The 56,429-nt window shown below is 71.7% G+C and carries 51 protein-coding genes (1 of these 51 running past the window's edge); 31 read left to right on the top strand and 20 right to left on the bottom strand.

Going from position 1 to position 56,429, the window contains the following annotated elements:
• The 3 genes from AC3RJ7_RS07735 to AC3RJ7_RS07745 all read right to left on the bottom strand — a co-directional run.
• Positions 1 to 1,028, bottom strand: a 1,028-nt coding sequence (locus tag AC3RJ7_RS07735; protein ID WP_491455252.1) for a polyamine ABC transporter substrate-binding protein, incomplete at its 3' end; no start/stop codon positions are given.
• A 107-nt stretch (positions 1,029 to 1,135) separates the two neighbouring features.
• On the bottom strand, positions 1,136 to 2,302 hold the full coding sequence (locus AC3RJ7_RS07740; protein WP_491455253.1) for an ABC transporter ATP-binding protein: 1,167 nt from the start codon (positions 2,300 to 2,302) through the stop codon (positions 1,136 to 1,138).
• A 217-nt stretch (positions 2,303 to 2,519) separates the two neighbouring features.
• A complete protein-coding gene (locus AC3RJ7_RS07745) occupies positions 2,520 to 3,185 on the bottom strand; it encodes a hypothetical protein (RefSeq protein WP_491455254.1) in 666 nt (221 codons plus the stop codon).
• Between the two features lie 198 nt (positions 3,186 to 3,383).
• Between AC3RJ7_RS07745 and AC3RJ7_RS07750 the strand changes: the two genes are divergently transcribed.
• Together AC3RJ7_RS07750 and AC3RJ7_RS07755 are read left to right on the top strand one after the other, a co-directional pair.
• Positions 3,384 to 4,610, top strand: a complete 1,227-nt coding sequence (locus AC3RJ7_RS07750; RefSeq protein WP_491455255.1) for a sensor histidine kinase — start codon at positions 3,384 to 3,386, stop codon at positions 4,608 to 4,610.
• Complete coding sequence (locus AC3RJ7_RS07755; protein ID WP_491455256.1) at positions 4,607 to 5,278, top strand: response regulator; 672 nt, start codon at positions 4,607 to 4,609, stop codon at positions 5,276 to 5,278. Before AC3RJ7_RS07750 ends, AC3RJ7_RS07755 begins: the two co-directional genes overlap by 4 nt.
• Before the next feature lie 15 nt (positions 5,279 to 5,293).
• On the opposite strand, the gene AC3RJ7_RS07760 is transcribed toward AC3RJ7_RS07755, so the two are convergent.
• Both AC3RJ7_RS07760 and AC3RJ7_RS07765 read right to left on the bottom strand, forming a co-directional pair.
• The gene (locus AC3RJ7_RS07760) at positions 5,294 to 6,745 is read right to left on the bottom strand and encodes a permease prefix domain 1-containing protein (protein WP_491455257.1); all 1,452 of its coding nucleotides are present in this window, start codon (positions 6,743 to 6,745) and stop codon (positions 5,294 to 5,296) included.
• 1 nt (position 6,746) lies between these two features.
• A complete protein-coding gene (locus AC3RJ7_RS07765) occupies positions 6,747 to 7,112 on the bottom strand; it encodes a PadR family transcriptional regulator (RefSeq protein WP_491455258.1) in 366 nt (121 codons plus the stop codon).
• A 258-nt stretch (positions 7,113 to 7,370) separates the two neighbouring features.
• Between AC3RJ7_RS07765 and aceA the strand changes: the two genes are divergently transcribed.
• Together aceA and aceB are read left to right on the top strand one after the other, a co-directional pair.
• Positions 7,371 to 8,708 carry an isocitrate lyase gene (gene aceA, locus AC3RJ7_RS07770; protein ID WP_491455259.1) on the top strand — a complete coding sequence of 446 codons (1,338 nt, stop codon included), beginning with the start codon at positions 7,371 to 7,373 and terminating at the stop codon, positions 8,706 to 8,708.
• Positions 8,709 to 8,807: 99 nt separating this feature from the next.
• Complete coding sequence (aceB, locus tag AC3RJ7_RS07775; RefSeq protein ID WP_491455260.1) at positions 8,808 to 10,475, top strand: malate synthase A; 1,668 nt, start codon at positions 8,808 to 8,810, stop codon at positions 10,473 to 10,475.
• A gap of 90 nt (positions 10,476 to 10,565) precedes the next feature.
• Here aceB and AC3RJ7_RS07780 read toward each other — a convergent pair whose 3' ends face one another.
• Positions 10,566 to 11,951, bottom strand: coding sequence for an ATP-binding protein (locus tag AC3RJ7_RS07780; RefSeq protein ID WP_491455261.1), 1,386 nt, complete (start codon positions 11,949 to 11,951; stop codon positions 10,566 to 10,568).
• A gap of 142 nt (positions 11,952 to 12,093) precedes the next feature.
• On the opposite strand from AC3RJ7_RS07780, the gene AC3RJ7_RS07785 reads away from it, so the two are divergent.
• Positions 12,094 to 12,651, top strand: a complete 558-nt coding sequence (locus AC3RJ7_RS07785) for a GNAT family N-acetyltransferase (protein WP_491455262.1) — start codon at positions 12,094 to 12,096, stop codon at positions 12,649 to 12,651.
• Between the two features lie 20 nt (positions 12,652 to 12,671).
• Here AC3RJ7_RS07785 and AC3RJ7_RS07790 read toward each other — a convergent pair whose 3' ends face one another.
• Positions 12,672 to 14,081 carry an MFS transporter gene (locus AC3RJ7_RS07790; protein ID WP_491455263.1) on the bottom strand — a complete coding sequence of 470 codons (1,410 nt, stop codon included), beginning with the start codon at positions 14,079 to 14,081 and terminating at the stop codon, positions 12,672 to 12,674.
• A 56-nt stretch (positions 14,082 to 14,137) separates the two neighbouring features.
• Here AC3RJ7_RS07790 and AC3RJ7_RS07795 point away from each other — a divergent pair, with 56 nt between their 5' ends.
• On the top strand, positions 14,138 to 15,094 hold the full coding sequence (locus AC3RJ7_RS07795; RefSeq protein WP_491455264.1) for an ArsR/SmtB family transcription factor: 957 nt from the start codon (positions 14,138 to 14,140) through the stop codon (positions 15,092 to 15,094).
• A gap of 83 nt (positions 15,095 to 15,177) precedes the next feature.
• Entirely contained in the window at positions 15,178 to 15,798 is a 621-nt protein-coding gene (locus AC3RJ7_RS07800; RefSeq protein ID WP_491455265.1) for a hypothetical protein, read from the top strand.
• Positions 15,799 to 15,848: 50 nt separating this feature from the next.
• Here the strand turns inward: AC3RJ7_RS07800 and AC3RJ7_RS07805 are convergent, their stop codons facing one another.
• A complete protein-coding gene (locus AC3RJ7_RS07805; RefSeq protein WP_491455266.1) occupies positions 15,849 to 16,823 on the bottom strand; it encodes an NADP-dependent oxidoreductase in 975 nt (324 codons plus the stop codon).
• 114 nt (positions 16,824 to 16,937) lie between these two features.
• Between AC3RJ7_RS07805 and AC3RJ7_RS07810 the strand changes: the two genes are divergently transcribed.
• A complete protein-coding gene (locus AC3RJ7_RS07810; RefSeq protein ID WP_491455267.1) occupies positions 16,938 to 17,618 on the top strand; it encodes a Pr6Pr family membrane protein in 681 nt (226 codons plus the stop codon).
• Positions 17,619 to 17,623: 5 nt separating this feature from the next.
• On the opposite strand, the gene AC3RJ7_RS07815 is transcribed toward AC3RJ7_RS07810, so the two are convergent.
• Both AC3RJ7_RS07815 and AC3RJ7_RS07820 read right to left on the bottom strand, forming a co-directional pair.
• Positions 17,624 to 18,427, bottom strand: coding sequence for an alpha/beta hydrolase (locus tag AC3RJ7_RS07815; protein WP_491455268.1), 804 nt, complete (start codon positions 18,425 to 18,427; stop codon positions 17,624 to 17,626).
• The gene (locus AC3RJ7_RS07820; protein ID WP_491455269.1) at positions 18,424 to 19,119 is read right to left on the bottom strand and encodes a YqaJ viral recombinase family protein; all 696 of its coding nucleotides are present in this window, start codon (positions 19,117 to 19,119) and stop codon (positions 18,424 to 18,426) included. Before AC3RJ7_RS07820 ends, AC3RJ7_RS07815 begins: the two co-directional genes overlap by 4 nt.
• A 49-nt stretch (positions 19,120 to 19,168) precedes the next feature.
• Here AC3RJ7_RS07820 and AC3RJ7_RS07825 point away from each other — a divergent pair, with 49 nt between their 5' ends.
• Positions 19,169 to 19,639, top strand: coding sequence for a DUF1294 domain-containing protein (locus AC3RJ7_RS07825; RefSeq protein ID WP_491455270.1), 471 nt, complete (start codon positions 19,169 to 19,171; stop codon positions 19,637 to 19,639).
• A gap of 279 nt (positions 19,640 to 19,918) precedes the next feature.
• A complete protein-coding gene (locus tag AC3RJ7_RS07830) occupies positions 19,919 to 20,821 on the top strand; it encodes a sugar phosphate isomerase/epimerase family protein (RefSeq protein ID WP_491455271.1) in 903 nt (300 codons plus the stop codon).
• A gap of 168 nt (positions 20,822 to 20,989) precedes the next feature.
• On the opposite strand, the gene AC3RJ7_RS07835 is transcribed toward AC3RJ7_RS07830, so the two are convergent.
• Positions 20,990 to 22,177 (bottom strand): ROK family transcriptional regulator, encoded by a 1,188-nt coding sequence (locus AC3RJ7_RS07835; RefSeq protein ID WP_491455272.1) that lies wholly within the window; start codon positions 22,175 to 22,177, stop codon positions 20,990 to 20,992.
• A gap of 116 nt (positions 22,178 to 22,293) precedes the next feature.
• On the opposite strand from AC3RJ7_RS07835, the gene AC3RJ7_RS07840 reads away from it, so the two are divergent.
• From AC3RJ7_RS07840 to AC3RJ7_RS07870, 7 genes are all read left to right on the top strand, one after another.
• Complete coding sequence (locus tag AC3RJ7_RS07840) at positions 22,294 to 23,400, top strand: Gfo/Idh/MocA family protein (protein ID WP_491455273.1); 1,107 nt, start codon at positions 22,294 to 22,296, stop codon at positions 23,398 to 23,400.
• Positions 23,397 to 24,944 (top strand): sugar ABC transporter ATP-binding protein, encoded by a 1,548-nt coding sequence (locus AC3RJ7_RS07845; RefSeq protein WP_491455274.1) that lies wholly within the window; start codon positions 23,397 to 23,399, stop codon positions 24,942 to 24,944. Before AC3RJ7_RS07840 ends, AC3RJ7_RS07845 begins: the two co-directional genes overlap by 4 nt.
• The gene (locus AC3RJ7_RS07850) at positions 24,941 to 26,020 is read left to right on the top strand and encodes an ABC transporter permease (RefSeq protein ID WP_491455275.1); all 1,080 of its coding nucleotides are present in this window, start codon (positions 24,941 to 24,943) and stop codon (positions 26,018 to 26,020) included. Before AC3RJ7_RS07845 ends, AC3RJ7_RS07850 begins: the two co-directional genes overlap by 4 nt.
• Entirely contained in the window at positions 26,017 to 27,171 is a 1,155-nt protein-coding gene (locus tag AC3RJ7_RS07855; protein WP_491455276.1) for an ABC transporter permease, read from the top strand. The genes AC3RJ7_RS07850 and AC3RJ7_RS07855 overlap by 4 nt, the downstream gene beginning before the upstream one ends.
• A complete protein-coding gene (locus tag AC3RJ7_RS07860; protein WP_491455277.1) occupies positions 27,171 to 28,376 on the top strand; it encodes a substrate-binding domain-containing protein in 1,206 nt (401 codons plus the stop codon). The genes AC3RJ7_RS07855 and AC3RJ7_RS07860 overlap by 1 nt, the downstream gene beginning before the upstream one ends.
• Positions 28,377 to 28,643: 267 nt before the next feature.
• Positions 28,644 to 29,513, top strand: coding sequence for a sugar phosphate isomerase/epimerase family protein (locus AC3RJ7_RS07865; protein WP_491455278.1), 870 nt, complete (start codon positions 28,644 to 28,646; stop codon positions 29,511 to 29,513).
• Positions 29,510 to 30,523 (top strand): sugar phosphate isomerase/epimerase family protein, encoded by a 1,014-nt coding sequence (locus AC3RJ7_RS07870; protein ID WP_491455279.1) that lies wholly within the window; start codon positions 29,510 to 29,512, stop codon positions 30,521 to 30,523. The genes AC3RJ7_RS07865 and AC3RJ7_RS07870 overlap by 4 nt, the downstream gene beginning before the upstream one ends.
• A gap of 211 nt (positions 30,524 to 30,734) precedes the next feature.
• Here the strand turns inward: AC3RJ7_RS07870 and AC3RJ7_RS07875 are convergent, their stop codons facing one another.
• From AC3RJ7_RS07875 to AC3RJ7_RS07890, 4 genes are all read right to left on the bottom strand, one after another.
• Positions 30,735 to 31,427, bottom strand: a complete 693-nt coding sequence (locus AC3RJ7_RS07875; RefSeq protein ID WP_491455280.1) for an amidase domain-containing protein — start codon at positions 31,425 to 31,427, stop codon at positions 30,735 to 30,737.
• A gap of 54 nt (positions 31,428 to 31,481) precedes the next feature.
• Positions 31,482 to 32,183, bottom strand: a complete 702-nt coding sequence (locus AC3RJ7_RS07880; protein WP_491455281.1) for an amidase domain-containing protein — start codon at positions 32,181 to 32,183, stop codon at positions 31,482 to 31,484.
• Between the two features lie 105 nt (positions 32,184 to 32,288).
• Positions 32,289 to 32,954, bottom strand: coding sequence for an ABC transporter ATP-binding protein (locus tag AC3RJ7_RS07885; protein ID WP_491456145.1), 666 nt, complete (start codon positions 32,952 to 32,954; stop codon positions 32,289 to 32,291).
• 95 nt (positions 32,955 to 33,049) lie between these two features.
• Positions 33,050 to 34,570, bottom strand: coding sequence for an ABC transporter permease (locus AC3RJ7_RS07890; RefSeq protein WP_491455282.1), 1,521 nt, complete (start codon positions 34,568 to 34,570; stop codon positions 33,050 to 33,052).
• Positions 34,571 to 34,729: 159 nt separating this feature from the next.
• On the opposite strand from AC3RJ7_RS07890, the gene AC3RJ7_RS07895 reads away from it, so the two are divergent.
• A complete protein-coding gene (locus AC3RJ7_RS07895; RefSeq protein WP_491455283.1) occupies positions 34,730 to 35,476 on the top strand; it encodes a response regulator transcription factor in 747 nt (248 codons plus the stop codon).
• On the top strand, positions 35,473 to 37,041 hold the full coding sequence (locus AC3RJ7_RS07900) for a sensor histidine kinase (RefSeq protein WP_491455284.1): 1,569 nt from the start codon (positions 35,473 to 35,475) through the stop codon (positions 37,039 to 37,041). Before AC3RJ7_RS07895 ends, AC3RJ7_RS07900 begins: the two co-directional genes overlap by 4 nt.
• Before the next feature lie 124 nt (positions 37,042 to 37,165).
• On the opposite strand, the gene AC3RJ7_RS07905 is transcribed toward AC3RJ7_RS07900, so the two are convergent.
• Together AC3RJ7_RS07905 and AC3RJ7_RS07910 are read right to left on the bottom strand one after the other, a co-directional pair.
• Positions 37,166 to 37,603 carry a MarR family winged helix-turn-helix transcriptional regulator gene (locus AC3RJ7_RS07905; RefSeq protein WP_491455285.1) on the bottom strand — a complete coding sequence of 146 codons (438 nt, stop codon included), beginning with the start codon at positions 37,601 to 37,603 and terminating at the stop codon, positions 37,166 to 37,168.
• 10 nt (positions 37,604 to 37,613) lie between these two features.
• Positions 37,614 to 39,341 carry an MDR family MFS transporter gene (locus tag AC3RJ7_RS07910; protein ID WP_491455286.1) on the bottom strand — a complete coding sequence of 576 codons (1,728 nt, stop codon included), beginning with the start codon at positions 39,339 to 39,341 and terminating at the stop codon, positions 37,614 to 37,616.
• Positions 39,342 to 39,731: 390 nt separating this feature from the next.
• On the opposite strand from AC3RJ7_RS07910, the gene rplJ reads away from it, so the two are divergent.
• The 7 genes from rplJ (at position 39,732) to AC3RJ7_RS07945 (ending at position 46,290) form a co-directional block, all read left to right on the top strand.
• Positions 39,732 to 40,220, top strand: a complete 489-nt coding sequence (rplJ, locus tag AC3RJ7_RS07915) for a 50S ribosomal protein L10 (protein ID WP_491455287.1) — start codon at positions 39,732 to 39,734, stop codon at positions 40,218 to 40,220.
• A 48-nt stretch (positions 40,221 to 40,268) separates the two neighbouring features.
• A complete protein-coding gene (gene rplL, locus AC3RJ7_RS07920) occupies positions 40,269 to 40,652 on the top strand; it encodes a 50S ribosomal protein L7/L12 (protein ID WP_022890492.1) in 384 nt (127 codons plus the stop codon).
• A 295-nt stretch (positions 40,653 to 40,947) separates the two neighbouring features.
• Positions 40,948 to 41,418, top strand: coding sequence for a MarR family winged helix-turn-helix transcriptional regulator (locus AC3RJ7_RS07925; RefSeq protein WP_491455288.1), 471 nt, complete (start codon positions 40,948 to 40,950; stop codon positions 41,416 to 41,418).
• The gene (locus AC3RJ7_RS07930) at positions 41,415 to 42,668 is read left to right on the top strand and encodes an MFS transporter (RefSeq protein ID WP_491455289.1); all 1,254 of its coding nucleotides are present in this window, start codon (positions 41,415 to 41,417) and stop codon (positions 42,666 to 42,668) included. The genes AC3RJ7_RS07925 and AC3RJ7_RS07930 overlap by 4 nt, the downstream gene beginning before the upstream one ends.
• Before the next feature lie 202 nt (positions 42,669 to 42,870).
• Entirely contained in the window at positions 42,871 to 44,220 is a 1,350-nt protein-coding gene (locus tag AC3RJ7_RS07935) for an ABC transporter substrate-binding protein (protein ID WP_491455290.1), read from the top strand.
• Between the two features lie 109 nt (positions 44,221 to 44,329).
• Entirely contained in the window at positions 44,330 to 45,301 is a 972-nt protein-coding gene (locus AC3RJ7_RS07940; protein WP_491455291.1) for a carbohydrate ABC transporter permease, read from the top strand.
• Positions 45,298 to 46,290: a carbohydrate ABC transporter permease gene (locus AC3RJ7_RS07945; protein ID WP_491455292.1), complete on the top strand. Its 993-nt coding sequence runs from the start codon at positions 45,298 to 45,300 to the stop codon at positions 46,288 to 46,290. The genes AC3RJ7_RS07940 and AC3RJ7_RS07945 overlap by 4 nt, the downstream gene beginning before the upstream one ends.
• Here the strand turns inward: AC3RJ7_RS07945 and AC3RJ7_RS07950 are convergent.
• Positions 46,248 to 47,516, bottom strand: coding sequence for a hypothetical protein (locus tag AC3RJ7_RS07950; RefSeq protein WP_491455293.1), 1,269 nt, complete (start codon positions 47,514 to 47,516; stop codon positions 46,248 to 46,250). The two genes, AC3RJ7_RS07945 and AC3RJ7_RS07950, sit on opposite strands and share 43 nt — an antisense overlap.
• Positions 47,517 to 47,768: 252 nt before the next feature.
• Between AC3RJ7_RS07950 and AC3RJ7_RS07955 the strand changes: the two genes are divergently transcribed.
• Complete coding sequence (locus AC3RJ7_RS07955) at positions 47,769 to 49,724, top strand: ABC transporter ATP-binding protein (RefSeq protein WP_491455294.1); 1,956 nt, start codon at positions 47,769 to 47,771, stop codon at positions 49,722 to 49,724.
• A gap of 22 nt (positions 49,725 to 49,746) precedes the next feature.
• On the opposite strand, the gene AC3RJ7_RS07960 is transcribed toward AC3RJ7_RS07955, so the two are convergent.
• Both AC3RJ7_RS07960 and AC3RJ7_RS07965 read right to left on the bottom strand, forming a co-directional pair.
• Positions 49,747 to 50,469 (bottom strand): DUF305 domain-containing protein, encoded by a 723-nt coding sequence (locus AC3RJ7_RS07960; protein WP_491455295.1) that lies wholly within the window; start codon positions 50,467 to 50,469, stop codon positions 49,747 to 49,749.
• Positions 50,466 to 51,161 (bottom strand): thioredoxin-like domain-containing protein, encoded by a 696-nt coding sequence (locus AC3RJ7_RS07965; protein WP_491455296.1) that lies wholly within the window; start codon positions 51,159 to 51,161, stop codon positions 50,466 to 50,468. The genes AC3RJ7_RS07960 and AC3RJ7_RS07965 overlap by 4 nt, the downstream gene beginning before the upstream one ends.
• 304 nt (positions 51,162 to 51,465) lie before the next feature.
• On the opposite strand from AC3RJ7_RS07965, the gene AC3RJ7_RS07970 reads away from it, so the two are divergent.
• From AC3RJ7_RS07970 to AC3RJ7_RS07985, 4 genes are all read left to right on the top strand, one after another.
• Positions 51,466 to 52,839: a cystathionine beta-synthase gene (locus AC3RJ7_RS07970; protein WP_491455297.1), complete on the top strand. Its 1,374-nt coding sequence runs from the start codon at positions 51,466 to 51,468 to the stop codon at positions 52,837 to 52,839.
• 25 nt (positions 52,840 to 52,864) lie between these two features.
• On the top strand, positions 52,865 to 54,034 hold the full coding sequence (locus tag AC3RJ7_RS07975) for a cystathionine gamma-synthase (protein WP_491455298.1): 1,170 nt from the start codon (positions 52,865 to 52,867) through the stop codon (positions 54,032 to 54,034).
• A 150-nt stretch (positions 54,035 to 54,184) separates the two neighbouring features.
• The gene (locus tag AC3RJ7_RS07980) at positions 54,185 to 54,976 is read left to right on the top strand and encodes an SPFH domain-containing protein (protein WP_491455299.1); all 792 of its coding nucleotides are present in this window, start codon (positions 54,185 to 54,187) and stop codon (positions 54,974 to 54,976) included.
• 159 nt (positions 54,977 to 55,135) lie between these two features.
• Positions 55,136 to 56,429 carry the 5' portion of an APC family permease gene (locus AC3RJ7_RS07985; protein ID WP_491455300.1) on the top strand. The gene runs 83 nt beyond the window's last position, so the window shows 1,294 of its 1,377 coding nt (coding positions 1-1,294); it begins with the start codon at positions 55,136 to 55,138; the stop codon falls past the right edge of the window.

A 56,429-nucleotide genomic window follows, 5' to 3' on the forward strand; every position in this document is an offset into this window, starting at 1 on the left:
CCCGCGACTCCGGTGTGGTAGCCGATGTAGTCGAGTTCGGCGAGCGAGTTCTCGGGGTCGAGCACGTAGTTGATGAACGCGTGCGCGGCCTCGGGGTTCGGGGCGCCGGTCGGGATCGCCCAGTTGTCCATCCAGATCTCGGTGTCGGGCGAGCCGAGCACCCACTGCCAGCGGTCGGGGTCGGCCGACTCGAGGATGCCGATGCGGGCGTCGCCGTTCCACGCCTGCAGCAGCGCGTGGGTCGCCTGCGGGATCGCCGCGCCGCCGGGGTACGAGTCGAACGCCGACACGTGCGGGGCGAGCGTGTTCACGAGGTAGTCCTCGGCGGCGTCGAGCTCGGCCGGGTCGGTCGTGTTCCAGTCGATGCCGTTCGCCCAGAAGTAGAGGCCGGTCAGTTCGGCGGGGTCGTCGAGCAGCGACGTCTTCCCGCTCGCCTCGTTCTGCGCGGCGTCGAGGAAGTCGTTCCAGTCCTTGAGCTCGCGCGTGATGACGGTCTTGTCGTAGACGAAGCCGGTCGTGCCCCAGGCCTTGCAGATCGAGTACTCGTTGTCGGGGTCCCACGCGCGGCCGATGAACGCGGCGTCCATGTGCTCGAGGTTCGGGATGAGGTCGAGGTTGAGCTTCTGCAGCAGGCCGTTCTCGACCATCTGCGGGATGAACGTGCCGGTCGGCACGACGATGTCGAAGCCGCTCGTGCCCTTGGCCGCGACGAGCTTCGAGATCATCTCCTCGTTCGAGTTGAACGACGAGAGCGTGATCTTCGGGCCGAGGTCGGCCGTGAACGCCTCGAGCACGTCGGGTGCGTCGTAGTCGCCCCAGGTGTAGATCGACAGTTCGCTCTCGAGCGGGCCGCCGGTGGCGACCGGCGCGCCCTGCGTACCGCCGCCCGTCGAGCAGGCGGCGAGGAACCCGGTCGCGCCGGCGGCCGCGGCGAAGCTCAGGAACCGGCGGCGGTTGAGTTCGCGGCCGATGACCTTGGCGGCGCTCTCGTGCGCGAGGATGCGGACGGTGGGGATCGAGTCGGTCATCTGGGGTCTCCTGGTCTGGGAAGGGTTCGCGGTTCGGGGATGGAGGGTCGGGCGCGAGGCGCGCCCTGCGGTGCCGGGGATGCCTCGTGGCCGGCGCCGTGGTCGGCTCAGGCCGTCGGCGGGGCGACGTAGCCGCCCGCGCTCGCCGCGTCGTCGGCGGGGAAGAGCAGCACGCTCTCGGCGCGCCACGAGCACTCGACGGGGTCTCCGACGGTGAGGTTCGGCGCCTCGGGGGTGGGGCGGCGCACGATGAGGCTCTGGTCGTCGCCGAGCCGCACGAGGTACTGCATGGTCTCGCCGAGGTGCGAGACCCCGAGGAGCGTGCCGCGGGCGACGTTGGCCTCGGCCGAGGCATCCGGCCGCGCCGCGGCGATCTCGACGAACTCGGGCCGCACCGCGGCCTGGCCGTTCGCGAGGCCCGCGAGGTCGGCGGTCGCGCCGCGAACGAGCGAGTGGGCCGAGGCGACGGCGGCGCCGCCGTCGGCGACCTCGCCGCGGAAGAAGTTCTGCTGGCCGACGAAGGCCGCGACGTACGCCGAGGCGGGCCGGGCGTACACGGTGTCGGCGTCGGCGAGCTGCTCGATCCGGCCGTCGCGCATGATCGCGATGCGGTCGCTCATCGAGAGGGCCTCGCCCTGGTCGTGCGTGACGAACACGAACGTGATGCCGAGTCGCGACTGGAGGAGCTTGAGCTCGAGCTGCATCTCCTCGCGCAGCTGCCGGTCGAGGGCACCGAGCGGCTCGTCGAGGAGCAGCACCGAGGGACGGTTGACGAGGGCGCGCGCGAGCGCGATGCGCTGCTGCTGGCCGCCCGAGAGCTGCGTCGGCTTGCGGTCGGCGAAGCGGCGCATCTGCACGAGGTCGAGCGCCTCGACGACCCGGTCGCGCACCTCGGACTTGGGGGTGCGGCGCTGCTGCATGCCGTAGGCCACGTTCTCCGCGACCGACATGTGCGGGAAGAGCGCGTAGGCCTGGAACACCGTGTTCACGTCGCGGCGGTAGGGCGGCACGCCGAGCACCGAACGGCCGGAGACGCGGATGTCGCCGGCGTCGGGCTGCTCGAAGCCGGCGATCATGCGCAGCGTCGTGGTCTTGCCGCAGCCCGAGGGGCCCAGCAGCGAGATGAACTCGCCCGGCTCGATCGTGAGCGACATCCCGTCTACGGCGGTCGCCCCGCCGTACCGCTTCGTCACGGCGTCGACGACGACCGTGCCGGGTGCTTCACCGCCGGTGGAAGTGGTCGGCGTGGACTCGATCGTGGCTGCGCTGGTCACCGTGCGGCACCTCTTTCACTCGGACGCGTCGTCGCGTTCGTCGCCATTCAAGCCGTGCGGTGCGCCCGAATCAAACGGGGGAGCGGCGAATGGGACAAACCAGACGGACCCTCCCGGGGCCTCGGACAGACCGTCCGGTCGGTTGCGTCGGCGCGGTGCGGAAGGGTACGCCGAAGCGGTGCGGATGCTCGAGCATCCGCACCGCCGGGTCGACGGTTCAGGCGCCGACGGCCCCCTCCGCGGCATCGAGCCGGCGCGCACGCTGTTCGACCCGGCCGGCGAGGAGCACCGCGCCGACGGCCACGAGGTAGGCGCCCGCGATCGTGCCGCCGCCGATCTGCGAGAAGAAGAGCAGCGGCACCTGCACGAACGGCAGGGCGAGTGCGAGCCAGAGCCCGACGCGGCGAGCGCGCACGAGGGTGACGCAGAGCGCGATCGCGCCGACGAGCCAGAGCGCGTTGGCCGCCATCGCGACGATCGGGAAGAACTCGAGGTCGACGCCGTTCACCGCGCTGGTGATGGTGCCGACGGTGAGCAGCACCGTACCGGTCGCCGCGACGATCGCGCCCCAGCTCGACCGGCCGTACCGCGCGAGGCCGAGGAACAGCACCGCGAGCGCCCAGAGACTTACCGTGAACATCGCGAGGATGACCCGGGTGCGAGGATCGATCGCCGGGTCCTCGTCCTGCGGGAAGAGGATCTGCAGGATGCCGATCACGATCGAGAGTCCGCCGGCGGTGAGGGCCGCGGCGCCGGCGAGGCGATGGCCGATCCGGCCGGGACGCGGGTAGGCGGGGCCGGTCGGCCGGGCACGGCCCGCGGGGTGCGGCGACGGGCGGAGTGCCCGGTCGGGCGCTGATCCGGATTCGGTGAGGGGAGCCATGGTCGGCCTTCCGTTCGAGGTTCGAGGCCGGCACGATCGGCCGGCGATGCGACGCTACGGACGGCGTGCGGCGGCCGGCATCATCCGCGGGTCGACGCTCCGCCCGACCGCCGGCGCACTCCGGGCCGACCCGGGTCGGGCGGAATGTCGACCTTCGTCGCTGTCGCCGGCCGAGCGCGGCGCCCTAACATCGGGAGCGTGACGGCCAGGCCCCCCTCGAGCGAGCGCGAGCGCGAGTTCGCGCACGACGACCGCGCGGCGAGCCGCGCCGTCGGCGTCCCCGGCGGCTGGCGGGCGTGGACGTCGCCCCTCGACCTCGCGATCGCGGGCGGCATCGCGCTCTGGGCGGTGCTCGAGGCACTGCTCGTGCCGTCGACGAACCAGCTCGCGCAGCTCGGCTTCGCGCTGGCCGTCTCCCTGCCGCTCGTGGTGCGGCGCCGCTTCCCGGCGCTCGTGATGCTCGCCGTCGCCGGCGCACTCGTGCTGCACGCCGCGACGAGCGGCCCGGATGCGACCTTCAACCCGTTCCCGAGCCTGCTCGTGGCCACCTTCACGGTCGCCGAGCGCGTCGCGGCGTGGTGGGCGGCCGCGCTGCTCGGACTCGTGCCGATCGCGGCGATGCTCGCGGCTCACGTCCTCGGCTACTTCGGCTCGCCCGGCATCGAGACCGCCGGCACCGTCTTCCTCGTGTTCTTCGTCGGGGCGACGTGGGCGGCGGGGCGCGTCGTGCGCCACCGCGCGCTCGCCGTGCAGCGCACCCGCGACAGCTCCGACCGACTCGCGGCCGACGCCGTCGCCGCGGAGCGCGTGCGCATCGCCCGCGAGCTGCACGACATCGTCGCGCACGCGCTCTCGATCGTGGCGCTCCAGGCGGGGGCGGCCGAGCAGTTCCTCGACAAGGATCTCGAGCGGGCACGACGTCACCTCGCCCTCACCCGGGGGACCGCCCAGTCGGCGCTCGACGAGATGCGCCACCTGCTCGGCGTGCTGCGCGAGGACGGCGCCGTCTACGCGCCGCAGCCCGGCCTGTCGGGCCTCTCGGAGCTGGTCGTCGAGACCCGCGCCGCCGGGCACGAGTGCCGGCTCGAACTCGACGACGCCGCGCGCGACATCCCCGACGGCCACGCCCTCGCCGTCCATCGCATCGTGCAGGAGTCGCTCACCAACGTCCGCACCCATGCCGCCGGGGCGCCCGTCGTCGTCCGGGTGAGCCGCGACGCCGGCGCCGTCCTCGTCGAGGTCGTGAACGGTGCTCCCACCGGCTCACGGCCGGAGGCTCGCGGCAGCGGCCGCGGCCTGCCGGGGATGGGCGAGCGGGTGCGGGTCTACGGCGGCACGCTCGAAGCCGGACCCGAGGGTGCGGGCTGGCGGGTGGCCGCGAGCCTGCCGCTCGGAACCGCCACCTCGGCAGGAGCGCGCTCGTGAGCGGGCCGAGACTCCTCGTCGTCGACGACCACGCGCTCGTGCGCTCGGGAATCGTGGGCCTCCTGGAGGCCGCCGACCTCGAGGTCGTCGGCGAGGCCGGTGACGGTCTCGAAGCGGTCGAGCTCGTGCACCGGGTGCGGCCCGACGTCGTGCTCATGGACATCCGCATGCCGGGCCTCGACGGCATCGAGGCGACCCGGCGCATCGCGGCGTCGCGCGAGGCGCCGCAGGTGCTCGTGCTCACGACGTTCGACCTCGACGAGTACGTCTACCGGGCGCTCCAGGCCGGCGCCTCGGGCTTCCTGCTGAAGGACGCCCCGCCCGAGCGGCTCGTCGAGGCGGTGCGCACGATCGCGCGGGGCGAGTCGCTCCTCGCGCCGTCGCTCACGCGACGCCTGATCGAGCGCTACCTCGCGGCGCCGCCGCCCGACGCCCGGGCGGCCGCGGCCGTCGACCTGACCCCGCGCGAGCGCGAGGTGTGGGCGCTCATCGCGCGCGGACTCTCGAACCACGAGATCGGCGTCGAGCTCTTCCTCAGCGAGGCGACGGTGAAGGCGCACATCACGCGCCTGTTCACGAAGCTCGGGGTGCGCGACCGGGTGCAGGCGGTGGTCGCCGCGTACGAGTCGGGGCTCGTCCGGCCCGGCGAACCGCCGGTCGGCGGTTAGCCGCGGCTCGCCCGATCAGGCGAATCCGAACACCGGAGGGAACACCGCGACGAGGATCGCCGACCATGCGAAGTACACCGGCAGCAGCGCGGTCTGCCATCGTTCGAGCGCGGCGAATCCGGTGCGACGGCGCAGGAACCCGACATGCAGGCGCAGCGCCCACACGAGGTTGACGAGCAGGATCAGGTTGAGGCCGAGCGAGGCCGTCTTGTTCGCACTGAAGCCGAACTCGCCCGTTCGCCCGATCATCGCGATGAGCGCGATCGCGTCGAGCACGAGGGCGCTCACGAGCATGAGCGCCTGCAGCCGGTCGAACCAGCCCGGCGCCTGCAACGGGTCGCGCGCGGAGATCGAGTAGACGAGCAGCGCGACCACCACGACGAGCACGGCGTCGAACGCGATGAGCAGGTCTCGGTTCACGTCGACGAGGTTCCACTGCGCGATCGCGGCCACGACGAGCGCGAGCATCATCAGCGTGAAGAGCGGTGTGAACACCTTCGTCAGCACGGGCGCGATGTTCTCGATCACCCGCTGCTTGGCCCCGACGAGCCACGCGGCGACGAGCACGGCGCCCGCGGCGCCGAGCGGCAGCACCCACTCGCCGACGAACTGCGCGACGTCGACGCCGATCGACGAGAACACCGCGACGGTCAGCGCCGAGAGGGCGCCCCCGCCGAGCGCGATGAGCAGGTAGTAGACGAACCACTCGCCGCTGAACCGGATGAAGTCCATGCGTGCGCGATCGTCGCGCCAGCGGCCGCCGGTGTACGCGACGCCGACGGCGAGCCACAGCGCGACGTACGAGCCGAGCATCGCGATGATCTCGGTCGCCGCCGTGATCCCGCCGACCTCGGTGCCGGCGCCCGGCTCGTCGGGGACCGCGAACGGGTAGAGGTTCAGTGCGAGCCCGACGCCGAGGAAGACGACGCCCACGATCGCGAGCACCGCGGCCGAGGTGCGGCGGCGCCACGCGAACCAGAGCGCGAGGAAGGGCAGGACGATCACCGCGGCGTTCAGCACGACCTGCGAGGGGTCGTCCGTCGCGAGGTCGACGGCCTTCACGGCGAGGCCGGCGCCGGCCCCGAGCAGCAGCGCGACGGGCAGCCCGTTCGCCCGACGATGGAACGGCGCCGGGCGGCCCCCGGCGTCGTGCCCCGCCGCTCCGGCATCGGCCGGGGCGGAGTCGTCGCCCGTCAGCACGAGCTGCTTCCACAGCCGCTCGGAGTGCTCGCGGGCGTACTCCCGGGAGAGGTCGTCGGTCGCGCCGAGGCGCTTCACGGCGACGAGGAACGCCTCGTCGGGCGTGAGCCCGGCCGCGACGAAATGGTCGACGGTGTCGTAGAGGTGGCTCTCGAGCTCGGCGAGGTCGGCGGTGCTCACGGCGTCGTGCCGCTGCATCCACCGCCGCCACGAGGCGACGAGCTCGTCGAGGTCGGTGGGCAGGTCATGGGGTGCGTCGATCGGCATGTCAGGCCTCCCCGAGGGCGAGTCGAAGGCGCGAGCCGCCGTCGTCGGGCCAGACCTTGCTGAGCACCTCGCCGACGACCGACCACTGCCGGCGCTGTTCGGCGAGCACCGCGGCGCCCTGCTCGCTCAGGCGGTAGTGCTTGCGCGGGCGGCCCGAGTCGCCCTGGCGCCACTCGGAATTCACGTGCCCGAGCCGCTCGAGCCGGTGCAGCAGCGGGTAGAGCATGCCGTCGCTCCACTCGAGCTCGCCGCCCGAGAGCACGGTGATGCGCTGCAGGATCGCGTAGCCGTAGGACTCGCCCTCGGCGAGGATGCCGAGCACGACCGGGGTCGCGGCGGCGGCGACGAGGTCTTTGCCGATTCGCATCTGGTCCTCCATACCTTGTGCTGCCATGTACCTAGAACTGTGAGGTACCTAGAGCTGCAAGGTATCACGAAGGCGGCGCCGACGGCGAGCGGGTCGAGCGGTCGCCCTTCTTCCGTGTCGCAGAACTTCTGCAGAAGTTCACCCCCCGAATCGTCGGTCCGGCCGGTCGCGCCGGGCGCAGCATGGGTTCCACAGACGAGCGGATGCCTCGCCACGAGGCATCCGGAACCGCACGCAGCACCACCGAAGGAGCACCCCATGAGCACCCCCACCCGCCCCGGCGACCAGACCCAGACCGCGGCCGAGCTGCAGCTCGAGTGGGACGCCGACCCGCGCTGGGAGGGCGTCAAGCGCGACTACACCGCCGAGGACGTCATCGCCCTCCGCGGCCCCGTCCGCGAGGAGCGCACGCTCGCCAAGCGCGGCGCGGAGAAGCTCTGGCAGGACATCCAGCAGAACACCGGCAACGCCTTCGAGCGCATGGACGACCCGGAGTGGTCGTACGCGCTCGGCGCCCTGACCGGCAACCAGGCCGTGCAGCAGGTGCGCGCCGGCCTCAAGGCCATCTACCTCTCGGGCTGGCAGGTCGCCGCCGACGCGAACCTCTCGGGCCAGACCTACCCCGACCAGTCGCTCTACCCGGCGAACTCGGTGCCCGCGGTCGTGCGCCGCATCAACAATGCGCTCCTGCGCGCGGGCCAGATCGAGCAGGGCAACGAGGCGCAGACCGGCATCTCCGACTGGATGGCGCCGATCGTCGCCGACGCCGAGGCCGGCTTCGGCGGGCCGCTCAACGCCTACGAGCTCATGCACCAGATGATCGAGGCCGGCGCCGCCGGCGTCCACTGGGAGGACCAGCTCGCGAGCGAGAAGAAGTGCGGCCACATGGGCGGCAAGGTGCTCATCCCGACCTCGCAGCACATCCGCACGATCAACGCGGCCCGCCTCGCGGCCGACGTCGCCGGCGTGCCGTCGATCATCATCGCCCGCACCGACGCGCTCGCCGCGACCCTGCTGACGAGCGACCACGACGAGCGCGACCGCCCGTTCGTCACGGGCGAGCGCACTGCCGAGGGCTTCTACGAGGTGCAGAACGGCATCGAGCCGGTCATCGCCCGCGGCCTCGCCTACGCCGAGTACGCCGACCTGCTCTGGGTCGAGTCGGCCGAGCCCGACCTCGACCTCGCCCGCCGGTTCGCCGAGGCCGTGCACGCGAAGTTCCCGGGCAAGCGCCTCTCGTACAACTGCTCGCCCTCGTTCAACTGGAAGCGCCACCTCGACGACGACCAGATCGCCAAGTTCCAGCGCGAGCTCGCGTCGATGGGCTACGCGTTCCAGTTCATCACCCTCGCGGGCTTCCACGCCCTCAACCACTCGATGTTCACGCTGGCCCGCGACTACCGCGACCGCCAGATGACCGCCTACGTCGAACTCCAGGAGGCGGAATTCGCCTCGGAGGCCGCCGGCTACACCGCCACGCGCCACCAGCGCGAGGTCGGCACCGGGTACTTCGACCAGATCGCCACCGCGCTGAACCCGCAGAGCGCCACGCTCGCCCTCGTCGGATCGACCGAGGAAGACCAGTTCAACCACTGACGCACTCGTCGGTCGAGCAGGCGCGAAGCGCCGTATCGAGACCACCACTCGATACGCGCTTCGCGCTCCTCGACCGGCACGTCGCAAGGAGACGAAACCATGAGCACCACCACCCTCGAACGCACCGAGACCGAGCCGCGCACCTCGACGGGCAGCTTCGCCGTCGTCGACCCGCGCATCGAGATCACCGCCCCGCTCGGCGAGCGGTACGACGAGATCCTCACCCCCGAGGCGCTCGAGTTCCTCGCCGAGCTGCACGACCGCTTCGCGCACACCCGGCACGAGCTGCTCGCCGCGCGCCTGCAGACCCGCGTCGACGCCGCGAACGGCCGCGACCCGAAGTTCCTGCCCGAGACCGCCCGCATCCGCGAGGACCGCACCTGGCGCGTCGCCGGCGCCGGCCCCGGCCTCGAGGACCGCCGCGTCGAGATCACCGGCCCGACCGACCGCAAGATGGCGATCAACGCGCTCAACAGCGACGCGAAGGTGTGGCTCGCCGACCAGGAGGACGCGACGAGCCCCACCTGGCGCAACGTCGTCGAAGGCCAGCTGAGCCTCTTCGACGCGCTGCGCGGCCGCCTCGAGTTCACGAGCCCCGAGGGCAAGCAGTACCGGGTCGAGCGCGACATCCGCGAGACCCCGACGATCGTGTTCCGCCCGCGCGGCTGGCACCTCACCGAGAAGCACCTGAAGTTCCACGACCGGTCGGGCCGTGCCATGCACGCCTCGGGCTCGCTCGTCGACTTCGGGCTCTACTTCTTCCACAACGCCCGCCGGCTCAGCGAACTCGGCCGCGGCCCGTACTTCTACCTGCCGAAGCTCGAGTCGCACCGCGAGGCGAAGCTCTGGAACGACATCTTCGTGTTCGCCCAGGACTACGTCGGCATCCCGCAGGGCACGGTGCGCGCGACCGTCCTGATCGAGACGATCCAGGCCGCGTTCCAGATGGAGGAGATCCTCTTCGAGCTGCGCGACCACTGCGCCGGGCTCAACGCGGGGCGCTGGGACTACATCTTCTCGATCGTGAAGACGTTCCGCAGCCGGGGTCGCCGCTGGGTCTTCCCCGACCGCACGCAGATCACGATGACGGTGCCGTTCATGCGGGCCTACACCGAGCTGCTCGTCTCGACCGCGCACCAGCGCGGGGCGTATGCCATCGGCGGCATGAGCGCGTTCATCCCGAACCGCCGCGACCCCGAGGTGACCGAGCGCGCGCTCGCCGCGGTCTCCGCCGACAAGCGCCGCGAGGCGGGCGACGGCTTCGACGGCACGTGGGTCGCGCACCCCGACCTCATCCCGACGGCGCGCGCCGAGTTCGACGCCGTGCTCGGCGACCGGCCGAACCAGCTCGACCGCCTGCGCGAGGACGTCGAGGTCACCGCGGCCCAGCTCCTCGACATCCCGTCGGTCGGCGGCGCCGTGACCGAGGCGGGCGTGATCGACAACATCCAGATCGCGATCCGCTACATCGAGTCGTGGCTGCGCGGCATCGGCGCCGCGGCGATCGAGAACCTCATGGAGGACGCGGCGACCGCCGAGATCTCGCGCTCGCAGATCTGGCAGTGGCTGCACGACAACACGATCACCGCCGAGGGCACGCGCATCGACCAGACGTACATCGTCCAGGCGATGGGCGAGGCGGTGCGCGGCCTGCCCCGCTTCGAGGGCGACCGCTTCGACGACGCGATCCAGGTGTTCCGCTCGGTCGCGCTCGAGCCCGAGTTCCCCACGTTCCTCACGCTGGGGGCCTACGCCCGCTTCCTGTGACGGGCGGCCGGTCGGTCGAGCAGCGCGTAGCGCGTATCGAGACCACCCACGAGGTGGTCTCGATACGCTGCGCTACTCGACCGACCTCTCTCAGCGCAGCGGAACGCCCACGTCGCTGCCGCCCTCGGGCGTGAGCCGTCGGTTCATCGCGAGCAGCATCGGCGCCGGCGCGAATCCGCCGGCGAAGAGCGCCTCGCCCTGCCGGAACCACGGCGAGCGGGCGATGAGCGCCGACGGTGCGTAGCCGAAGTACTCGGCGAGGTTCGCGAGGTCGATCGGCGAGCTCATCTTCATGAGCGCGAGGTTGTCGCACTGCGACACGATGCCGGGGTGCACCTTCGACGGCCGCTGCGTCGAGAGCAGCAGCCAGAGGCCGTACTTGCGCCCCTCGGCGGCGATCTGCTCGATGCGGTCCCGCACGGCCACCGCGAGCGGCGAGGTGAGCGCGGGGGAGCAGAGGTTGTGCGCCTCGTCGATGACGAGGAGCGTCGGGCGCCGCTCCTCGCGGCGGTTCCAGAGGTCGTCGAGCACCTGCAGCGCGACGACGAGGTGCTGCTCGGGAGTCGAGAACCCGCCGAGGTCGAGCACCGTGGCGTCGGCGCGCTCCTCGACGACGAGCGAGGCCTCGCGGTGGTGACCGGCCCACACCTCCCAGTCGAGCACCCCCATGTTCTCGATGCGCAGGCCGAGCGCACGCTGCACGGGGTCGCTCGAGCCCAGCAGCTCGGGCAGCACCTCGTCGGGCTCGTCGGCGCTCAGCGTGTCACCGAGATGCACGATCGCGTTGAACTCCTCGCGGTCGACGACGGGGTCGAGGCGCAGCACTGCGGCCTTCGCTTCGAGGCTCAGTGTTCTGAAGCGGGCGCGCAGCGGCTCGGTTCCCGGTGTCGAGGGCCGCAGCACCCGGATGTCGCGCTGCCGCAGCAGGTCGGCCGTCGGCCCGCTCGCGTCGGGGTTGAGCTCGCCGAGGCGCACGAAGTCGGAGTTCGGATCGAAGACGACGACCGGCAGCGCCGTGTGCGCGATGAGCTGCTCGAGCACGACGCCGAGCGCGTACGTCTTGCCCGAGCCGCTCTGGCCGACCCAGAACGTGTGCCGGTTGAAGCGGTGGCCGAGCAGCCGGGCGGGCCGCACCGGCGGGCTGAGGTTGACGCCGATCTCGAGGGTCGCGCCCATCGCCTCGTGCACGTGGTCGATCGTGTCGGCGTCGGCCATCTCGACGGCCGCGGCCTCGAACGGCTGCCCGCCCCGCAGATCGAAGCCAGTGCCGACGATCCGCCCGAGCAGGCGACCGCGCACCGACTGGGGGCCTGCGTCGTCGGTCTCGCGCTCCTCGACGAGCCCGAGGTGCCGGTCGTCGTCGACGACCACGAGCAAGAGGGTGCCCGCGGTGTACGGCGTGCCCGAGGCATCCGGGATCGTGAACGAGCGCCCGTCGTCGGAGTGGGCGAAGAGGGGCGAGCTGCGGTCGGACATGCGCCGATCATGACACGTGCGCGCCTCCGCACGACAGAGCCGGCGACCGGCGGCGCGGCGGCCGCCGCCGACCGATCGGCCGCGGTCGGCCAGTGCGCGTCGCACACGGCCGTGGACCCGCCGGCTCTGGCAGAATCGCGACGTGACCGGCGTGATCGAACTCCTCATCCGCCCCGCGGCCGCGGCCGACGTCGACGCGCTCGCCGACCTCGCCGCCGAGACCTTCCCGCTCGCGTGCCCGCCGCACGTCACGCCCGAGGCGATCGCGGTCTTCGTCGCGCGCAACTTCCGGCCCGAGCACTTCGCGGAGTATCTCGCCGATCCCGATCGGGTCGTGCTCGTGGCCGAGCGCGGGGCCGAGGCATCCGCCCGCCTCGTCGGCTACAGCATGCTCATCGGCGGCGAACCGCGCGACGCGGATGCCGCGGCCGCCGTCACCGCGCGGCCCGCGATCGAGCTCAGCAAGTTCTACACGCGCGCCGACGAGCACGGCGGCGGCATCGCGTCGCCGCTCATGACCGCGACGCTCGACGCCGCGCGCACGACAGGGGCGCTCGCGTGCTGGCTCGGCGTGAACGAGGAGAACGCGCGCGCGATCCGGTTCTACGAGAAGCAGGGCTTCGCGAAGGCCGGCCGAAAGAGCTTCAGGCTCGGCGACCGCATGGAGCACGACTGGGTGCTCGCGCAGCCCCTCGTCTGACGCGCGCGGCGCCGGCCGGGTCAGGCGGGCGAGGGGGATGCCGCGGCGCGGGCCGCGCGGCGGGCGATCCAGGCCGTGCCGAGGCCCGAGGCGAGGAAGATCGCGGCGAGCACCGCCCATCCCCAGAGCCCGTGCGAGACGGCGGTCGCGTTGACGACGAGCGGCGCTGCGAGCGCCCCGACCGAGTAGCCCATGCCGAACACGCCCTGGTAGGTGCCGGCGCGCACGGGGTCGGCGAGCTCGAAGCTGAGCCCCCAGCCGCCCGCCTGCGAGAGCACCTCCGCGAAGGCGTGCGCGAGTGCGGCGATGACGAGCACCGCGATCGCGAAGCCGGTGGGCAGCCCGGCCGCGGCGGCGTAGACGAGGCACGCGCCGGCCATGAGCCACGCGGCGATCGCCGAGACGCGCCCGGCGACGCGCAGGTCGTGCGTTCCGCGGGACATCGGCACCTGGAAGACGACCACGATGGCCGTGTTGAGGATGAGCAGCGCCGCGATGAGCACCTCGGGCGCCGCCGTCTCGCGCGTGATCCACAGCGGCACGCCGAGCTCGCCGACCCCGAACTGCATGCCGAAGACCGCACTGAGCACGGTGAGCGCGAGGTAGCGCGGGTCGCGCCACGGCGAGTGCGACCGCCAGCTGCGGCGCTCCTCGGCGATCGCGTCGGCGGTGGCCGCGGCATCCACCGAACCGGTCGCGGTGACCACCTCGGCGACGGCCGGTCGCGCCGGGGCGTCGACGTACGCGGGCAGTCGCACGAGCTGGATGAGGCCCAACAGGTAGAGCACGCCCGCGCCGATGATGAGCGCGCGGTACGCCTCGGCGGTGCCGAGCGCGAGGGCGAGCGCGCCGAGCCCCGAGCCGACCGCGATCGACACGTTGGTGACGGTGCGCAGCACCGCCCGGGCGTGCACCCGCGACTCCCCGTCGAAGGCGCGCGCGATGATCGCCGAGCGGGTCGAGTTCGCACCCTGCTCGAAGAACCCGCAGACGACGGCGATGACGAGCGCGGTGATGAAGTCGCCCGCGAAGACGTAGGCGATGAGCGCGACGCCCTCGATGGAGGTGAAGACGATGATGAGCCGCTTCGCGCTGAAGCGGTCGGCGAGCCAGCCGCCCGCGAACGAGGCGACGACGCCGGCCGCGCTCGCCGAGGCCAGCACGATCGCGACCTCGCTCGGCGCCAGGCCGACGATGAGCGTGAAGTACAGCACCGTGACGGCGAGGAAGATGCCGCGGCCGATGCGCGAGATGAGGGTCGCGCCGACGAGGATGCGGAGCACCGGGTCGGCGACCGAGGCGGCCAGGCGCGCGCGCCAGGTCGGGCGGGTCGCGCTCGCCGGGTTCGTCGACGGGGCGGATGCCTCGGGGCCGACGGCCGGCGTGGAGCCGGTGCCCGGGGCGGTGTCGGTGGGGGTGGTAGGGCTCACGGTTCAGTTCTGGCAGAGACGGGGGCACCTGCGAAATTGATGTAGCGTATGCCTTCATGTTGCGCTACGTGCTGAACGAGACGGACGTCGCGGCCGTGCGCTTCGGCATCTCGCCGCTCTCGGAGCTCGGCCTCTCGCTGCGGGCGATCCGCGACCCGTCCAGGTTTCCGCTGCAGCTGCCCTGGGTGGCGCGCACCGAGGCGGCGCGTGCCGGGCTCGACCACGCCGTGCTCGCGGCGCTCATCGACGACCGCCTGTGGACGCCCGACTTCCTGAACCCCCGCCCCGAGTCGCCGCTCACCCGGCTCGACGACGAGTTCGCGACGCTGCTCGAGACGCCGGCCGACGTGTTCCGGCGCGACCTCGAGGCGGTGCACGGCGAGGTGCCGGCGGTGCTCGCGGGTTCGCATCGGGCGGCGCTGCGGCGCATCATCGGCGCGCTCACCGGCCTCTGGGAGACGTCGTTCGCCCCGTACTGGCCCCGGATGCGCGCCGTGCTCGAGGCCGACGTCGTGCACCGCGGACGGCAGATCGCGCAGTCGGGCGTCGGGGCCATGCTGGGCGGGCTGACGAGCACGGTCGACTTCGCCGACGGCGTGCTCTCGGTGCGGCTCCGGAACCCGCTCGAGCGCACCCAGGCCATCGGCGGCTCGGGGCTCACGCTCGTGCCGACGATGTTCACCCGCCGTGCGTCCGCCCCGGTCGGCGAGGGCCCGCCGATGCTGATGTACCCGGCCCGCGGCCAGGGCGCCCTGTGGGAGGCCGAGGACGTCGCGAATCCCGCGGCGGTCGCCGCCGTGCTCGGCGAGACCCGAGCGCGACTGCTCTCGGCGCTCGGCGACCCGGCGTCGTCGACCGAGCTCGGCGTGCGGTTCGGGGTCACCGCCTCGGCCGTGAACCAGCACCTGCGGGTGCTGCGCGACGCCGGCCTCGTCGTCTCGACCCGGTACGGGCACAGCGTGCTGTACCTCCGCAGCGAGCTCGGCGCGGCACTGCTCGCGGCGGGGCGGTGAGGGTACCCGGGTGGTAAGGCGGCGGGCGGTGAGCACGTCGGGCACAACAGCCGTACCAACCCCGTCACGGGCAGAATGCACGTATGACTCGCGTTCGCGACCTCGAGTTCGCCCACCCAGCGGCCCTCTACCGCGGTGACGGGCGGGGCGTCGTCGAACTCGTCCGCACGCCCTACAGCGACGGCTTCAGCTGGGCGCGCGTCGAGGTCGCGGGCGCCGGGCTCGACGTCGGGTACGTGCTGCTCCGGATGCACGTCGACACCTCCGCGTTCGAGGTCGACGGCAACGAGCAGGCCGTGCTGCCGAGGCACGGCCGGGCGGATCTCGATCGTCGGCTGCGCCCCCGCGGCGACTTCTTCGAGCTCGAGTCCGTGGCGGAGGCGCGTCGGGCCGACACGGATCTCTCCGCCAGGCAGCTCGAGTCGGTCGCACGGATCGAGGCGCAGACGTTCGAGGTGGTCGGCCTGATCGACGGGTACCGGTTCTCGGTGCGGGTCGGCCCGCGCGTGTTCGGCTCGACGACGCTCGAGTGCACGCGCGACGACGGTTCCGTGCGCGTTCTCGCGACGACCGCCGACCGCGCCGCCCTCGAGCGCGCGCGACTCGAGCCGGTCGAGATCACGGCGTCGTTCCGGGTTCGGCGTCGGTTCGGCGGCGGCCTGCGTCGTCGCGACACCACGGTGACGCTGTCACCAACCGCGTGACCGCCGCCTCCGCGGCCGTCGGCGCGTGACCGTCGCCGACGGCGCCGGGATCAGGCGGGATCGGGCGCGACGCGCAGCACGACCTTGCCGCGCACGTGCCCGGCCTCGACGATGCGGTTCGCCTCCGCGCCGTCGGCGAGCGCAAACTCGCGGTCGACGTGCACGCGCACGGCCCCGTCGTCGATGAGGCGGGTGATGACCGCGAGGGTGCGGGCGTCGGGCGAGACCGAGTAACCGGTGGCGCGGATGCCGCGGGCCTGCGCGTCCTCGCGCATCGTCGGCCACGACCCGGTCGGCACGTTGACGAGGAGCCCGCCGGGGCGCAGTGCGTCGAGCGAGCGCGTGCCCGTGTCATCCTTCACGTTGCCGATCAGGTCGATCACGACGTCCTGGTCGCGCGCGACCTCCTCGAACCGCTCGTTCGCATAATCGATGACCCGGTGGGCGCCGAGGCCGCGCAGGAACTCGGCGTTGCGCGTCGAGCCGGTCGTCGTGACCACCGCGCCGAAGTACGCCGCGAACTGTACGGCGAAATGCCCCACGCCGCCGGCGCCGGCGTGCACGAGCACGCGCTGGCCGTCGTGCACGCGCGCCGTGTCGACGACGGCGCCCCACGCCGTGAGCGCCGCGAGCGGCACGGCTGCGGCGTGCGCGAAGTCGAGCGAGGCGGGCATCGGGGCGACGCTCATCGAGCTCACGCTGATGAACTCGGCGAAGCTGCCGCCCGTGCGCGGTACCCGGCCCATGCCGTAGACGCGGTCGCCGGGCTGCAACGGGTGGGCGGCGTACGGCACCTGCTCGACGACGCCGGCGAAGTCGTGGCCGAGCACGATCGGGAAGCCCGCAATCGCCGCAGCGGTGCCGCGCCCGGCACGGGTCTTCACGTCGATCGGGTTGACGCTCGCGGCGACGACCCGAACGAGCACTTCGTCGCTCACGCGCAAGGGCCTCGGCACCTCGGCCAGGTGGAGCTCGTCGGCGTGGCCCGTTCGGTCGATCACCAGGGCCTGCATCGTCTGCGTCATGCGTCGTCCTCCCGTCTCCATCATGCCGCCATCGCTAGGCTGCACTCAGCGCCGCGACGAGCAGCCCGGGCACGGGACTCGACCGCCGGGGCGCGCCGTCACGAGGGGAGCAGGATGCGTCGGGTCTTCGGGGTGCTTCGGTTGCTGGCCGCCGCGCTCATCGTCATCGCGATCGTCGGCCAGTTCGCGAAGAGCCTCTCGCTCGTCGAGGACCCCGCGGCCTTCGTGGTCAACTTCTTCAGCTTCTTCACGATCCTCTCCAACGCGCTCGCCGCCGTCGTGCTGATCGTCGGCGCGTGGGTCGCGTTCCGGAGACCGATCGACGGCGAGGCGTTCACGGTGGTGCGTGTCTGCGCGACCGCGTACATGACGACCACGTTCGTCGTCTACAACACGCTGTTGCGCGACATCTCGCTCGACCAGGCGACGACGCTGCCGTGGTCGAACGAGATCCTCCACGTGTGGGCCCCGCTCTACGTGCTCCTCGACTGGGTGTTCGCGCCGGGGCGCCGTCTCGTGCCCTGGCGGCGCCTGTGGACGGTGGCGCTGTTCCCGCTCGCGTGGGCGGCCTACACGATGATCCGCGGGTCGATCGTCGGGTGGTACCCGTACCCGTTCCTGAACCCGTCGGTCGCACCGGGCGTCGGCTACGACGGCGTGCTCGTCTACATCGTCGCGATCGCCGCGTTCATCCTGCTGGTGGGCGCCGGGGTCATCGCGATCAGCCGCACGGCGTGGCCGTACGCGGGTCGCCGCGCCGAGGCATCCCCGGTCGTCGCGGTCGAAGCGGGCTGAGCGAATCAGCCGCGGCGGGCGTGCTCGAGCCAGCGGGTGAGGTGCTCGGCGAGCACCGCGTTCTGCCGCGCCTGCCCGGCGTCGCGCTCGGTGAGCATCGCCAGCGGTGCGCCGAGCGCGCCGGCCCAGCGCTCGGCGATCGGCACCGGATGCACCGGGTCGCGGGGCGCGGCGATCACGAGCGAGCGGATGCCTCGGGCGGAGACCCCGCCGAGCTCGGCGTCGCTCGAGAACGCGCGGTTGCGGGGGATCTCGACGAGTCGCATCGCGCGGCGCGCCGCGTCGGGCGACGTGAACTGCGAGAGCAGCCCCTTCGCGCCGGCGGGCGACTCGGCGGCGATCCGCTGGTAGACGTCGCGCTCGCGGAACTCCTCCGCGCCCGCGGGCCCGGCGTCGATGAGCAGCTGCCCGATCACGGGGAACGGGCGCAGGTTGTCGGGCAGCGAGCGGTCGTCGAACGCCGGTCGCACGAAGACGGCCCGATCGATCGGCAGCAGGCCGCCGAGCACGAGCCGCATCGCGATCGCGGCGCCCATCGAGACCCCGACGACGGTGAGCGGTGCGCCGTCGTCGGGTTCGCGTCGGGTCGCGTCGATGATCTGCGACCGGGTGGTGGCCGCGATCTCGGCCGCGAGCCGGTCGATCGCGAAGTCCTCCGGCTCGCCGACCGTGAGGTACCCGCCGTGGGCGCGCACGTCGGGCGCGATCACGAGTTCGTCGTCGCCCGCGACGGCGCGAACCGCCGGGGCGAAGAGCTCGAGCGGCTGCCGGCGGTCGGCACCGAGTCCGTGCAGCAGGAGCGTCGTCACGCGAGGGCGCCCGGCCGGTAGTAGGAACGGGGATCGACCGCCTGCGGATCGGGCCGGATCGCGGCGAGCAGCTCGTTCGCGAGCCCGACGAGGATCGCGATCTGGTCGTCGTCGCGGTCGACCCAGCGGCACTTCGGCTCGTCGTCGACGGGCACGAAGTCGGCGTGCTCCTCCCACACGACGAGGGTGCGCTCGGCGCCGAGCACGTACTGCTGCCACCACACCTGCCTGAGGTACCCGCGCGGGATGCCTCGCCAGGGCTTCGAGGTCGTCTTGATCTCGCACAGCTCGAGCGCGCCGTTCGGTGCGACCCGCAGTCCGTCGGGCGTCGCGAGGTGCCGGCGCTCGGCCTCGGCGTGGAAGAGGAGGGTCGAGCCCTCGAGCCCGTGCGTGCGCTTCGCCCACTCGGCGATGACGGGTTCGCGGGCACGGCCGTGGTCGGTGTAGCGGCTGCCGCCGAAGCTGTGCCGCGAGCCGTGCAGCTTCTCGTGGGCGGCGGTGCGCACCGATTCGCGGGTCGCGAGCTTCGCGGCGTCGGTCGCGGTGATGCCCTGCGAGCGGGCGCGCAGCCAGGCGACGCGGTCGCTCGAGTCGGCGACGACGCGGGTCTCGTGCGGATGCCTCGGCCGGGGTTCGGGCGGGGGAGCCCACGTGTCGCCCTCGAGGTCGAAGAGGGCGAACGGTTCTGGCACGGCTTCGAGCGTACTCGCCGCCACCGGCAGCCACCGTACGATCGACGGCATGGCACGTGAATCGACGACCGCCGCGCGCGGCGCCCGCCCCGCGGCATCCCGATCGAACGGTCGCGCCGCGGCCGCGTCGAAGCCGCTCGCCGACCGCGACCTGTCGCGCCCGCTGCCCGCCGCGCTGAGCTGGGGCGTGCTCGCGGCGTTCGCCGTGCTCGTCGCAGCCGCCGTGGGCACCGGGATCGCGCCGTGGTGGATCGCGGCCTGGTACGGCGCGGTGTCGCTCGTCGCGTTCTCGGCGTACGGGCTCGACAAGCTCGCCGCGAAGCGGGGCTCGCAGCGTGTGTCCGAGCGCACCCTGCACCTCGTCGACGCGGTCGGCGGGTGGCCGGGCGCGCTCGTCGCGCAGCAGTGGTTCCGGCACAAGACCCGCAAACGCAGCTTCCGCCGCGTGTTCTGGGCGGGCGTCGTCGTCAACGTGCTCGTGGCCGCCGCCCTCGTCGCCTGGCTGGAGTCGGTCGGGTAGCGACGAAGGCGCGTGTCGTGGCCACCGGCTCGCGGTAGTCGGTCGCCCTCCGGTCGTCGGCGCTCGCCGATGCCGCGGCGCACGAACGCGCCCGAACTCTCTTCGGGTGATTCATAAGCAACTTCTGAGATCTCGTCGAACGACTTTTGATTGACGCGACGACAAAAGTAGGCGACAGTGTTCGAGCACGGAACTCTCGACGACGAGACGGAAGGAAACAGCATGTGCTACGGGCATGACGGGACGGGCGCGCTTCGCGCATCACTGGGCGAGCGCGGCGTGAGCCGACGCGGACTCCTCCTCGGCGCACTGGGCGCGACGGCGGCGGCCGCGACGTTCTCGGCCGGCGCGGCGCCGGCCGCGGCGGGCGTGGCGCCGCGGCCGTGGAAGCGGGTGCCGCCGGGCAAGATCAGCATCCAGCTGTGGACGGTGCGGGAGGGCCTCGGCGCTCCCTGGGGCCCCGGGGACTACGACACGACGCTCCGCGCGATCGCCGACATGGGCTACCCGCGCGTCGAGCAGGCGCTCGGCTACTTCGGCCGCACCGCCGCCGAACTGCGGTCGTTCTACGACGAGATCGGCGTCTGGGCGTCGTCGTCGCACGACGGCCCGTCGGCCGACGCCGCGGCCCTCGAGCAGAAGCTCGAGAATGCGGCGACGCTCGGGCAGCGGTACCTCAACGTGCCGTACTTCGCCTCGGGTGAGCTCTCCGCCTGGCAGCAGCTCGCCGACACGATGAACGCCGAGGCGCAGGCCGCCGCCTCGTACGGCATCGCCTACGGGTACCACAACCACGCGCACGAGTTCACGACCGACCTCGGCGGCGGACTCACCCCGTGGCAGGTGCTCACCGACCGGCTCGACCCGGCCCTCGTGCACCTCGAGATCGACCTGTACTGGGCGGTCACGGGCGGCATCCAGAGCGGCGACGGCGCCGCCGATCCCGAGCAGTTCGCGATCGACGTCATCGCCGCGGCACCGCAGCGCGTGCGCCAGTTCCACGTGAAGGACCGGCACGCGGGCGGCGACATGGCCGACCTCGGCACCGGCACGATCGACTTCGCCCGCATCTTCCGGGCGCACGCCGTCGAGGAGTACATCGTCGAGAACGACACCCCCGACGTCACCCTGCTGCAGACCGCCGAGGTCGGGTACGACTACCTCCGCGACCTGCGATTCTGACGTCCCGCCGACGCCCCTCCCGTGTGCGATTCAGCACGGAGGGGCGTCCGCGGCGCGTCGGCGCGCGACACGTGGGCGACACGCCCGAGCTCCTGGATCGCGCACGCGACGACGCGGGCGGGCGATCTTCGGCAGGCGGCGAGGTCGGGCGGTCGGGGATGCCGCGGGTCAGCGCGCGGCGAGCGCGTCGATGCCCTCGGGCGAGAGCACGTGGTGGATCGCGAGCATGCTCGCCCCGAGCACGGCCGCGTTCTCGGCGGCGGCCGACTGCACGATCGCGAGGTGCTCCGTCGCGAGCGGCATCGAGCGGGTGTAGACGACCTCGCGCACGCCCGCGATGAGGTGCTCGCCGGCCCGGGCCATCGAGCCGCCGATCGCGATGACCGAGGGGTTCACGAGGCTCACGCACGCGGTCAGCACCTCGCCGATGTCGCGACCGGCCTGGCGCACCGCCTGGATGGCGTCGATGTCGCCGCGCTTGACCAGCTCGACCACGTCGCCGCCCGACGCCGCGTCGACCCCCTGCTCGCGCAGCGCGCGGGCGATGGCCGGGCCGGAGGCGAGGGCCTCGAGGCATCCCCGGTTGCCGCAGTGGCAGGGCACGTCGCTGCCGCGCGCGACGCGAACGTGCCCGATGTCGCCGGCGATGCCCTGGGCGCCGCGCTGCAGGAGCCCGCCCGAGATGATGCCCGAGCCGATGCCGGTCGCGACCTTCACGAACATGAGGTGCTCGACCTGCGGCCACGCGAGCGCGCGCTCGCCGAGGGCCATGATGTTGACGTCGTTGTCGACGAGCACGGGCACCTCGAGGTGCTGCTGCACCCAGCCCGGCACGTCGAAGCGGTCCCAGCCGGGCATGATCGGCGGGTTCACGGGTCGGCCGGTCGAGTGCTCGACGGGGCCCGGAACGCCGATGCCGATCGCGACGAGGTCCTTGCGGTCGCGACCGAGTCCCTCGATGAGCGCGAGGCCGGCCTCGACCATCCAGCCGAGGACCGCCTCAGGGCCGAGCGCGATGTCCTTGCGTTCGGAGTGCTCGACGAGGACGGTGCCCGCGAGGTCGGTGACGGCGAGCGTCGCGTGCGAGGCGCCGAGATCGGCGGCCAGCACGATGCGCGCCGAGGGATTGAGCGCGAACTGCGAGGGCGGGCGCCCGCCGGTCGATGCCGCGTCGGCCACCGGGCTGACGAGGCCCAGTCGCATGAGCTCGTCGACGCGCGCCGCGATCGTGGAACGGGCGAGGCCGGTCGACTGCGCGAGGGAGGCGCGCGTGCGCGGAGCGCCGTCGCGCAGGAGCTGGAACAGCTCGCTCGCCCCCGAGGTGCCGAGTGCGGAGCCCCGGCTGATGTCCACCATGCAACTGAGTAAAGCACACCGTCTTCGTTGAACGGCATCGGAACTAGCTGATGTCGAACATGCGACTTTTGACGGGGGACTAGCAAAAGTTGCCGATCGTGTGTCACGATGTCCGCATGACAACGGACGTCATCGCCCCGGCCCGCACGCGACGTGCCGGCTTCGTCGGTGGCGGCTTCATGGCCGCAGTGCACTCGCGTGCCGCCCGCGCCGCAGGAGCCGACCTCGTCGGCGCCGCGTCGTCTTCGGCCGCACGAGCCGCCGCGGCCGCCGAGCGCCTCGGCCTCGGTGCCGCATACGACACCTTCGAAGCCCTGCTCGCCGACCCCGCCATCGACGTGGTGCACATCTGCACCCCGAACACGACGCACGCCCGCTTCGCCCGGGCGGCGCTCGAGGCGGGCAAGCACGTGGTCTGCGAGAAGCCGCTCGCCACGTCCGCGGCGGATGCCTCGGCACTCGCCGGGCTCGCGGCCGACCGCGGGCTCGTGGCCGCCGTGCCGTTCGTCTACCGCTTCCACCCGATGGTGCGCGAGGCGCGGGCGCGGGTCGCCGCCGGCGAGACGGGACGCCTGCTGAGCGTGCACGGCGCGTACCTGCAGGACTGGCTCGCGACCCCCGGCGACGACGACTGGCGCGTCGACTCGGCGCTCGGCGGCCCGTCGCGCGCGTTCGCCGACATCGGCTCGCACCTCGTCGACCTCGTCGAGTTCGTCGCGGGCGAGCGCATCGCCCGGCTCAGCGCCTCGACCAGCACCGTCTACGCCGAGCGGTCGACCCACTCGTCAGTCGACACCGAAGACCTCGTCGCGCTCGTCGTCGAGTTCGCCTCCGGTGCGCTCGGCACGCTGCTCGTCTCGCAGGTCGCACCCGGGCGCAAGAACGCCCTGACGATCGAGCTCTCCGGCACCGGGGCGAGCGTGCGATTCGAGCAGGAGCGCCCCGACACGCTCTGGATCGGGCGCACCGGGGCCTCGAGCATCGTCGAGCGCGACCCGGCCCGGCTCGCGCCCGATGCGGCTCGGCTCTCGCTCGTGCCCGCCGGCCATCCGATGGGCTACCAGGACGCGTTCAACGCGTTCGTCGCCGACGCCTACGCCGCGATCGACGGCACGCCGCCCGAGGGGCTGCCGGTGTTCGACGACGGACTGCGCGCGGTGCGCGTCACCGAGGCCGTGCTCGCTTCGGCCGACCGTCGCGACTGGGTGGAGGTCCCGGCATGAGCGACCCGACCCCCGTTGGCGCGCCCGCATCGAACGTCGCGGTCGGCGAGCCCGTGCTCGTCGCGGAGGGGCTCGAGAAGTCCTTCTTCGGCGTGACCGTCCTGCGCGGCGTCGGCCTGACGCTGCGCGCCGGCGAGGTGCACGGCCTCGTCGGCGAGAACGGCGCCGGCAAGTCGACGTTCATGAAGATCCTCGCGGGCGTCTACGAGCGCGACGCGGGCACCGTGCGCCTCGGCGGCGAGGAGGTCGCGTTCACGCACCCCGTGCAGGCCGCCCGGGCCGGACTCGCGACGGTCTTCCAGGAGTTCAACCTGCTCCCCGAGCGCACCGTCGCGCAGAACGTCTTCCTCGGCCGCGAGCCGAAGCGGCGCGGCCTCGTCGACCGCAAGGCCATGCTCGCCGAGACGCGGGCGCTCCTCGCCGAGCTCGGCATCGACTCGATCGACGCCGACGCCCCGGTGCGCACCCTCACCGTCGCCGAGCAGCAGATCGTCGAGATCGTGAAGGCGCTGTCGGTCGACGCGCGGGTCATCCAGATGGACGAGCCGACCGCCGCGCTCGCCGATCACGAGGTCGAGCTGCTCTACGCGATCGTCCGCCGCCTGCAGGCGCGGGGCGTCGCCATCCTCTACGTGTCGCACCGGCTCAAGGAGATCTTCGACCTCTGCGACACGATCACGGTGCTGAAGGACGGCGCGCTCGTCTCGACCGGCCCCGCCGCCGAGCTCGACACCGACGAGCTCGTGCGCCGCATGGTCGGCCGGCCGATCTCCGCCTACTTCCCCGACCCCGAGCCCGGCACCGTGCTCGGCGAACCCCGCCTCGAACTGCGTGCCGCCGGCAACGCGTACGTCGACGGCGTCGACCTCGAACTGCGCGCCGGCGAGATCGTCGGCGTCGCGGGACTGCAGGGCTCCGGTCGCACCGAGCTCGTCGAGGCGGTCTTCGGCATCGTGCCGTTCACGCGCGGCGAGCTGCGCCTCGACGGCGAGGCCGTGCAGATCACCTCGGCGCGGCAGGCCGTGAAGCGAGGCGTCGCGCTCATCACCGAGGACCGCAAGGCCCAGGGGCTCGCGCTCAACCAGTCGATCGCCGACAACGCGCTGCTCGTCATCCGCTCGGTCTTCTCGCGGCGCACCCGCGAGACCCGGCGCGAACTGCCCGGCGTGCTTTCGTCGCTCGAGCTCACCTCACGGGGTCTCGACCAGGAGGTGCAGTACCTCTCGGGCGGCAACCAGCAGAAGGTCGTGCTCGCGAAGTGGCTCGCCACGAAGCCCCGTGTGGTGCTCCTCGACGAGCCGACCCGCGGCATCGACGTCGGCGCGAAGGTCGCCGTCTACACGCTCATGCGCCGGCTCGCGAACGAAGGGGTCGCCATCCTCATGATCTCCTCCGAACTGCCCGAGGTGATCGGCATGTCCGATCGCATCATCGTCATGCACGACGGCCGCGCGTCGGCCGAGCTGCCCGCGCGCAGCGACGAGGCGACCATCCTCGGCGCGGCGACCGGCACACTCCGCGTGGGCGGGGAGGAGCTGCGATGAGCACGACCACCCCGACCGCGCGCACGGCGAAGCCGCGCCGGCGCCGTCTCGACTCGAGCCTCATCGTGGGCATCGCGCTCATCGCCGTCATCGTCGTGGGTGCGATCCTCGTCGCCCTCGACGGGCGCAACTTCTTCAGCGCCGGCAACATCCGCGACATCCTCACCGGCATGAGCGTGCTCGGCTTCGTCGCCATCGGCCAGACGCTCGTCATCCTGTGCGCCTCGCTCGACCTGTCGGTGCCGTACGTGGTGAGCCTGTCGAGCCTCATCGCGGCCGACCTCATGGCGGGCAACCCCGCGAACATCCCGATGGCGGTCGCCGCGGTCATCGTCGTCGCGGCGGTCATCGGACTCGCGAACGGCCTCATCGTCACGAAGCTCAAGGTCAACGGCTTCATCGCGACCCTCGGCACCGGCCTCATCATCAAGGGCTACCTCGACTCGAACTACAAGGGCACGAGCGGGCAGGTGCCGTGGGAGTTCCAGCTCATCGGCGCGACGGGCATCGGCCCGATCCCGGTGTCGACCCTGCTCATGCTGCTGGTCGCGCTCGCCGGGGCCTTCTTCCTCGCCCGCACCCGCACCGGCAACCACATGTTCGCCGTCGGCGGCAACGAGCAGGTCGCACGACTCTCGGGCATCCGCACCGCTCGCCCCCTCATCGTCGCGCACGTGCTGTGCTCGATCACGGCGGCGCTCGCCGGTCTCCTGCTCGCGAGCCGCCTCGGCGTCGGCAGCCCCGTCGTCGGCACGCAGGGCGGGTACGACCTGCTCTCGATCGCGGCGGTCGTGCTCGGCGGCACCCTGCTCATGGGCGGCCGCGGCTCGATCTGGGGCACGATCGGCGGCGTCGCGATCTTCGCCGTCGTCGACAACGTCATGAGCGTGATGCAGGTGAACCCGTTCCTCAAGGACGTCGTGCGCGGCATCGTCATCGTCGCCGCCGTCGCCGTCTACACGAGCCGGTCGGTCGACCGGCGCAGGCCCAGGTTCACGAACGCACCGCCACCGTCGACGAACCCCGGCAGCGACTCGGGCAACGGAAGCGCCGAACGAGCGGAGGCCCGCGCATGACCGCCGTCACGAGCGAGCGCCCAGGCTTCGGGCAGCGTCTCGCCGACCTCGGCCGCGCGCTCGTGAGCCCGCGCGGTGCCGTGTTCCTGCTGCTCATCGTGCTGCTCGTCGCGATCACGCTGCTCAACCCGTCGTTCGCCGAGCCGGGCCAGTTCATCCGCTTCATCCAGCGGGTGGCGCCCGTCGCGATCGTCGCGATCGGCCAGTACTTCGTCATCGTCGGCGGCGAGTTCGACCTCTCCATGGGGTCGGTCGTGACCGCGCAGGTCGTGATCGCCGGCAACCTCATCGGCCAGGACGACGCGAAGTCGCTGCCCGTCCTCGCGCTCATGCTCGGGTTCGGCGCCCTCGTCGGCCTTGTCAACGGCCTCATCGTGTCGTTCCTCAAGGTGCCGAGCTTCATCGTCACCCTGGGCATGATGCTCGCCCTGCTCGGCGGCACCCTCTACTGGACTGGTGGCGCCGCGACCGGCAACCCGGCCGACGGCTTCCGCGAGATCGGGCGCGGCGGCATCCGCGACCTCCCCGTCATCGACATCCTGCCGTGGTCCGTGCTCGTGCTCGCGATCGTGCTCGCCGCTGCGATCTGGTTCTCGAAGCGGCCGTTCGGCCGGACCATCATCGCCCTCGGCGACAACTCGACGACCGCCCGGTTCTCGGGCACCCGCAACTGGTGGGTGAAGACGTCGACGTTCATCATCTCGTCGCTCTCGGCGACGGTCGCGGGCGTGCTGCTCGTCGGCTACGCGGGCGTGCACCCCTCCGTCGGCCGCGGCTACGAGTTCACCGCGATCACGGCGGTCGTGCTCGGCGGAGTCGTGCTCGGCGGCGGGCGCGGCTGGGTCGTCGCGGCCGCGGCGGGCGCGTTCGCGCTCGAGGCGCTCTTCACCCTGCTCAACTTCGCCGGCGTGCCGTCGACGTACCGCGACGCGGTGCAGGGCGCGATCATCATCCTCGCGGTCGCGTACTCGGCGACCACCTTCCGCGCCCGCCGGCGCGGCAAGGGCCTCGAGGCATCCCAGACTTCGCCCGAAGCGGCGACCCAGACTTCGCCGGCACCGGCGGAGGAGCGCGATGCCGAGGCATCCGCTCGCCCTGCACCCATTCCCTCGACGTCGAGGGCTGACAACGAAACCAAGGGAGGTTCGTGATGCGACGCAGGTATGCGGTGGCATCCGCAATGGTCGGCGCCCTCGCGCTGCTGACGATGGCCGGCTGTACCACCGACCCCAACGTGACCGCGCCGACGGATGACGCCGGCGCCACGGAGGAGGCCGTCGAGTGGTTCGACCAGGAGCTCTTCGACAAGCAGGACGCCGAGCGCGACGTCGTGCCCGAGGGCCCCGAGGACCAGCCGTGGCTGCAGCACATCAACGCCGAGATGGTCGACACGTCCGAGTTCGCGAGCGAGGGCGCCAAGAAGGCGTGCTTCGCCAACGCCTCGATCTCGAACCCGTGGCGCCAGACCGGCTGGATCACGATGAACGAGCAGCTGAAGGTGCTGCAGGAGTCGGGCGTCATCAGCGAGATGGAGACCCGTGACGCGCAGGACTCCGACGACACGCAGATCGCCGACATCGACTACTTCATCAACGAAGGCAACTGCGACGTCTTCATCATCTCGCCGAACTCCACGGCGGCGATGACGCCGGCCGTCGAGCGCGCCTGCGACACGGGCAAGCCCGTGATCGTGTTCGACCGCGGCGTGCAGACCGACTGCCCCGTCACGTTCATCCACCCGATCGGCGGATTCGCGTGGGGCATCGACACGGCCGAGTTCCTCATCGAGGAGCTGGATGAGGGCGACAAGGTCGTGGCGCTCCGCATCCTGCCGGGCGTCGACGTGCTCGAGCAGCGCTGGGCCGCCGCCGAGAAGCTGTTCGACGAGGCCGGCATCGAGGCCGTGGACTACTTCACGGGCGCCGACCCCGCCGAGATCAAGAAGATCATCTCCGACGAGCTCGCCAAGGGCGACGTGCAGGGCGTGTGGATGGACGCCGGCGACGGCGCCGTCGCGGCCATCGAGGCGTTCGAGGACGCCGGCGTCGACTACCCCGTGATGACGGGCGAGGACGAGATGTCGTTCCTCCGCAAGTGGAAGGAGACCGGGCTGACCGGCCTCGCTCCGGTCTACTCGAACTTCCAGTGGCGCACGCCGCTGCTCGCCGCGGAGAAGATCTTCGCCGGCGAGGAGGTGCCGCAGGAGTGGGTGCTGCCGCAGTCGCCGATCACCGCGGAGGAGGTCGACGAGTACCTCGCGCTCAACGAGAACATGCCCGACGGCCACTACGCGAAGTTCGGCGGCGAGGACCTGCCGGGCTACCCGCAGGTCTGGGAGGACCGGGTCATCCCGTAACCCGCCACCTGTCGGTCGAGCGGTGGGTTGAGTAGGCGCGAAGCGCCGTATCGAAACCTAGCGCGAAGCGCGTATCGAGACCACACGCACCATCGTGGTCTCGATACGCTCGCTTCGCTCCCTACTCGACCGACGGGGTTTCCGGTCGGTCGGTCGAGTGGCGCGGAGCGCGCATCGAGACCACACGCACCATCGTGGTCTCGATACGCTCGCTTCGCTCCCTACTCGACCGACCGGGTTCACGACGGAGTTCTGCAAGGAGGCAGCATGCGCCGCACCATCGGCGTGAACACCTGGGTGTGGGCGTCGCCCCTCACCGACGACAACCTGCCCGGGCTCGCCGCGAAGGCGGCGGCGCTCGGGTTCGGCGCGATCGAGCTGCCGGTCGAGAACCCCGGCGACTGGTCGGCGGATGCCGCGGCGGAGATCCTCCGCGAGCACGGCCTCGACCCCGTCGTCATCGGGGCGATGGGCCCCGGCCGCAACCTCGTCGCGGCGCCCGGCTCCGAGATCGTCGCGACGCAGAACTACCTCGTGCACTGCCTCGACGTCGCCGACCGGCTCGGCTCGCCCGTCGTCGCGGGCCCGTTCACGGCGGCGACGGGCCGCGCCTGGCGCATGGACGCCGAGGAGCGCGAGGCCCGGTACCGCGAGCTCAGGGTGAGCCTCGCACCGCTCGTGCGCAAGGCCGAGGCCCGGGACGTCCGGCTCGCGATCGAGCCCCTGAACCGCTACGAGACGAGTCTCGTGAACACCGTCGAGCAGGCACTCGAGGCGCTCGGGCCGCTGCTCGGGCCGGGCCTCGGGCTCGCGCTCGACAGCTACCACCTCAACATCGAGGAGAAGTCGATCGGCGACGCGATCCGCGCCGCCGGCCCGCACCTCGCCTACGTGCAGGTGTGCGGAAACGACCGGGGCGCCGTCGGCGACGACCACGTCGACTGGCCCGCCTTCCTCGACGCGCTCGACGACGTCGGCTACGCCGGGGCGCTCGGCCTCGAGAGCTTCACCGGCGAGAACGCCACCATCGCGGTCGCCGCCTCGGTCTGGCGCCCGCTCGCCCCCTCGCAAGACGAACTCGCGGCACGAAGCATCCGCTACCTGACCGCACTGCAGGACGAAAGGGAATCATCATGACCGAAGCGGGCCACCCCGTCACGCTCTTCACCGGGCAATGGGCCGACCTGCCGTTCGCCGAGGTCGCGCGCCTGGCCGCGGAGTGGGGGTACGACGGGCTCGAGATCGCCTGCTCGGGCGACCACCTCGACCTGAAGCTCGCGGAGGAGGAACCCGGCTACCTCGCCGAGCGGCGGGAGATCCTGAAGCGGCACGGCCTCGAGGTGTTCGCGATCTCGAATCACCTCACCGGGCAGGCGGTGTGCGACGACCCGATCGACTTCCGGCACGAGGCGATCGTGCGCCCGTACACGTGGGGCGACGGCGACCCCGAGGGCGTGCGGCAGCGCGCCGGCGACGACATGAAGCGCGCCGCGCGGGTCGCCCGCAAGCTCGGCGTCGACACGGTCGTCGGCTTCACCGGGTCGAAGATCTGGCCGTACGTCGCCATGTTCCCGCCCGTGCCGGCGTCGGTCATCGACGCGGGCTACGAGGACTTCGCGAACCGGTGGAACCCCATCCTCGACGTGTTCGACGCCGAGGGTGTGCGCTTCGCGCACGAGGTGCACCCGTCGGAGATCGCGTACGACTACTGGACGAGCGTGCGCACCCTCGAGGCGGTCGACCGGCGCGAGGCGTTCGGCTTCAACTGGGACCCGTCGCACATGATGTGGCAGGGCATCGACCCGGTCGGCTTCATCCAGGACTTCCAGGACCGCATCTACCACGTCGACTGCAAGGACACGCGGATGCGTCCGGCCACGGGCCGGCCGGGCATCCTCGGTTCGCACCTGCCGTGGGGCGACCCGCGGCGCGGCTGGGACTTCGTCTCGACGGGGCACGGCGACGTCCCCTGGGAGGACGCGTTCCGTGCGCTCGACGCGATCGGCTACACGGGTCCGATCTCGGTCGAGTGGGAGGACGCCGGCATGGACCGCCTGCACGGCGCCGCCGAGGCGGTCGGGTTCATCCGCTCGAAGCTCTTCCCGCGGCCGACCGCCTCGTTCGACGCGGCCTTCTCGAACCAGTAGGCGCACGCGGTCGGGCGAGTAGCGCGAAGCGCGCATCGAGACCACGGCGCCGGACCTCTCAGAAGGTCTCGATACGGCGCTGCGCGCCTACTCGACCGACCGTGTGCGGCGCTGCTTACTCGACCGACCGTGTGCGGCGCTGCGCGCCTACTCGACCGATCGTGTGCGGCGCTGCGCGCCTACTCGACCGACCGTGTGCGGCGCTGCGCGCCTACTCGACCGACCAGTAGTACACCTTCGTCTTCGGATGCTTCGGGTGGTCGTCGACCGAGCGGTCCCAGGTCGCGTCGGTGTGCCCCGCGTAGTACACGTCGACCTCGCCGTCCTCACCCTCGATGACGGCCGTCACGATCGCCGTGTGGTCGCGGTCGCCCGAGGCGTCCCAGTCGAACTGCACGATGTCGCCGGGCTCCACCTTCGCGCGCTGCGCGTCCGAGAGCGGGGTCGCCCGCTCGGGGTGCGCCGCGAGGTAGTCGCGGAAGATCGTCGACGAGCGCCACGCGTCGCTCGAACCGTACGGGTCGCCGTCGGTCGAGTGCCACCACTCGTCGTCGACCTCCCAGCCCCGCTCGAGGAGCGACTGCGACGCGAAGTTCACGCAGTCGTTCTCGCCGAGCACGCCGTACTGCCCGTTCGCGCCGTCCCAGTACTCGCGCACGTACTCGAGCTGGCGCAGCACGGGCGCCGGCAGCTCGGGGTCGAGCTCGAGCGCGGCCGAGTTCGGATCGCTGCCGCTGCCGCCCTGCGTGCCCGGCCCGGTCGGGGCGGAGGCCGCCACCGCCGCCGTCACGATCGCGACGACGAGCCACGCGATGAGCCCGAGGACGACGACGAGGGCGCCGCCGACCATGAGGCGTCGGCGGAGGTAGACGCCGGGGGAGGGACGCTCGGTGGGCTGGCTCATCGGTTCCACGGTACGTCGCCGCGTGCGTCATCCAGGAGCGGAGCGGCGTGTCGGCTACTCGGGGATGCTCCAGTAGTAGGCGAGGCCGCCGGGGTGGATCTCCGTGATCGCCTCGTCGACGGTGCGATCCCAGGTGGCGTCGGTGTGGCCGGCGTACTCGATCGAGACGGTGCCGTCGTCGCGCACGATGACCGCGGTGACCGTGCCGGTGTGGTCCCGGTCGCCCGAGCCGTCCCAGTCGAACTGCACGAGGTCGCCCGGCTTCACCTTCGCGCGCTCGGCGTCGGTGAGCGGGGTCGCGCGCTCGGGATGCGCCTCGAGGTAGTCGCGCAGCATGGTCGAGCTGATCCACGCGTCGCTCGACGCCCACGGGTCGCCATCGGCCGAGTACCACCACTCGTCGTCTTCGGCCCAGCCGCGGGCGAGCAGGCCCTGGCTCGCGAAGTTGACGCAGTCGTTCTCGGCGATGTAGCCGAACTGCTCGCTCGACGTGTCCTGCCAGTGCGCGCGCAGGTAGTCCAGCTGCGCCCGCACGGACGGGCTCACGGAGACCACCGAGGCGGCCGCGGCGGCCGGGGTGGGCCGCGGCGTCGCCTCGGCCGTCGGCGCGCCGATGGAGTCGGACGAGGCCGCCGGGGCGGCCGGCGTCGCGAGCGCCCAGGCGAGTGCGCCGCCCGCCACGGTGACGGCGACGACCCCGCCGCCGATCAGGACGGCGCGACGGGGGAGGGTGCGGGGGCGGTGTGGCTGCGGCACGGTCCGACGGTACGTCATCGATCCTTCACGTTTCATCCGAACGGGGGCGACCCGGATGCCTCGCCGGGAGTCCCGGCGAGGCATCCGGGTCGGCGGCACTCCCAGTCAGCGCTCGGTGACCGTGCCGTTCTTGATGTGGAGGCGCCGTTCGGCGCGCTTCGCGACCGCCGAGTCGTGCGTGACGATCACGAGCGTGAGGCCGCGGTCGCGCCACAGCCCCTCGAGGAGCCCGAGGATCTCGTCGCGGGTCTCCTCGTCGAGGGCGCCCGTCGGCTCGTCGGCGAGCAGCACGTCGGGCTCCTTCACGAGCGCCCGGGCGATCGCGACGCGCTGCTGCTGGCCGCCCGAGAGCTCGCCCGGCACGTGCGTCGCCCGGTCGGCGAGCCCGACGGCGGCGAGCGCCTCGGCGGCGCGGCGGTGGCGCTCGGGCCCCGGCACCCCGAGCGGTTCGAGCGCGGTCTCGACGTTCTCCTGCGCGGTCAGCGTCGGAATGAGGTTGAACCCCTGGAAGACGAAGCCCACCTCTTTCGCACGCACCCGGGCGAGCTTCGCGTCGGGCAGGTGCGAGATGTCGGCATCGCCGAGCCGCACCCGCCCGCTCGTCGGCCGGTCGAGCGCGCCGAGCATCTGCAGCAGTGTCGACTTGCCGCCGCCCGTCGGCCCCTGGATCGCGACCAGCTGCCCCGAGCCGATCTCGAGCGTGACGTTCTTCAGCGCCGTGACGGTGCGCTTGCCGGGGTACTGCTTGGAGACGTTCTCGAGCACGTACATGGGGGTTCCCTTCGGTCGGGCGGGCGCGGCCCGCTCGGTCTCGATGACGGATGCCTCGGAACCGGCGCCGCGGCCGATCCGCAGGTCGATGCGGCTCATGCGACGCTCCGCAGCGCCTCGGCCGGGCGCAGCCGTGAGGCCCGCCAGCCGCCGATCGCGCCGGCGAGCAGCCCACCGAGCAGGGCGAGCCCGATCGCGACCGCGATGACGCCGACGGTCACAGGCGCGCTCAACACGACCTCGGTGCTCGAGGAGCTCGTCATGCTCGCGCCGAACGGGCCGCCCGCCATGCCGCCGGGCATCGTGCCCGAGGCATCCGAACCCTGTATCGCCGCGGCGCCGCCCGGCCCGCCCGCCGTGACGCCGCCCGCGCTGCCGCCGAGCGTGAGACCCAGCGCGTTGACGACCCAGATGCCGACGAGGCCGAAGACGAGGCCCGCGGCCCCGCCGATGAGGCCCTGCACGAGCGACTCGCCCGCGACCTGGCCGACGATGCGGCCATTGCGCCAGCCGATCGCCTTGAGCGTGCCGAACTCGCGCGTCCGGCGCGTGACGCCCTGGATCGTGAAGAGGATCGCGATGAGGAACGCGGCCACGAGCACCGCGAGCGAGATCCAGAGGCCGAGGTTGGAGATGAGGCTCGAGGCCGTCGAGAGCGATCCCGACACCTGCGCCGCGAGGTCGGCCTGCGTCGACACGGTCGTGTCGGGCAGTGCCTCCTCGATGTCGGCCTGCACGGCGTCGATCCGGTCGCTCGACGTCGCCTGCACGTAGAGGTCGCTCACCATGCCGTCCTGGCCGGACAGCGATTGCGCGAGGTCGAGCGGGATGTACGCGTTCGACGCGGTCGTCGCGTCGGCCGAGGTCGAGGCGACCGTACCGACGATCTCGAACTCGGTGCCGCCGAGATCGATCGTGTCTCCGACCCCGAGTTCGGCGCCGGTGGCGTACGTCGAGTCGAGCACGGCGACGGCCTGGCCGGTGTCGGAGGCCTCGAGGCCGCGCCCCTCGACGAGCCCGACCGACGAGAGCGGGCCGACGGCCGAGCCGGCCGGGTCGACGCCGAGCACCGTGACGCGGTCGACGTCGAAGGCGCTGCCGCCCGCGCCGTCGAAACCGCCCTGCGGGGGCTGCTGGGCCTGGCCGTCGGTGCCGCCGCCGGGCATCGTCCGGTCGTCGCTCTGAGCGGAGAAGTCGGGCAGCTCTCCCGAGAACGTGATGTTCTCGAGCGACAGCGTGGCCGCCGCGGCCGCCACGCCGTCGACGCCCTGGACGGTCTCGAGCGCGGAGGCATCGAACGTCTGCGAGCCCGGACCCGAGGTGAGGCGCGACTGGCTGATCGAGGTCGAGCCGTCGGCGGTCTGCCCGTCGTCGGCACCGAACTCGAAGCGCTGCGGGCCGTCGCCCTCGCCGGGCGCGGCGGGCGTGGCGCTCACCGTGAGGTCGGTGCCGACGCCGTAGACGGACTGCAGCACCTGGGCCTGCGCGTTCTGCACGCCGGTCGAGACGGCGTTCACGATCATGACGAGCGCGATGGCGAGCGCCATGCCGATCGCGATGATCGCGGTCTGCCTGCGCCTGCCGGCGAGCTCGCGCCGGAGGTAGGTGAAGAACATGGGGGTCCTCTCGTAGGGGGTCGTCGCGACCGTACGAGCGCGCACTGTGGCGCGACTTTGGCCCGGCTATGCCCCCGCCATGAGCTGCGCGGCCCGAGGCATCCGGAATCGCACAGGCGAGGCATAGGAATCGCATAGCTCGGTGCGGATACTGGAGACATGAGCTCGACGCCCGCCGCCCCGCACCGTGCCCCCGCGATCGCCAAGGGCGACGGGTCGATGGTGCGGGTGCTCGTCGTCGACGACGAGCACTCGCTCACCGAGCTGCTCAAGATGGCGCTCAAGTACGAGGGCTGGGACGTGCGGACCGCCGCCGACGGCCAGTCGGCCGTGCGCGTCGCCCGCGAGTTCCGCCCCGACGCGATCGTGCTCGACATCATGCTGCCCGACATCGACGGGCTCGAGGTGCTGCAGCGGGTGCGCGCCGACGGCACCGAGACGCCCGTGCTCTTCCTCACCGCGAAGGACTCGCTCGACGACCGCATCGCCGGGCTCACCGCGGGCGGCGACGACTACGTCACGAAGCCGTTCAGCCTCGAGGAGGTGGTGGCGCGGCTGCGGGGGCTGATCCGCCGGTCCACCCTCACCCTCGCCCAAGCGAAGGATCCGGTGCTCACCGTCGGCGACCTCACGCTCGACGAGGACTCCTACGAGGTCGCCCGCGGCGGGGAGCCGATCGAGCTCACGGCGACCGAGTTCGAGCTGCTGCGCTACCTCATGCGCAACCCCCGGCGGGTGCTGTCGAAGGCGCAGATCCTCGACCGGGTGTGGTCGTACGACTTCGGCGGCAAGGAGACGGTCGTCGAGCTCTACATCTCGTACCTGCGCAAGAAGATCGACGCGGGCCGCCCGCCCATGATCCACACGGTGCGCGGTGCCGGCTACATGCTGAAGGCGGCGGGATGACGCACCCCGGCGACCCCGGATACGCCACGGCCGCCCGCCGGGAGGCCACCATGCGGAGCCACGGCGACGACGCGCGCGCGGGCGGCGGCGCGTCGACGAACCGCACGGATGCCTCGGGCGGTCGCCCGTGGACCCTCCGTCGCCGGCTCCTCGTCATCGTCGCGTCGCTGCTCGTCGCGGTGAGCGCGGTCGTCGGCGTCGTGAGCGTGGCGGTGTTCCACAGCTCGTCGGTCGCCCGGCTCGACGCCAACCTCGATTCCGCGATCTCGCGCGCGAACGTCGCGATCGCGGGGCAGCCGCCCGGATTCCCCGGCGATCCCGCCGCCGCGCCCGGGCTCGTCCTCAACGTGCCCGGCCAGGAGGCCGGGACGCTCGCGGCCCTCGTGCCGAGCGACGGCGACCCGCAGGCCGGCTACATCACCGAGCGCGGCCGGGTGCTCGACCTGCCCGCGCATGTGGCCGACACCCTCGCCGCAGTGCCCGCCGACGGCCGGCCGCACTCGATCAGGGTCGGCGAGTTCGGCGACTACCGAGCGCTCGCCGTGGAGGAGGCCGAGTGGGACGGCGTGTCGATCGTGCTCGCGCTGCCGCTCGCCGAGGTCGACGCCGCGACCTCGCAGCTCGCGATCACGATCACGATCGTCGCGCTCGCCGGGCTCGCGGCGGCGCTCGCGCTCGGCTCGCTCATCGTGACCCGTGCGCTCAGCCCGCTGGCGCGGGTCACCGCGACCGCGCAACGCGTCTCGGAACTGCCGCTCGACCGCGGCGACGTCGCGCTCGCCGAACGCGTCGACGTCGACGACGACGGCACCGAGGTCGGCCGGCTCGGCTCGGCGTTCAACCGCATGCTCGGCCACGTCGCCTCGGCCCTGACCGCGCGCGAGCAGAGCGAGCAGAAGGTGCGTCGATTCGTCGCCGACGCGTCGCACGAACTGCGCACGCCGCTCGCCTCGATCCGCGGCTACGCGGAGCTCACCCGCCTGCACGGCGGCGAGCTGCCCGACGACGTCGTGCACGCGCTCGGCCGCATCGAGTCGGAGTCGGTGCGCATGACCGAGCTCGTCGAGGACCTGCTGCTGCTCGCCCGGCTCGACGAGGGGCGCGAGCTCGTGCACTCGACCGTGGACCTGCGCGCGATCGTGGTCGACGCCGTCGGCGACGCGCAGGCCGCCGGCCCCGATCACGACTGGTCGGTCGACGCGGGGGAGGCACCCGTGGAGGTCTCGGGCGACGACGCGCGCCTGCGCCAGGTGCTCGCCAACCTGCTCGCGAACGCCCGGGTGCACACGCCGGCCGGCACGGCCGTCACGACCCGGCTCACGAAGGCGGGCGGCCGGGCAAGGCTCGAGGTCGCCGACGACGGCCCCGGCATCGACGAGGCGCTGCGGGACCGGCTGTTCGAGCGCTTCGCGCGCGGGGATGCCTCGCGCTCGCGCCGGGCCGGATCGACGGGCCTCGGCCTCGCGATCGTGCGGGCCGTCGTCGAGGCCCACCACGGCACGGTCGAGGTCGACTCGAAGCCCGGCCGCACCGTGTTCACGGTCGATCTGCCGCTCGCCGGCTGAGCGGGCCGGAGCCGGGAGAAGGGAAGGAGCGCATCGGGACGGGGTCTCGATGCGCTCCTTCGTCGCGCGGAACGGCGGGGGACTCCGTTCGGCGCGTGCCGGGCGGCGGGGGTTCCGCCCGGGGTCAGGCCTCCGCGAGGACGCGGAGCATCTCGGCGAACGAATCGAGCTCGGCCACCGTGCGCTCGCTGAGCGCCTCGTGCAGCCGCGCCTGGTTCTTCGCCCGCAGGGCGGCGACGCGTTCGACCGCGAACGGGGTGGGCTCGAGCACGCGCACCCGTCCGTCGCGTTCGTCGGGGCGGCTCACGACCAGCCCGTCCTCCTCGAGGATGCGCACCTGCCGGCTCACGACGCTCTTGTCCATGTCGAACAACTCCGCGAGCTGGTGCGCGTTCGACGAACCGCAGCGCACGATCGTCGACAGCAGCTTGTAGCCGGCGGGGTTGAGCTCGGGGTGGATCTGCTGGGCCGCCTCCTTCCACACCGTACGGGCGCGGTTGAAGACGACGCCGAGCTGCTCCTCGACGCGGGCGATGGCCTGTTCGACGGACGGGTCGGTCATGGCGATCATGCTACTTGCGCGCCTCCTGCGCGGTCGCGGCCCCGGCCCGCGGCGAACGGGCGGATGCCTCGCGGTCGGCGCCGGTCGTGGCATCCCCGCCCTCGACGACCTGGAGCGACGAGGTGACCGGGGCGGCGATCTCGGCCTCGGCGAGGTCGATGGCGACCTGCTCGGCCTCCTCGGCCAGCGTCTGCGCGGCGTTCTTCGTCGAGAGCGGCTTGTTCGGCAGGAACGCGATCGCGATGAGGCTCAGCACCGCGAGCGGCACGGCGATCCAGAACACGTCGGCGATGCCGTGGCCGTACGAGCCCTCGACGATCACGCGGATCGTGTCGGGCAGTTCCGACACCTTCGGCAGGCCGCCGCTCGCGAGCGACTTCAGCGCGTCGATCTCGTCGGGCGAGGTCGGCGTGAACTTCGACAGGCCGTCGGTGATGTGCGAGGTGACCTGGGTGGCGAGCACCGAGCCCATGATGGTCACGCCGATCGTGCCCGCGATCGAGCGGAAGAAGTTCACGCCGGAGCTCGCGGCGCCGAGCTGCGACGGCGGGGTGTCGTTCTGCACGACGAGCGTGAGGTTCTGCATGACCATGCCGAGACCGGCGCCGAGCACGAACATGTAGACCGACACGAGCGTGAAGTCGGTGTCGTAGCGCAGCGTCGTCATGAAGAAGGCGCCGGCGGTCACGAGCGCCGAGCCGAGCAGCATCCAGCCCTTCCACTTGCCGAAGCGGCTCACGAGCGCGCCCACGCCGATCGAGGCGCCCATCTGGCCGACGATCATCGGGATCGTCATGAGGCCCGACTCGGTCGGGGTCGCGCCGCGGGCGAGCTGGAAGTACTGCGCGAGGAACACGCTCGTCGCGAACATCGCGACGCCGATCGAGATCGACGCGATGACCGAAAGGGTGAAGGTGCGGTTCGTGAAGAGCGTCATCGGCACGATGGGCTCCTCGACGAGGAACTCGGTCACGACGAAGCCGATGATCGCGGCCGCCGAGACGCCGATGATGACGAAGCTCTCGACGGAGTTCCAGTCGAACTGGTTGCCGCCCATCGACACCCAGATGAGCAGGAGCGAGACGCCGACGGTGAGCAGGATGGCCCCGACGTAGTCGATCTTCACCCGCTCGCGGTCGGGCTTCGGCAGGTGCAGGGTGCGCTGGATCAGGATGATCGCGAGCACCGCGAAGGGCACGCCGATGAAGAAGTTGGCGCGCCAGCCGAAGGCGTCGGTGATGACGCCGCCGAGGAGCGGCCCGCCGATCGTCGCGAGCGCCATGATGCCGCCGACGACGCCCATGTACTTGCCGCGCTCGCGCGGCGAGATGATGAGCGCGACCGCGATCATGACGAGCGACATGAGGCCGCCGGCGCCGAGACCCTGCACGACGCGCACGGCGATGAGCATGCCGGTCGACTGCGAGAAGCCGGCGACGACGGTGCCGACCACGAAGAGCCCGAGCGCGATCTGCAGCAGCATCTTGCGGTCGAGGAGGTCGGCGAGCTTGCCCCAGATCGGGGTCGAGACGGCGGTCGCGAGCAGGCTCGCGGTGATGACCCAGGTGTAGGCGGCCTGGTCGCCGCCGAGGTCGGCGATGATGACGGGCATCGAGGTCGAGACGACCGTGCCCGAGAGCACGGCGACGAACATGCCCATGATGAGGCCCGACAGGGCCGTGAACACCTCGCGCGGCGAACGGGCCGCCTCGGTGTCGTTGACGAGTGTTGCGGTCACGGGGAGTTACCTCACAGAAAGTTGATTACGGTCAACTATAGATCATTCGTTGATAATCATCAACTATCGATCGAAGTCAACTATTCCGGGACCCGCCACGACCGTGGCCGGGATGCTCCGGTCGGTACCGATTTGGCGGACCCCGAGGCATCCGCTAACCTTGACGGAGCCGAAGACCGCTGGTTGTCGTGCGCGCCCCGTGAAAACGAGGCGAATGCGACCGAAGTCTTGCGAAAGCAAGGGCCCGCGCAGGTGTGACGAAGACTTCCGAGTGATCTCGGGTTGAGCTCCGCGCAACTGCGCCGGAGCTTTTTTCTTTCTCCCCATGCTTCCAGCGCTCCAGGCCGTGCATCGCCTCCGCGATGCGCGTTGAGTACACAAGGAGTGGCCATGGCGAACAAGGAAGCCTCGGTTGCCGAACTCACGAACCTGTTCGAGAGCTCGGCCGCCGTTCTGCTGACCGAATACCGCGGCCTGACGGTTGCGCAGCTCAAGGCGCTGCGCAACAGCATCCGTCAGGACGCGAACTACGCCGTGGTGAAGAACACGCTGACCAAGATCGCCGCCAACAACGCGGGGATCACGACGCTGGACGCCGACCTCACCGGTCCGTCCGCCGTCGCCTTCGTGCATGGTGACTTCGTCGCCACCGCCAAGGCCGTGCGTGACTTCGCCAAGGCGAACCCGAACCTTGTGATCAAGGGCGGCGTCTTCGAGGGCAAGACCCTCAGCGCCGACGAGGTCAACAAGTACGCCTCGCTCGAGAGCCGCGAGGTTCTGCTGGCGAAGGCTGCGGGCATGATGAAGGCGACGATGGGCAAGGCTGCCGCCACCATCGACGCGCTTCGCGAAAAGCTGGAGACCGCCGAGGCCGCGTGAGCGCCCGACGGACTCGTTCTACAAACCCCACCCATTAGGAGAAACATCATGGCGAAGCTCACCACCGAAGAGCTGCTCGAGCAGTTCGCTGGTCTCACGCTTGTCGAGCTCAGCGAGTTCGTGAAGGCGTTCGAGGAGAAGTTCGAAGTCACCGCGGCCGCTCCGGTCGCCGTCGCCGGCGCTGCCGGTGGCGCGGGCGCTGCTGAAGAGGCTGAGGAGAAGGACTCCTTCGACGTCATCCTCGAGGCTGCCGGCGACAAGAAGATCCAGGTCATCAAGACCGTCCGCGAGCTCACCTCGCTCGGTCTCGGCGAGGCCAAGGCCGTCGTCGACGGTGCTCCCAAGGCCGTGCTCGAGGGCGCGAACAAGGAGACCGCCGAGAAGGCCAAGGCTGCCCTCGAGGAGGCCGGCGCCACCGTCACCCTCAAGTAATCCGGTGCGCCCGCTCGGGCGCTCTCGGGCTTGAGGTGACCTGCGTCACCAAGCACACGGATGCCCCGTGGTCGATCATCGGCCACGGGGCATCCGTCGTCTCCGGCCCGGCCACCCCTGCCGAGTCTCCAGAAACGGTCGTTCGTGACCGGAATCCCGACACTTTTCGGCGACTCGCGCGCGTGGCGACTCGCGCCCGTGGCGACTCGCGCGCGTTGGGTGACGCGCGTGGGCGACTCGCGCGCGGGGGCGAGGGTGGGTTCCGGTGTCGATAGCTTGGCTATATAGTTGGGCTATGGAATCAAGCGACCGCGCCGACCTCACCGAACTCATCGGGGGCCTGGTCTCGGTGAACCATCGGCTCACCCGCCTCGCCGCCGCCTCGACCGCGTCGGCCGAGTCGCCCGCCGTCTGGCGCACGATCGCCGTGCTGCGCGACCTCGGCCCCATGCGCCTCGGCGAGCTCGCCCGCGTGAGCCGGGTCAGCCAGCCCACGATGACGAAGCTCGTGCACGCCCTCGACGAGCGCGGTTGGATCCGGCGCATCGCCGACGCGAACGACGCGCGCGCCTGGCTCATCTCCGCCGATCCGGCGGGGCTCGCCGCCCTCGACGCCTGGCGCGACGAACTCGTCGGCGCGATGGCCCCCTACTTCGACGACCTCTCGGGCGAGGAGCGCGACACGCTCGCCCGCGCCGTCGCCGTCATCCGCACCCGTATCGAGCGCGCGGACGACGCCGCGCGGAATGGAGCAGCCACGGCGTGAGCGCACACGGCAGCCACGAGACATCCGCATCGATCCTGAAGCAGCCGAAGGCCGTCTGGGCCGTCGCCTTCGCGTGCGTCATCGCGTTCATGGGCATCGGCCTGGTCGACCCGATCCTGCCCGCGATCGCCGAGAGCCTGCAGGCCACGCCGACCGAGACCGAGATGCTCTTCACGAGCTACCTGCTCATCACGGGCCTCGCGATGCTCGGCACGAGCTGGCTGTCGAGCCGCATCGGCGCGAAGAAGACGTTGCTCATCGGCCTCGGGCTCATCATCGTGTTCGCCGCGGCCGCCGGCCTCTCGCAGAACGTCGAGGAGGTCATCGGGTTCCGGGCCGGCTGGGGCCTCGGCAACGCGCTCTTCATCTCGACGGCGCTCGCGACGATCGTGGGCGCCGCCTCGGGCGGCACCGGGTCCGCGATCATCCTCTACGAGGCGGCGCTCGGTCTCGGCATCGCGATCGGACCGCTGCTCGGTGGCCTGCTCGGCCACGTCAGCTGGCGCGGCCCGTTCTTCGGCACGGCCGCGCTCATGGCGGTCGGCTTCATCGCGATCGTCGCCTTCCTGCGCGAACCCGGGGATGCCTCGGCGCGACCCGAGCCGACGCGGCTGTCGGCGCCCATCCGGGCGCTCCGCCGGCCCGCCCTCGCCGTGCTCGCTGCCGCCGCGCTGTTCTACAACATCGGCTTCTTCGTCCTGCTCGCGTACTCGCCGTTCCCGCTCGGGTTCGACGCGCTCGGGCTCGGGTTCACGTTCTTCGGGTGGGGGCTCGCGCTCGCGATCACCTCGGTGTTCGTCGCGCCGCTGCTCACCGCCAGGATGCCGCGCACCCGCGTGCTCTGGATCGCGCTCCCGCTGCTCTCGCTCGACCTCGTCGCGGCCGGACTCTTCATCGAGAACCAGGCCGCGCTCGTCGCCTGCATCGTCGCCGGCGGGCTCGTGCTGGGCGTGCTCAACACCGTCCTCACCGAGTGCGTCATGGAGGCGACCGACCTCCAGCGCTCGGTCGCATCGAGCGCCTACTCGGCCGTCCGGTTCCTTGGCGGCGCCCTCGCGCCGCCGGCCGCGGCCGAGCTCGCGCACCTGGTCGCCCCCGACGCGCCGTACTACGCGGCGGCCGTCTCGGTCGGCGTCGCGCTCGTGATCGTCGTCGCCGGGCACCGGGCGCTGCGCCGGGTCGACCGGGTGGATCCCGCCGAGGCATCCCTCGTCGAGGCCGAGGCGATCTCGGTCGGCGACGCCGGGTGAGGCGCGCCCGGGCGGGCCTCACGACCCCCGACCGGGGGCTCGGAGCGGATCGATGGGGAGCGCTCTCACTCAACGTTGACGCCGGTCCGATCGGTGCCGGATCGTGACCGGCCACCCCCTTGTGGGGGCGTTCGGGCTGCCATAGCGTGGAAAACGGAACCGGGCTCCGGCTCCGCCTGCACGCACTCAACGAGGAGATGACATGAGATTCACACGGCATCGCCGTTTGATGGCCCCCGTCGTGGTGGCCGCAGCGGTCGGCCTCACGCTCACGGCCTGCACGGGAGACATCGCGAACGAAGAGGCGGCGACCGGTGACTGCGGGCCGTACGAGACCTACGGGAGCTTCGACGCCGGCACCGAGGTCAACATCTACGGCACCATCCTCGACCCCGAGGCCGAGCTTCTGAACCAGTCGTGGGCCGACTTCGAGAATTGCACCGGCATCGACATCGTCTACGAGGGCTCCGACCAGTACGAAGAGCAGTTGAACGTCCGCATCGAGGGCGGCAACCCGCCCGACCTCGGCATCACGCCGCAGCCGGGCCTCATCGCGCGCCTCGCGCAGCAGGGCGACCTGCTCCCGGCGCCGCAGTCGGTGGCCGACAACGTGGCCGAGTACTGGTCCGAGGACTGGGCCGCCTACGGGACGGTCGACGACACGCTGTACGGCGCGCCGCTCATGGCGAACATCAAGGGCTGGGTCTGGTACTCGCCGGCGATGTTCGAGGAGAACGGCTGGGAGGTGCCGACCACGCTCGACGAGCTGGCGACGCTGACCGACGAGATCCGCGAGTCGGGCGCCGTCGACAAGCCCTGGTGCGTCGGCTTCGCCTCGGGCGTCGCGACGGGCTGGCCCGGCACCGACTGGGTGGAGGACTTCGTGCTCCGCCAGCAGGGTGCCGACGTCTACGACCAGTGGGTTGCGCACGACATCCCGTTCAACGACCCGAAGATCGCCGAGGCGTTCGACTCGGTCGGCGAGTTCATCCGCAGCGACGACAACGTCAACGGCGGTCTGGGCGACGTGCGCTCGATCGCGACGACCGACTTCGGCGACGCGGGCCTCCCGATCATGGACGGCGCGTGCGCGCTGCACCACCAGGCGTCGTTCTACGAGGGCTTCTGGCCCGAGGGCACGACGGTCGCCGAGGACGGCGACGTGTGGGCCTTCATGCTGCCGGGCACCGAGGCCGGGGCGAACGCGGTCACGGGCGGTGGCGAGATCGTCGCGGCGTTCGCCGACACCGATGAGGTCGTGGCCACGCAGACGTACCTGTCGAGCCCCGAGTGGGCCAACTCGCGCGTCAGCCTCGGCGGCGTCATCAGCGCCAACACCGGGCTCGACCCCGAGAACGCCGGCAGCGAGCTGCTGAAGGCGTCGGTGGCCCTCCTGCAGGACCCGAACACGACGTTCCGTTTCGACGGCTCCGACGTGATGCCCGCCGCGGTGGGTTCGGGCTCCTTCTGGACCGGCATGGTCGACTGGATCGGCGGCAAGAGCACGGCCGACACGCTCGACTTCATCGAGGCGAGCTGGCCGCAGGACTGATCGGATGCCTCGGGGTCGCGCCAACGGCGCGGCCCCGGGTATCCTCGCTCCACCACCTGCCGCGTGGAACGCGGCGCTCTGATTCAGCCTGCGATCGGAGGCCCCCGACGTGACCACCGCCGACCTGATCGGCAAGATCTTCCAGATCCTGCTGGGGCTCGCGATCTTCGCGGCCGTCATCGGGCTGATCCTCTTCCTCATCGACCGCGCGCCGAAGCGCGGTCGGGAGTGGTACCAGCTCGTGCTGTTCCTCGCCCCCGCCTGCCTCCTGCTGGCGGTCGGCCTGCTCTACCCGGCTGTGCGAACCGCCTTCACGTCGTTCACGAACCGGGCGGGCGAGTTCATCGGCATCGACAACTACGTGTGGATGTTCACGCAGCCCGAGGCCCTGCTCACGCTCGGCAACACGATCCTCTGGGTCGTGCTCGTGCCGACGCTGTCGACGGGCATCGGCCTCGCCTACGCCGTGTTCATCGACCGGTCGCGCGGCGAGCGCATCTACAAGTCGCTCGTGTTCATGCCGGTCGCGATCTCGTTCGTCGGCGCCGGCATCATCTGGAAGTTCATCTACGAGTACCGCCCGGCCGCACGTCCCCAGATCGGCCTGCTGAACCAGATCGTGGTCTGGTTCGGCGGCGAGCCGGTACTGTGGCTGCAGGAGCCGTTCATCAACACGCTGCTGCTCATCGTCGTCATGATCTGGGTGCAGACCGGATTCGCCGTCGTCGTGCTGTCGGCGTCGATCAAGGGCATCCCCGCCGAGCAGCTCGAGGCGGCCGAGCTCGACGGGGCGACGAACTGGCAGCGGTTCCGCAACGTGACCCTGCCGGGCATCAGGGGCGGCCTCGTCGTCGTCGTCACGACGATCACGATCGCCACGCTCAAGGTGTTCGACATCGTGCGCGTCATGACGGGCGGCAACTTCAACACGAGCGTCATCGCGAACGAGATGTACACGCAGGCGTTCCGGGCGGCCGAGTCGGGACGGGGTGCGGCGCTCGCGCTCGTGCTCTTCCTGCTCGTCGTGCCGATCGTCATCTACAACATCCGCGTGCTCCGCAAGCAGAGGGAGATCCGATGAGCCAGGCGACCGGATCGACCGACAAGGCGATCGCCAAAGAGCTCGACGCGGCCGCCCGGCGAGGCTACAACCTCGACGGGTCGAAGGCGACCCGTGTCAAGCGCCGGCTCACGTCGCGCCCGGCGACCGTCTTCGCCCTGCTCATCGCGGTGCTCTGGACCCTGCCGACGTTCGGGCTCTTCGTCTCCTCCTTCCGCCCCGCCGACCTGATCAACACGACCGGCTGGTGGACGGTCTTCGAGAACTGGGGCTGGACGTTCGACAACTACAGCGAGGTGCTGCTGTCCGCGTCATCCAGTGCACCGCAGCTCGGCTCGTACTTCGTGAACTCGCTCGCGATCACGATCCCGGTCGTCGTCTTCGCGACCGTGCTGGCGGCGATGGCCGCGTACGCGCTCGCCTGGATCAGGTTCCCCTTCGTCGACTGGGTGTTCATCGGCATCTTCGCGCTGCAGATCGTGCCCCTGCAGATGGCGCTCATCCCGCTGCTGCAGATCTTCACGACGACGCTGAAGCCGGCGCAGGAGTGGCTGCACGACGTCGTGCCGATCATCCCCGACGAGACGTACGTGCAGGTGTGGATCGCCCACGTGATCTTCGGCCTGCCGCTCGCGATCTTCCTGCTGCACAACTTCATCTCCGAGATCCCGCGGGAGCTCATGGAGGCCGCTCGGGTCGACGGCGCGACGCACGGGCAGATCTTCATGCGGATCGTCGTGCCGCTCTCGGTGCCGATCCTCGCGTCGTTCGCGATCTTCGAGTTCCTGTGGGTGTGGAACGACCTGCTCGTCGCCCTCGTCTTCTCGGGCGGCACGGCCGACGTCGCCCCGCTCACCCAGCGGCTCGCCGAACTCGCGGGCCAGCGCGGTCAGACCTGGCAGCGCCTCACCGCGGCCGCGTTCATCTCGCTCGTGATCCCGCTCATCGTGTTCTTCAGCCTGCAGCGCTACTTCGTGCGGGGCCTGCTCGCCGGCTCGTCGAAGGGCTGAGCGGCGGGTCGCGCACGGCGCAGCGCGAGCAGCATCGTGAGGGCTCCCAGGCCGAGGAGCATCGCCGCCGGGAGCAGGGAGCCGACCGCGTCGGCACCGGAGGCCGCGAGCTGCGGGCCGGTCGCATCGTCGCCGGTGGGCGGCGTCGGTGTCGGCGTCGGTGTCTCGATCACCGCCGGGCACGCCGAGAGGCTCGCGCCCGCGCTCGCCGAGAGGGCGACCGACCCGAGCGGCACGAAGTTCCCGCCACCGATCCACGGCGGCTCCTCCCAGGGCGGGGCCTCCCAGACGCCGTCGACGCGGAAGGCGACGTCGAGTCCGGCCGGCAGGGCGCCGAGGTCGACGGTCGCCGCCCCCGATGCGTCGCCGGTGACCGGCACAGGGGTCGCCAGCGCATCGCCGTCGGGCGCCGAGGCGGCGTACGCCCCGACGGTGTACTCGACCCCGGCCACGAGGCCCGACAGCGTGGCCGTCGCACCGGCCGTGCCGCCCGCGACGGTGCACTGCTGCACCGCGACCTCGATCGCCGGCCCGCACGGTTCGACGGCGAAGGCGACCCAGTCGTACATCGGCACCTGCGCGGCGTCGTCGGGGCTCCATTGCACGTACACGGTGTAGTTGCCGGGCGGCATGCCCGTGATCTCGCGCTCTTCCGTCTCGGACACCGCCTCGAACGGCCCGCCGAACGAGAACGCGGGGCCGGCGACGTCGAAGAGGTACGACTCGCCGGGCACGAGCCCGGTGAACGCGACGAGCGTCGAGCCGTCGCTCCCGAGACTGCAGCCGAGCGGCGTCGTCGTGACGCCGATGTCGGGGCACGCCTCCACCGTGGCCGGGATCGTCCCGCCGAAGGGGCCGTCGCCGGAGGCGTCGGAGCGGCTGACCTCGACCAGGTAGTCGCCCGGCGGCAACGTGAACGACACCGAGATCGTGTCGTTGTTCCCGATGCGCGTCACCTCGTCCACCTGGACGCCGCCGCTCGAGACGACGATGACGTACTCCGCTTCCGGATACGTCGCGGAGATCTCCACCGTCAGCGGGGTCGGTGCATGCCCGTCGCACTGGCCGCCGGTGACCTCCGCGCTCTCGGGCGCACGCTTCATCGGCACGAAGGCCTCCGCCGATGAGGCTGAGAGGGCGATGCAGCCGACCACGAGGGCGGCGACCGCGGAGAGCGAGAAGATCGCGCGCAGGCGCGAGGCCCACCGATCGGGTTTCGGCTCCATCTCGGGCACTCCTCGGACTCGGGATCGTCCGGCACCGCCACGTTCCCAGGCGGGGAACGGCGGGCGTCGGGTCGGGATGCACGGGTACGACCGGAGTTGCGGCTCACGGTATACCCGCTCGTGCCCGGCGGCTGGCCCCAGTTCGGGGTGGCGGCAGCCGCCCGCGGCCATGCCTCCGGCCGCCGGTCCGCGAGCGGTGCGCCCGGGGCGAACGGCGGCGGGCGGGCCGCCTGGTCGCCGTAGGGTGAAGCCATGAGCATGCATGGCGGGGGAGGGCCGGCGCCGCAGGTCGGCCGCTACGGCAAGGCGCGCACGCGCATCGCCTCGGCCGACGAGGCGGCCCAGCGGGCCGAGAACGCCGACGCTCCGAAGATCCCGCACCTCCTGCGCCGCATCTCCGACCTCTTCGCGCCGCACAAGGCCGCCCTCGCGACCACGGTCGTGCTCGTGCTCGTCGGCGCCGCGCTGGCCGTCATCCCGCCGCTGCTCACCCAACGCGCATTCGACGACGGCCTCTTCCCGACGGGCGCCGGCGGCGAGGCATCCCCGCCGAACCTGCCGGTGCTGACGACCCTCGTGCTCGCGATGATCGGGGTCTTCGTCGTGGCGGCGCTGCTCGGCGTCTGGCAGACCTGGCTCACCGCGACGATCGGCAACAAGGTCATGGGCGCGCTGCGGGTGCGGCTGTTCAGCCACCTGCAGGCGATGGAGCTGAGCTTCTTCACGCGGACGAAGACGGGCATCATCCAGTCACGCCTGCAGAACGACGTCGGCGGCGTCGCGGGCGTGCTCACGAACACGGTGTCGAGCGTGCTCGGCAACACCGTCACCGTCATCTCGGCCTTCGTCGCGATGCTCCTGCTCAACTGGCAGCTCACCGTCGTCGCGCTCGTGCTCATGCCGTTCATGGTCATCGCGCAGCGGCGGGTCGGTCAGGTGCGCGCGCGGTTGGCGGGCAAGACGCAGGAGTCGCTGTCGGAGATGACGGCGATCACGCAGGAGACGCTGAGCGTCTCGGGCATCCTGCTGTCGAAGAGCTTCAGCCGGCAGCAGAGCGAGATCGAGCGCTACTCCGACGAGAACCGCAACCAGATCGGCCTGCAGGTCAGGCAGCAGATGACCGGCCAGTGGTTCTTCGCGATGGTGAACATCTTCATGTCGTCGATCCCGGCGATCGTCTACCTCGTGTCGGGCTGGCTCATCGCGGGCGGCAACGACGACGTGACCGCCGGCACCATCGTCGCGTTCACGACGGTGCAGGCGCGGCTGCTGTTCCCGCTCATGGGGCTCATGCGCGTCGCGCTCGACCTGCAGACGTCGAGCGCCCTGTTCGCGCGCATCTTCGAGTACCTCGACCTGCGCCCCGCGATCACCGATGCGCCCGACGCGCGGGAGGTGCCGGCCGACGGCGCGCTCGGCCGGGTCGAGTTCGACGACGTCTCGTTCCACTACCCCGACGCGGTGCGCACCGAGGGCGACGACCCCCGCCCGACGCTCGACGGCGTGAGCTTCACGATCGAGCCGGGCCAGTTCGCGGCGTTCGTCGGGCCGAGCGGCGCGGGCAAGACGACCGTGTCGTACCTCGTGCCGCGCCTCTACGAGGCGACGGCGGGCGCGGTGCGGTTCGCGGGGGTCGACGTGCGCGACCTGCAGCGCGACTCGCTCATGTCGCACATCGGCATCGTCAGCCAGGAGACCTACCTGTTCCACGCCTCGATCGCCGACAACCTGCGGTACGCGAAGCCGGATGCCTCGGACGCCGAACTCGAGGCCGCGGCCAGGGCCGCGAACATCCACGAGACGATCGCCTCGTTCCCCGACGGCTACGACACCGTGGTCGGCGAGCGCGGCTACCGGCTCTCGGGCGGAGAGAAGCAGCGCATCGCGATCGCGCGGGTGCTCCTGAAGGACCCGGCGGTGCTCGTGCTCGACGAGGCGACGAGCGCGCTCGACACGATCTCGGAGCGGGTCGTGCAGCAGGCGCTCGACGACGCCGCGCGCGGCCGCACGACGATCGCGATCGCGCACCGGCTCTCGACGGTCGTCTCGGCCGACGTCATCTTCGTGATCGTCGCAGGTCGCGTCGTGGAGCGGGGTACGCACGCCGAGCTCGTCGAGGCCGGCGGCGTCTACGCCTCGCTCTACCGGCAGCAGGAGGAGCGGCCGGTGCTCGAGGGCGGGGCGGGCTCCTCGGCGCTCGTCGAGTAGCGGCGCGCGGGGGCCGCGGGGCTCAGCCTGCGGCGGATCGCTCGGCGAGCATCTGCTCCATGAGCTCGATCTCGCTCGTCTGGCTGTCGACGATCGAGCGCGCGAGCGCGGTGACGACCTCGTTCGACGACCGTTCGAGCACCGCGTCGGCCATCTCGACGGCGCCCTGGTGGTGCGCGATCATGAGCTCCAGGAATCGCACCTCGGCCTCGACTCCGGAGAGTGTACGGAGTTCGGTCACCTGCTCGGGCGTCGCGAGTCCGGGCATCGGGGCGCCGGGCTCGTGCGTCGCGCCCGAGCCCGAGTGCTCGTCGTGGCCGCCGCCCGGGGCGGCGCGAGTCATCCAGGTCATCGACGGCTCGCCACCCGCCTGCGGGAGTCCCCATGCGCTCAGCCAGCCGTACATCTGGCCCGCCTGCTGGGCCTGCGTCGTCGCGATGTCGTAGGCGAGCAGGCGCACCTCGTCGTCGTCGGTCGCGTCGCGCACGATCATCGCGAGCTCGACGCCCTGCTGGTGGTGCACCTGCATGTCGCGCGCGAAGCCGGCCTCGGCGCTCGTACCCGTCGGCGTCGGGTCGGCGAGCGTGGAGAGCCGACCGATCGAGAACGCCGCGATCGCGACGACGACGAGCGCGACGGATGCCGCGACCACCGCAGCGATCCGGCCGCCGCGTCCGCGTCGCGAAGGCTCCCGATCCGCGGGCGCCGCGAGCACGGCGTCGCCGGTGTCGGTCCCGGCGGTCACGACACCTTGCCGGGCGCGTCGAACGCGCCCGTGCACAGCGCACCCGGCTCGGGCACGTTCTGGCTCTGCCAGTACTCCTCGAAGAAGGGGCCGATGCGCGAGTCGCCGGCGTCGTCGACCTGCAGCTGCACGTTCCAGCTGCTCAGCACGATGGGGGAGGGCAGTCCCTCGTACGGCGACAGCACGACGTAGCTCGACGGCAGCTTCGACTTCAGCGTCGCCAGCTCGTCGCCCGACACCTTCGAGGCGTCGTAGGTCACCCAGATCGCGCCGTGCTCGAGCGAGTGCACGGCGTTCTCGTTCGGCACCGGCTGCTCGTACACGCCGCAGTTCAGCCAGACCTGGTTGTGCTCGCCGCCCGCTGGGGGCGTCTGCGCGTAGTCGACGACGCCCTCGACGTGGCCGGCGCCGTTGTCGAACGTCTCGACGCCCTCGATCGCGGCGCCGTCGCCGCCCGCCGCGTACGTCGCCGGCTTCGGGGCGAGCACGATCGCCGTGACGAGCAGGCCGATGACGGCGACGCCGCCGACGATGCCGGTCCAGGTGAGGATGCGTCGGTTGCGCTTCGCCCGGGCCTCGCGCTTGCGGAACTCCTCGAGCTTCCGCTGTCGCTCCTCGGCGCGCTGCTGCTTGACGCTCAGCTGCTGGGCCTGCTTCTTCGCCTTCGGGGGGACGGGCGGGGTCGCGCTCACGCGAAGCCTCTCTCGATGGGAACGTTGGGGACGTCGGGGCGCCGTCGCATCGGCGCCGATACCAATACGAATGCATGCGGCTGGGAGAATGCCGCATCGTCGTCGCGACACGCCGCGCCCGCGGCGTCCGCTGCGTCCGCGGGGGAAACGGGATCACCGTGGCAGCGGCCCGTCGTCCGGGGCTAGAGTTGACGACGTGCTCCTCTCGCTGTGTTGTCGCTGACGTCTTCCACCGACCCCGCACGCACGCCCGATCGTTCGCCGCCACCCCGGCCGAGACGTGGCCGACTCGCAAGGACACCGCATGAAGTACGCAGAATCGATCGTCGACCTCGTCGGCGACACCCCCCTCGTCAAGCTCAACCGCGTCACGGCGGGGGTGACCAAGGCCACGGTGCTCGTGAAGCTCGAGTACTTCAACCCGGGTGGATCGTCGAAGGACCGGATCGCGGGCCGCATCATCGACGCGGCCGAACGCGAGGGCCTGCTGAAGCCCGGCGGCACGATCGTCGAGCCGACGAGCGGCAACACGGGCGTGGGCCTCGCGCTCGTCGCCCAGCAGCGCGGGTACCGCTGCGTCTTCGTCTGCCCCGACAAGGTCGGTGAGGACAAGCGCAACGTGCTCACCGCGTACGGCGCCGAGGTCGTCGTCACGCCGACGGCGGTCGCGCCCGACAGCCCCGAGTCGTACTACGGCGTCTCCGACCGGCTCGCCCGCGAGATCCCGGGCGCGTTCAAGCCGAACCAGTACGCGAACCCCAACGGGCCGCGCTCGCACTACGAGACCACCGGCCCCGAGATCTGGCGCGACACCGACGGCCGTGTGACGCACTTCGTCGCGGGCGTCGGCACGGGCGGCACGATCACCGGCACCGGGCGGTACCTGCGCGAAGTCTCCGACGACCGGGTGCGCATCATCGGCGCCGACCCCGAAGGCTCGGTGTACTCGGGCGGCACCGGCCGGCCGTACTTCGTCGAGGGCGTGGGCGAGGACTTCTGGCCCGATGCGTACGACCCCGCGGTGCCGCACGAGATCATCGCCGTGAGCGACGCCGACTCCTTCGCGATGACCCGGCGCCTCGCCCGCGAGGAGGGCATCCTCGTCGGCGGGTCGAGCGGTATGGCGGTCGTCGCCGCACTGCGCGCGGCATCCGCACCCGGGGTCACCGCCGACGACGTGTTCGTCGTACTGCTGCCCGACGGGGGCCGCGGCTACCTCGGCAAGATCTTCAACGACAAGTGGATGCGCGCGTACGGCTTCGGAAACGCGCCCACCGGGCACACCGTCGCCGACCTGCTCGCCGCGAAGGCCGATCGAACGGCGCCGCTCGTCTACGTGCACCCCAACGACACGGTCCGCGAGGCGATCGACCGCATGACCGAGACCGGCGTCTCGCAGCTCGTCGTCGTCGGGCACGAACCGCCCGTCGTGCTCGGCGAGGTGCTCGGCGCGCTGCATGAAGAGGTGCTGCTCGAGCAGGTCTTCACCGGGACGGTGAAGCTCACGGACGAGGTCGGCGGCGTCGTCGGCGAGTCGCTGCCGCTCATCGGCGTGCAGGAACCCGTCGCGGCGGCCCGCAGCGCGTTCACCGACGCGCCCGCGATGCTCGTGACCGACGGCGGCAAGGCCCTCGGTGTGATCACGCGCACCGACCTGCTCACCTACCTCTCCCACTGACCTCGCAACACGTAAGGCACCGCCCATGAACACCGACCACGCCCGCTTCGACACCCGCGCCATCCACGCCGGCCAGGCCTTCGACCCGACCACGGGAGCCGTGATCCCGCCGATCTACCAGACCTCGACCTACGTGCAGGACGGCATCGGCGGTCTCCGCGGCGGCTACGAGTACTCGCGCGGCGGCAACCCGACGCGCGACGCCCTCGAGGCCCAGCTCGCCGCGCTCGAGGGCGGCGCGCACGGCCTGTCGTTCGCGTCGGGCCTCGCCGCCGAGGACGCGCTGCTGCGGACGGTGCTCCGGCCCGGCGACCACGTCATCATCGGCAACGACGTCTACGGCGGCACGCACCGGCTCATCCGGCGGGTGTTCGGCGCGTGGGACGTGCGCGACTCGACCGTCGACACGAGCGACCTCGACGCGGTGCGCGCGGCGATCGAGCCCGCCACCAGGGTGCTCTGGATCGAGACCCCGTCGAACCCGCTGATGAAGATCTCGGATGTCGCGGCGCTGGCCGAGCTCGGCCACGAGGCGGGGCTCATCGTCGTCGTCGACAACACCTTCGCATCGCCCGCGCTGCAGCAGCCGCTCGCGCTCGGCGCCGACGTCGTCGTGCACTCGACGACGAAGTACCTCGGCGGGCACTCCGACGTCGTCGGCGGCGCGCTCGTGTTCGCGGGCGGCGACGACGCGCGCGAGGAGCGCTTCGAGCGGGTGAAGTTCACCCAGTTCGCGGCGGGCGCCGTCTCGGGCCCGTTCGACGCGTTCCTCACCTCCCGGGGCATCAAGACCCTGGGGGTCCGGATGCAGCGGCACAGCCAGAACGCCCTCGCGATCGCCCGGCGGCTCGAGGAGCACGACGCGATCGAGCACGTCTACTACCCGGGGCTCGAGTCGCACCCCGGCCACGAGCTGGCTGCGCGCCAGATGTCGGGCTTCGGCGGCATGCTCTCGATCGCGCTCGCCGGCGGCGGCGAGGCGGCCCGCCGCTTCGCGGAGTCGACGGCGCTGTTCCAGCTCGCCGAGTCGCTCGGCGGCGTCGAGTCGCTCGTCAACTACCCGTCGGAGATGACGCACGCCTCGGTGCGGGGCACCGAGGCCGAGGTGCCCGAGTCGGTCGTGCGCCTCTCGGTCGGCATCGAGGACGTCGACGACCTGCTCGCCGACATCGACCAGACGCTCGCCCGGCTGTAGTCCCTCGTCGACCGAGGTGCGCGGAGCGCGTCTCGAGACCGGGAGTTCGACCGCCCTGGTTTCGATACGCGTCGGCGCTGCGCAACCGGCGGGAGTGGGACAATTGAGGTGACGTCCGGCACGTCACCGGCGCCGCAGGAGATGAGTCCCATGGTCTGGCTCTGGATCACCGTGATCGTCGTCGTCATCCTCGCGATCATCCTGTTCTTCATGTCGGTGAAGATCGTGAAGCAGTACGAGCGGGGCGTGGTGCTCCGCTTCGGCCGCCTGCACAGCGTGCGCGATCCGGGCATCCGGTTCATCATCCCGATCGTCGACGTGATGACGAAGGTCTCGCTGCGGGTCGTGACCCTGCCGATCCAGTCGCAGGGCATCATCACGCGCGACAACGTGAGCGTCGGGGTCTCGGCGGTCGCCTACTACCGGGTGACCGACGCGGTGAAGTCGGTCATCGTGATCGAGAACGTCAAGTCCGCCATCGACCAGATCGCGCAGACCACGCTCCGCAAGGTCATCGGCCAGCACCACCTCGACGAGGCGCTCTCCGACACGGCGGTGCTCAACGTGAACATCCGCGAGATCCTCGACGTGACGACCGCCGACTGGGGCGTGCAGGTGACGCTCGTGGAGCTCAAGGACATCCTGCTGCCCGATGCCATGAAGCGGGCGATGGCCCGCCAGGCCGAGGCGGAGCGCGAGAAGCGGGCGAAGATCATCGCGGCCGAGGGCGAGGCGCTCGCCGCCGCGCAGCTCGGCGCCGCGAGCGACACGATGATGTCGCATCCGCTCGCCCTGCAGTTGCGCACGCTGCAGACGCTCGTCGAGGTGGGCGTCGACAAGAACACGCTCGTCGTGGTCCCGGCGCCCCTGCTGGGCTCGATCGGCGAGCTGACGTCGTTCATCGATCGCGAGGCCGCGGTCGCGCAGGTGCGAGGCCGGTGAGGCCGGGCCGCGGCGGAACGGGAGACCCGCCGCGGCTCCTGCGCACCCACGAGGGCGGGGTGCCCGTCGAGCGGGCCGCGACCGGTGTTGGCAGCATTTCGATGAAGAGTGTCAACCCTGCCATCGTGCCGTGTCGGCGGCATCCCGCAGAATGAGCGGGTGACTTCGAACACCGCAGCCCCCGACACGACGACGGGTGATCACGCTCACCACGGCAGCCTCGGGCTCGTGCAGGGCGCGGCCCTCTACATCGCGAGCGTGCTCGGCACCGGCATCCTCGTGCTGCCGGGGCTCGCCGCAGAGGCGGCCGGGCCGGCCTCGATCGTCGCCGTCGCGGCGGTGCTCGTGCTCTCCATCCCGCTCGCCGGCACCTTCGCGGCGCTCGCCGCTCGCTACCCCGACGCGGGCGGCGTCGCGAGCTTCGTGCGCCGCGCGCTCGGCGACACCGCCGCGCGCATGGCCGGGTACTGGTTCTACTTCGGCGTGTGCATCGGCGCCCCCGTGCTCGCGGTGCTCGGCGGCGAGTACGTCGTCGCGGTGCTCGGCGTCGACCGATCGGCCGTGCCGGTCATCGGCCTCGCGGTGTTCGTACCGCCGTTCATCGCCAACTGGTTCGGCGTGCGGGTCGCGGGCTGGGTGCAGTTCGTGCTCACGGGGCTCCTCATCACCGTCGTCGTCGGCGTGGTCGCCGTCACCTTCCCGGCGGCCGACGCCGCGAACTTCCAGCCCTTCCTGCCGCACGGCTGGTCGGGGGTCGGCGTCGCGATCAGCCTCTTCGTGTGGGCCTTCGCGGGGTGGGAGGTCGGCACCCACATCGCCGGCGAGTTCAAGAACCCGCGGCGCACCATCCCGATCGCCACGGTGATCGCCGTCGCCGTCGTCGGCGTCGGGTACCTCGCGCTCCAGTTCGTCACGGTCGCCGTGCTCGGCGACCGCGCGGGCGACGGCCAGGTGCCGCTGCTCGACCTCGTCGAGACGACCGCCCCCGGCATCGGGCCGGTGTTCGTCGCGATCATCGCCGCGATCGTCACCGTCGGGGTCATGAACGCCTACCTGCCCGCCTTCGGCAAGCTCGGCGCGGCGCTCGGCCGCGACGGCGACCTGCCGCGGTTCCTCGCGAAGGGCGCCGCCGACGGCGAGGTGCCGCGTCGGGCGCTCGCGGTCACGGGCGTGCTCATCCTCGGCTACTACGGCCTGATGCTGCTGAACGACCTCGACCTGACGGGGTTCATCCTGATCCACACGAGCAACATGGTCGCGATCTACGCGGCCGGCATGCTCGCCGCGACGCTGCTGCTCCGCCGGTGGTCGTTCGGCTGGTGGCTCGCCGTCGTCGCAACCATCATGACCGGCGCGCTGCTCGTGCTCGCCTGGTCGAACCTGCTCGTGCCGGCCGTGCTCGCGCTCGCGGCGGTGGCCGTGACCGTAGTCCGTCGCCTCCGCGACGGCCGCG

Source organism: Agromyces solani, from assembly GCF_058349925.1.

Excerpts from the sequence above, each read along its gene's own strand:
- AC3RJ7_RS07905 (WP_491455285.1), bottom strand. The coding sequence starts at position 37,603 with ATGACCGACCCGTCCGTCGAACAGGCCATCGCCCGCGTCGAGGAGCAG.
- AC3RJ7_RS07945 (WP_491455292.1), top strand. The coding sequence starts at position 45,298 with ATGAGCCAGGCGACCGGATCGACCGACAAGGCGATCGCCAAAGAGCTC.
- AC3RJ7_RS07875 (WP_491455280.1), bottom strand. The coding sequence starts at position 31,427 with ATGAGCCAGCCCACCGAGCGTCCCTCCCCCGGCGTCTACCTCCGCCGA.
- AC3RJ7_RS07850 (WP_491455275.1), top strand. The coding sequence starts at position 24,941 with ATGAGCACGACCACCCCGACCGCGCGCACGGCGAAGCCGCGCCGGCGC.
- AC3RJ7_RS07760 (WP_491455257.1), bottom strand. The coding sequence starts at position 6,745 with ATGCCGATCGACGCACCCCATGACCTGCCCACCGACCTCGACGAGCTC.
- AC3RJ7_RS07955 (WP_491455294.1), top strand. The coding sequence starts at position 47,769 with ATGAGCATGCATGGCGGGGGAGGGCCGGCGCCGCAGGTCGGCCGCTAC.
- AC3RJ7_RS07860 (WP_491455277.1), top strand. The coding sequence starts at position 27,171 with ATGCGACGCAGGTATGCGGTGGCATCCGCAATGGTCGGCGCCCTCGCG.
- AC3RJ7_RS07835 (WP_491455272.1), bottom strand. The coding sequence starts at position 22,177 with ATGGTGGACATCAGCCGGGGCTCCGCACTCGGCACCTCGGGGGCGAGC.
- AC3RJ7_RS07810 (WP_491455267.1), top strand. The coding sequence starts at position 16,938 with ATGCGTCGGGTCTTCGGGGTGCTTCGGTTGCTGGCCGCCGCGCTCATC.
- AC3RJ7_RS07980 (WP_491455299.1), top strand. The coding sequence starts at position 54,185 with ATGGTCTGGCTCTGGATCACCGTGATCGTCGTCGTCATCCTCGCGATC.
- AC3RJ7_RS07925 (WP_491455288.1), top strand. The coding sequence starts at position 40,948 with ATGGAATCAAGCGACCGCGCCGACCTCACCGAACTCATCGGGGGCCTG.
- AC3RJ7_RS07870 (WP_491455279.1), top strand. The coding sequence starts at position 29,510 with ATGACCGAAGCGGGCCACCCCGTCACGCTCTTCACCGGGCAATGGGCC.
- rplJ (WP_491455287.1), top strand. The coding sequence starts at position 39,732 with ATGGCGAACAAGGAAGCCTCGGTTGCCGAACTCACGAACCTGTTCGAG.
- AC3RJ7_RS07900 (WP_491455284.1), top strand. The coding sequence starts at position 35,473 with ATGACGCACCCCGGCGACCCCGGATACGCCACGGCCGCCCGCCGGGAG.
- AC3RJ7_RS07865 (WP_491455278.1), top strand. The coding sequence starts at position 28,644 with ATGCGCCGCACCATCGGCGTGAACACCTGGGTGTGGGCGTCGCCCCTC.
- AC3RJ7_RS07970 (WP_491455297.1), top strand. The coding sequence starts at position 51,466 with ATGAAGTACGCAGAATCGATCGTCGACCTCGTCGGCGACACCCCCCTC.
- aceB (WP_491455260.1), top strand. The coding sequence starts at position 8,808 with ATGAGCACCACCACCCTCGAACGCACCGAGACCGAGCCGCGCACCTCG.
- AC3RJ7_RS07935 (WP_491455290.1), top strand. The coding sequence starts at position 42,871 with ATGAGATTCACACGGCATCGCCGTTTGATGGCCCCCGTCGTGGTGGCC.
- AC3RJ7_RS07795 (WP_491455264.1), top strand. The coding sequence starts at position 14,138 with ATGTTGCGCTACGTGCTGAACGAGACGGACGTCGCGGCCGTGCGCTTC.
- AC3RJ7_RS07855 (WP_491455276.1), top strand. The coding sequence starts at position 26,017 with ATGACCGCCGTCACGAGCGAGCGCCCAGGCTTCGGGCAGCGTCTCGCC.
- AC3RJ7_RS07840 (WP_491455273.1), top strand. The coding sequence starts at position 22,294 with ATGACAACGGACGTCATCGCCCCGGCCCGCACGCGACGTGCCGGCTTC.
- AC3RJ7_RS07745 (WP_491455254.1), bottom strand. The coding sequence starts at position 3,185 with ATGGCTCCCCTCACCGAATCCGGATCAGCGCCCGACCGGGCACTCCGC.
- AC3RJ7_RS07950 (WP_491455293.1), bottom strand. The coding sequence starts at position 47,516 with ATGGAGCCGAAACCCGATCGGTGGGCCTCGCGCCTGCGCGCGATCTTC.
- AC3RJ7_RS07895 (WP_491455283.1), top strand. The coding sequence starts at position 34,730 with ATGAGCTCGACGCCCGCCGCCCCGCACCGTGCCCCCGCGATCGCCAAG.
- aceA (WP_491455259.1), top strand. The coding sequence starts at position 7,371 with ATGAGCACCCCCACCCGCCCCGGCGACCAGACCCAGACCGCGGCCGAG.
- rplL (WP_022890492.1), top strand. The coding sequence starts at position 40,269 with ATGGCGAAGCTCACCACCGAAGAGCTGCTCGAGCAGTTCGCTGGTCTC.
- AC3RJ7_RS07800 (WP_491455265.1), top strand. The coding sequence starts at position 15,178 with ATGACTCGCGTTCGCGACCTCGAGTTCGCCCACCCAGCGGCCCTCTAC.
- AC3RJ7_RS07780 (WP_491455261.1), bottom strand. The coding sequence starts at position 11,951 with ATGTCCGACCGCAGCTCGCCCCTCTTCGCCCACTCCGACGACGGGCGC.
- AC3RJ7_RS07885 (WP_491456145.1), bottom strand. The coding sequence starts at position 32,954 with ATGTACGTGCTCGAGAACGTCTCCAAGCAGTACCCCGGCAAGCGCACC.
- AC3RJ7_RS07825 (WP_491455270.1), top strand. The coding sequence starts at position 19,169 with ATGGCACGTGAATCGACGACCGCCGCGCGCGGCGCCCGCCCCGCGGCA.
- AC3RJ7_RS07975 (WP_491455298.1), top strand. The coding sequence starts at position 52,865 with ATGAACACCGACCACGCCCGCTTCGACACCCGCGCCATCCACGCCGGC.
- AC3RJ7_RS07845 (WP_491455274.1), top strand. The coding sequence starts at position 23,397 with ATGAGCGACCCGACCCCCGTTGGCGCGCCCGCATCGAACGTCGCGGTC.
- AC3RJ7_RS07890 (WP_491455282.1), bottom strand. The coding sequence starts at position 34,570 with ATGTTCTTCACCTACCTCCGGCGCGAGCTCGCCGGCAGGCGCAGGCAG.
- AC3RJ7_RS07765 (WP_491455258.1), bottom strand. The coding sequence starts at position 7,112 with ATGCGAATCGGCAAAGACCTCGTCGCCGCCGCCGCGACCCCGGTCGTG.
- AC3RJ7_RS07805 (WP_491455266.1), bottom strand. The coding sequence starts at position 16,823 with ATGACGCAGACGATGCAGGCCCTGGTGATCGACCGAACGGGCCACGCC.